Below are 57671 nucleotides of genomic sequence, written 5' to 3'. Positions count from 1 at the left end.
GGTCTCGAGGTCGGCCGCGGTGAGCCGTCGCCCGCCGAAATCCCTGAACGGCGTGTCCAAGGGGGCGTGTCCCTCGTGGGCGGCCCGCCAGTCCCGTACGACCGTGTCGACGAACCGCGGGTCGCGGCGCGCGATGCGCTCCTTGCCGATGCTGCGGGAGATGAAGTGGAAGGCGAACCGGGTCGGATCGAAGGCGTCGTGGTAGCGCCCGAAGTGCTCCCACCAGGACAGGCTCGGCCGGGCGGAGTTCTGGATCTTCGCCACGGAGGGCCGCCGGGCCGCCTCGTACGCCTCCAGGGCGCCCGGCAGGTCGTCGCGGTGGGAGAGAAGGCTGTCGGCGAGGGCGACGGCGTCCTCCATGGCCATCTTCGTGCCGGAGCCGACGGAGAAGTGCGCGGTGTGCGCGGCGTCGCCGAGCAGGACGACGTTGCCGCTGTGCCAGCGCCGGGTGCGCCGGGTGCGGAAGTTGCCCCAGCGGGAGTTGTTGACCAGCAGTTCGTGGCCGTCGATCTGCTCGGCGAAGAGCTTCTCCAGGTAGTGCCTGGTCTTCTCGTCGCTCGGGCCGGGCGGCTGCGCGGTGTCGAACTCGTCGAGCCCCGCCCTGCGCCAGGACTCCTCGTCCGTCTCGACGATGAAGGTGCTGACGCTGTCGCTGATCGGGTAGCCGTGCACGGCGAAGGTGCCGTGCGGGCCGTGCTCGTGGACGAAGGTCAGGCCGTCGAAGAGATAGTCGGTGCCGAACCAGATGAACTTGGCGGTGGCGACCTCGACCTCGGGCACCAGTACGTCGGCGAGCCGGTCGCGGAACCGGGAGTTCGCCCCGTCGGCGGCCACGATCAGGTCGTAGCCGGCCAGCCGCTCCGGATCGGCGGGGACCTCGTGGCTGAACCGGAGGTCGACGCCGACCTCGACGGCCCGCCGGTGCAGCAGCTGGAGGAGGGTCCTGCGGGTGATGGCGGCCATGCCGTTGCCGCCGCAGCGGATCCGCTGCCCCTTCAGTCGCACCTCGATGTCGTCCCAGTGCCGGCCGTGGTCGGCGAGGGCGGTGCGCAGTACGGGGTCCGCCTCGTGGATGGCGGCGAGCGTCGCGTCCGAGAACACCACGCCGAAGCCGAAGGTGTCCTCCGCGCGGTTCCGTTCGAAGACCGTCACCTCGACCGACGGATCGGCCTGCTTGACGAGCGTCGCGAAGAACAGCCCGCCGGGGCCGCCCCCCACGCAAGCGATCCGAAAAACCATGGTTCCCGCCTCTTCGTCGAGTACAGGCCCAGACTCAGGCCCGGAGGCATCCTGTGTCAATGGATCCACGGGCGTCAATAATTTGTCGCTCATCTTCGGGGTGGCTTCCCGGGCAGGAGCATGGGATTCCTGGCCGGATCGCTCATCATCGCGACGGCCGTCCGTGTGACATAGTCGGTTGCGTGAAGCCTCGATCGATCGTCTTCGACCTGTTCGGCGACTACGTCCGCTACCGCGGCGGCGCCGCCCGGCTGCGCACCCTCAGTTCCCTGATGGGCTGCTTCGGTGTCGGCGAGAGCACCGTGCGGGTGGTCCTCGCGCGCCTGCGCAAGGAGGACTGGTTCGATGTCCGGCGCGAGGGCCGGGAGACGATCTACGCGCTCAACAAGCGCAGTCTCCAGCTCCTGGACGAGGGCCGCTCACGCATCTTCGACCGGGAGCCCTCCGACTGGGACCGGCACTGGTACATGGTGATCTACTCGGTCCCCGAGACCGAGCGCGGTGTCCGTGACCGCATTCGCAAGGAGCTGGCCTGGCTGGGCTTCGGGCCGCTGGCACCGTCCACCTACGTCTCCCCCCACGACCGGCTCCAGCAGGTCCGGGAGAAGTTCGCGGACGAGCCGGCCGTACGCCTGGACACCCTGCGCTGCCAGTCGGGCGGACTGCCCGTCGACCGCGAGATGGCGGCGCGCGGCTGGGACCTGGCCGCTCTGAACGAGGACTACCGGGAGCTGCTGCGCACCTACCGCACCCGGATGCCGTCGTACCGGGCCGGGCATCTCAGCCCCGAGGAGGCGCTGGTGGAACGCATGCGGCTGACGTACGACTACCGCAAGTTCCCCTTCCGCGACCCGGACCTGCCGACCGAGCTGCTCCCGGCGGGGTGGGTGGGCCACGAGGCGCACGAGATGTTCCTGGAGGCGCATGAACTCCTCGGCCCGTCGGCCGAGTCCTATTACGACGAGGTGGCGGGCACGCGTCCCGTGGGGTAGGGCGCTACGCCAGGTGCCCGAGCTCGTGCGAGGCCGCGGTCACCGTGTCGTGCAGTGCGCGGGTGACGTCGGCGAGGTGGTCCGGGGTGCCGAGGCTCTCGGGCAGGACGACGGAGACGGCGAGCGGCAGGGGGTCGCCGGCCGCGAAGACGGGCGCGGCGACGGAGATGATGCCCGGAATGACACCGCTGTGCGTCACGACATGGCCCTGTTCACGGATCTGCGCCCGCAGGGCCGCGAGACGTTCGCCGGCCCACTCCGCCTCCTTGCCGCGCAGTTCCCCGCCCAGCACCTCGTCGGTGAGGCTCTCGGGCAGGTGGGCCAGGAAGACCTGCCCGACCGATGACGTGAGCAGGGGAAGCGTGGCGCCGACCCGGACCGTCAGGGGCAGTGGGCGGGTGCCGTAGGCCCAGCTCACCACGATCGGGCCGCGGTCCCCCCACACCGCGAGGTTCACGGAGTGGCCCGTGCGGTCGCGCAGCCGCGTCGCGTGGCCGCCCGCCACCGCCACCTCGTTGGTGCGGCGCAGTGCCTCGGCGCCCATGCGGCGCATCGCCGCCCCGAAGTCGTAGAGGCCCGACGCGGGATCCTGCGAGGTCAGGCCGATTCGGCCGAGACTGACGAGGTAGCGGTGCACCTTGCTGGGCTGCATCCCGCTCGCCTGCGCGATCGCCGACAGGCTCAGCGCACCGCCGCCGCTCTCCAGCGCGAGCAAGACCCGCATCGCGGTCTCGACGGACTGGATGCCCTGACGCTCCCCGTTCTCCCTGGTCTCCGTGGGGTCGGTCGTGGTCACAGCGCAGCTCCCGTGCAGGTGGACGAAGGCGTTCAGCGTAGCGGCGCCCGAGGTGCGAGCCGGGGCCGCGTGAACCGATCTGGCATTCACTATTGCAGAACGCGTTACGTTCTGGTGAACTGCGTCCGCGGCCGCCGCTGTGCCTCTCTCCGACAGCGCACCCGCCTCGCGCATCCCCGACGCCCTGGTCGCTCACGCCCGACCGGACGCCTCACCTCGACTCCGGACGAGATCCGCACACGAGATCACCCGAGGAGAACTCCGCAATGAAGCTGATCGGCCTCGAAGAGCACTTCGTGACCCCCGACCTGGTGGGCCATGGCGCGTCGACCGCGTCCATCGCCCAGCCCCGAGCGTGGGCCGAGGCCTCCCGGCGCCTCCTCGACCTCACCGAGGAACGCCTCGACGCCATGGACGCCGCCGGGCTGGACATGCAGGTCCTGTCCCTGAACTCCCCCGGCCTCCAGGCGGAGAAGGACCCCGCCACCGCCGTACGCCAGGCGATCACGGTCAACGACTTCCTCGCCGGCGTCATCGCCGAGCACCCCGATCGCTTCTCCGGCTTCGGTGCCCTGCCCCTGCAGGACCCCGAGGCGGCGGCCGACGAGCTGGAGCGCGCGGTCACCCAGCTCGGCCTGCGCGGCGCCCTGGTCAACGCGCACACCCACGGCAGGTACCTGGACGACCCCGCCCTGCGTGTCGTGTGGGAGCGCGCCGAGCACCTCGACGTGCCGCTCTATCTGCACCCGGCCAACGGCGTCGACACCGCGCACGTGCTCTCCGGGCACCCCGAACTCGTCGGGCCCATGTGGAGCTGGGGCATCGACACCGCCACCCACGTCCTGCGGCTCGTCTTCGGCGGCGTCTTCGACGACTTCCCGAACGCCAAGCTGCTGCTCGGCCACATGGGAGAGGGCCTTCCCTTCGTGATGTGGCGCATGGACTCCCGCTGGGAGTTCCACGCCCACCACGGCATCGAGCTCGAGCGCGGGCGCCCCTCCGAGTACCTCCGGCACAACCTCTACATCACGACCAGCGGCGTCTGCTCCCCCGCCCCGCTGCTCACCGCCCTGCTCTCGATGGGCGCCGACCACATCCTCTTCGGCACCGACTACCCCTTCGAGGACATCGAGACGGCCACGAGGTTCCTGCGGGACGCCCCGATCAGCGAGGCCGACCGGCTGAAGATCGGCCACCAGAACGCCGAGAAGCTGCTCGGCCTCGCCCCCGACACCCTGTACGCCGGTGTCTGAGCAGAAGGAAACGTACGTGTACGACGTCGCCGTCATCGGGTACGGGCCCGTGGGCATGGTCACCGCGGCGCTGCTCGGGCAGGCGGGCCACCGTGTGGTCGTCCTCGAGCGCTACCCGACCCTCTACAACCTTCCGCGCGCCGCCATCTTCGACGACGAGACGATGCGGACCTTCGACCGCCTGGGCATCTCCCGGGCCCTGCTGCCCACGCTGCACGTCCAGCGAAACTACGAGTGGCGCAACGGCACGGGCGAGCTGCTCATCGAGCACGACTTCGCCGCCGTCGGCGGCCAGGGCTGGGCGGAGTGGTACATGATGTACCAGCCGTACCTGGAGGACGCCCTCGACGCCCTGGTCCGCGGTCTGGAGAACGTCGAGATCCGCATGGACTCCCGGGTCACCGGGATCCGGGACACGGACGACGGCGTGGACATCCGGGTCGAGGGAGACGGCTCGGCCGTCCCGGCCCGGTACGTCGTGGCCTGCGACGGCGGCAACAGCTTCACGCGCTCCTGGCTCGGCATCGGACAGGAGGACTACGGGTTCTCCGAGCCGTGGATGGTCTGCGACTTCCGGCTGACCGGTGACGCCGACATCCCCAAGGCCCGTCAGGTGTGCGACCCGGCGCAGCCCGTCTCGATCATCTCGCTGGGCCCCCGGCACCATCGCTTCAGTTTCATGCTCGACTCGGAGGACTCGTTCTCCGTCGAGCGGGAGCCCGACCGGGTGTGGGCGCGGGTCGCCGCCCACGTCGACCCCGGGCAGGCAGAGCTGATCCGCGTCGCCACCTACACGTTCCGCTCGCTCGTCGCGGAGCGCTGGCGCGACGGCCGGATCCTGCTCGCCGGGGACGCGGCCCACCAGATGCCGCCCTTCCTCGGGCAGGGCATGTGCTCGGGCGTCCGCGACGCCCAGAACCTCGCCTTCAAGCTCGACGCCGTGCTGCGCGGCGCGGACGACGCGCTGCTCGACACGTACCAGAGCGAACGGGAGCCGCATGTGCGGGCCATCATCGCCAAGGGCATCGAGCTCGGCCGGGTCCAGACCCTGCGCGATCCGGTGGCCGCCGCCGAGCGGGACGCCCGTCTGATCGCCCTGCGCGAGGCGAACGGACGACCCGAGAAGATGCGCTTCCCCGGCCTCGGTCCCGGCCTGCGCGACGACTCGCCGCGGGCGGGGCACCTGATGCCGCAGGGACGGGTGGAGTCGCACGGCGCCGATGGACTCTTCGACGAGGTCGTCGGCCGCGGGTTCGTCCTCCTCGTCGACGGTCGCGACGGCGCCTCGCTCGACACCTCGGCCACCGGCCTCGCCGCCGGGCTCGGGGTCACCGTCCACCACCTCACCGATCGCCGTCTCACCACCGAAGGGATCACCGACGTCGGCGGCGTCTACGGACGCTGGTTCGACGAGACCGGTCGCGCCGCCGTTCTGTGGCGGCCCGACTTCTACATCCTCGGGACCGCGGGCGCCCTGTCCGACGTCCCGGCGCTCCTCAAGACACTTGCCGAGGCAGTCGGGCCGGTCCAGGCTCCTGCCGTCGTCGGAGAAGGGATCCGGCCATGACCGCACCGTCCGCCATACGCCCGACCGTCCGCACCGCGTCCGCGACCACGTTCATGCTGGTCGCCGCCTGGGTCGTCGCGTCCCTCGAGGGCTACGACCTGGCCGTGTACGGCGTCAGCGTCCCCGCGATCCTGGGCGACCCCTCGCTCGGCATCGACAAGGCCGAGGCCGGCACCATCGGCTCGCTGGTCGGCATCGGGATGCTGATCGGCGCGGCCCTCGCCGGATCCCTCGTCCACCGCACCGGCCCACGCCGGCTCCTGCTCGTCGGCACCGGCGTGTTCTCGCTCGGGATGGCGGTCTGCGCGGGCGCGGGCGGCGTCCCCTCCTTCGGCACCGGACGCCTGGTCGTCGGCCTCGGTCTGGGCGTGGTCCTGCCCACGATCAACGCCTTCGTCGCCGACCTCAGTGAGCCGGGCCGCCGCAGCCGCAACGTCGCCCTGATCATGAGCGGTTACGCGGCCGGCGCGCTGCTCTCCCCGCTGCTCGGCACCGCCCTGCTCCCGGAGGTGTCGTACCGCTGGCTGTACGTGATCGGCGTGCTCCCGGTGTTCCTGGCCGTACCGCTGGTGCTGCGGCTGCCGGAGAGCCCGTTCCACCTCAGCCGGACCGGACGGGCGGCCGAGGCGAGAGCGGTGGAGGAGCGGCTCGGCCTCGCCCCGTCGGAGGCCGAGCCGGCCTCGGACCCGGGGCGGTGGCTGGGCGTCGGCTCGCTGCTGACCGGCGGGCTCGCGGTCTCGACCGTGCTCTTCTGGGCCATGTCCTTCTGTGGGCTCCTGCTGGTCTTCGGCATCAGCACCTGGCTGCCCAGCATCATGCAGGCCGCGGGCTTCTCCCTCGGCTCGGCGCTGCTGCAGACGGCGGCGATGTGGCTGGGCGTCGGGGTCGGGGCCGTCGTCGGCGGCCGGATCGCGGACGCGCTGGGCGCCAAGCGGGTCGTGGTCGTCGCGTTCCTGGTCGGCACGGTGAGCCTGGTCGCGATGAGCACCCGGCCGCCGACGCCCGTCATGTTCGTGCTCATGTTCGTCAGCGGCTTCGGTTTCATCGGCTCGCAGATCCTCGGCAACGCGTTCATCGTGACCCGGTACCCGGACGCCCTGCGCGGCAACGGCCTCGCCTGGGCCCTGTCGATCGGCCGGTTCGGCGCGATCGTCGGCCCGTCCCTGGGCGCGTACGTCCTCGGCTCGGGCGCCTCGGTGGAGTGGGCCTTCTACGCCTTCGCCGTCCCGGCCCTCGTCGGGGCGTGCGCGGCGGGCGCCGTGCCCCGGGCGCGAGCGGTGACGGCATGACACGGATCGTCTACGAGTCCTGGGGTCAGCGGGTCGTCTTCGGCTCGGGCACCGCACGGCAGGACATCGCGGCCGAGGTCGCCGGGCTCGGCGCGAGCCGGGTCCTGCTGATCGCGGCCGACGGGGAGCGCGCCCTGGCCGAGGGCCTCTGCGAGGACGTCCCGGTCGTGGAGATCTTCGGCGCCGTCCGTCCGCACGTCCCGGCCGAGGTGGCCGAGGCCGTGCGGGCGGCCGCCCGTGAGCACGACGCCGACCTGCTGCTGAGCGTCGGCGGAGGATCGACGACGGGCACCGCCAAGGCGGCGGCGCTCACCACCGGGCTGCCGGTTCTCGCCGTCCCCACGACGTACGCCGGTTCCGAGGCCACCCCCGTCTGGGGCCTCACCGAGGACGGCCACAAGCGCACCGGCGTCGACCCGAAGGTGCTCCCCCGCTCCGTCGTCTACGACGCCACGCTGATGCTGACGCTGCCGACGAGGCTGTCGGTGACGTCCGGCCTCAACGCGCTCGCCCACTGCGTCGACGCGTGGTGGGCGCCCCGGCACAACCCGATCAGCTCCGCGCTGGCCGTCGAGGGCGTCCGCTCGCTCGCCTCCGCACTCCCGCGGGTCGTCGCCGACGGGCAGGACGTGGAGGCCCGCCGCGAGATCCTCTTCGGCACCTACCTCGGGGCGGTCGCGTTCGCCGGGGCCGGCTCCGGACTGCACCACAAGGTGTGCCATGTCCTCGGCGGCGCGTACGACCTCGAACACGCCGCCCTGCACGCGGTGGTCCTGCCGCACGTGGTCGGCCTCAACCTTCCCGCGGCACCCGGGGCGGCACGGCGCCTCGCTGCCGCCCTCGACGCCGGCGCCGACCCGTTCGACGCGCTGCTCGCCCTCTACGACAGGCTCGAACCCCCGCGCTCGCTGCGGGAGTCGGGGCTTGCCGAGGAGGAGCTGGACCGAGCCGCGGACCTGGTCATGGCCCAGGTGCCGGACAGCAACCCGCGCCGCGTGACCCGTGAGGAGATGCGCGAGCTGCTGGGGCGCGCGCACCGCGGGGACACCCCGGTGCCGGTCCCCCTCCCCGCCCTTCCCCCGCAGGAGCCCGCCGATGACTGAACAGGAACTGACCGACAGGGTCGTCGCCAGCTTCGACACGGCGAAGGACGAACGGTTCCGCGAGGTCATGCGGTCCCTCGTCCGGCACGCCCACGCGTTCGTGCGCGAGACCGGGCTCGCCGAGGACGAGTGGACCGCCGCGATCGAGTTCCTGACCGAGGCCGGTCACCTCACCACCGACACCCGCCAGGAGTTCGTCCTCCTCTCGGACGTCCTCGGCATCTCCATGCTCACCGTCGCGGTGAACGAACCGGCCCTCGACGGGCCGGCCGAGCCGACGGAGTCCACGGTCCTCGGCCCGTTCTTCGTCCAGGACTCGCCGGAGATCGAGCTCGGCGGGGACATCGCCGGCGGCGCGAGCGGCGAACCGTCGTGGTTCAGCGGCACGGTCACGGACACCGCCGGCCATCCGGTCGCCGGCGCCCGTGTCGAGGTGTGGGAGGCCGACGACGACGGCATGTACGACGTCCAGTACGAGGACGGAGCCCTCGCCGGGCGCGCGCACCTGTTCACCGACGCCGACGGCCGCTACCGGTTCTGGGGGCTCACCCCCACGCCGTACCCGATCCCCGACGACGGCCCCGTCGGCCGGCTCCTCGACCGGGCCGGCCGCTCGCCGATGCGGGCACCGCACCTGCACTTCAAGGTGACGGCGCCCGGCTTCCACCCGCTCGTCACGCACATCTTCGTGGCGGACGACCCGTGGCTGGACAGCGACTCGGTCTTCGGCGTGAGGGATTCCCTGATCCGCCCCTTCGACCGGCACGAGCCCGGCACCCCGGCCCCGGACGGCCGCCGGCCGCAGGGCACGTGGACCTCGGCGAGTTTCGACATCGTGCTCAGGAAGGAGTGACCGGTGCGGCCCCGGCACCCGCCACGGTCGACGCGCGGTCCGCTCAGCGCGTCCAGTAGGCGATGTTGCGGAAGCGGGCCTCGGCGCGGCCGGAACCGTGGTTGTAGACGCCGTTCTTGAAGTAGCGGGTGGCGGGGCCCCGGTCGGCGACGGTCAGGACGAGGGAGTCGTCGAAGTAGACCTTGACGGTCCCGGTCCCGCTGCTCGCCTCGTGGGCGATCTTCACGTTGAACCAGGTGTCGTACGCGTTCGTCCTGAGGACCGTGCCGTCGTAGCGCCGCACGGTGCCACCACCCGTGCCGTAGACGTTGAGCATGATGTCGGTGGCCGGTGTTCCCGAGGGGTGGACGCTCCGCAGGATCTGCACGAAGGACGCGCCGTCGGTGCCGGACGGAAGGTAGACGTCGGCGTCCCACATGTGGTCGCCCGTCTTGTAGTCGACCTTCCAGCGCATCTCGGTGCGCGGGTCGGTGGAGCTGCCCTCCTCGAACGGCTCGTCGGTGGCGTACACCCACATGCGGTGCACGCCGCCGCTGGAGCTGTGCCGGTCGGCGAGGTCGAGGTTCCAGGGCTTCTGCCAGCTGTACGTGAACGAGGTCTGCGTCCAGCCGTCGGTGGGGTCGGCGGCCGTCGGCGCGGCCGTCGCGGCGCCGGCGAGCGGAGTCGGCGGCAGGGTGAGCGCCGCGCCGCCGGCCAGCAGGCCGGCCCCCGCGCGTAAGACGGATCTCCGGTTCATCAGGGGTTCCCTTCCGTGGGCGGGTCCATGGCGAGAGAGTCAGGGACATGCCAGGTACGTACCAGCAGGCAACCCCAATACATCGGAGGAGTCAAGGACTTCGAGCCATTGACAGGTCCACGCAGGCCTCCTTACGGTCCGGATACACCCGATGTATCGATGATCCGTCAGGTCTGGAGGACGATGATGACCTCGCAGTCGGGGAAGCACTCACCCCTGCCCCGCAGAGCCGTGCTCGGCACCGCGCTGGGCGGCGCGGCAGGAGCTGCCCTGCCCGGGACGGCCCACGCCGGTCCGACGACCGGTCCCCGCAGCCCCGGCCGGCGCCCCTGGAAACTCCGCGACACCATGACCACCGACCGTGCCTGGGACAGGTTCCTGCGGGACCAGGACCTCCTGTGGACGAGGCTGCCGACCCGCTGGTACGAGGGCCCGTTCCTCGGCGACGGGCTGCTCGGCAGCATGATCTACCAGGAGCCGGGCGCCAACCGGATCCGCTTCACCGTCCAGCACGGCCGGGTCCAGGACCACCGGCCCGAGTTCGGCAGCGGCTGGGGCACCTGCCGACTGCCGGTCGGACACCTCACGCTCGACCCGGCCGGCACCATCACCGCCGTGGACTGGCGGCTGAGCCTGTGGAACGCCGAGCTGACCGGCACCGTCACCACCACCGCCGGCACCCTCACCCTCTCCGCCCTCGTCCACGACGAGGTCCTGGCCGCCCGTGTGACGGCCACCGGCGGCGAGCGGGTCACCTGGACGTTCCACCCCGAGGAGGCCCTCAGCCCCCGCCGCATCCAGGAGGCCCCGCCCGCCGGCTACACCGCCAACCCGCCCTGGACCACCCGGACCGCCGCCGACGGCACCGAGCAGGTGCTCCAGCCCCTCACCGGCGGCGGCCAGACCGCCACCGCCTACCGCCGCACCGGCGACGACCTGCTGCTCAGCGTCGGACACAGCTTCCCCTCCGACACCGCCGCCGAGGCCGACTCCCTGCGCACCCTGCGGCGCGCGACGTCGTACGGCGCCCTCCGACGACGCCACACCCGCTGGTGGCACGCCTTCTACCCGAAGAGCTTCGTCTCGTTCCCCGACCAGCGGCTGCAGAGCTTCCACTGGATCCAGCTCTACAAGGTCGCCTCCGCCAGCCGTGCGGGCGGCCCCGTCATGGCCACCTCCGGCCCGTGGCTGGAGCCCACTCCCTGGCCCGCCGTGTGGTGGAACCTCAACGTCCAGCTGGAGTACTGGCTGATCCACGGCTCCAACCACCCGGAACTCGACGCGCTCGCCACCACCTTGCGGCAGAACCAGGAACAGCTGATCGCCAACGTGCCCGCCGCCTACCGCGCGGACAGCTCCGGCATCGGCCGCAGCTCCGACATGTTCGCCAACCGGGAGGTGGGCCGGCCGGGCACCGGCGCCGAGACCGGCGACCTCACCTGGGCGCTGCACAACGTGTGGCTGTCCTACCGGCACTCCATGGACAAGGCCCTCTTACGCGACACGATCTACCCGGTGCTGCGCCGCGCGATCGCCTACTACCTGCACTTCCTCACCCCGGGCAGCGACGGCAGACTGCACCTGCCGAGCACGCTCTCGCCCGAGTACCCCGTCGTGCCGCCCCAGGACACCAACTACGACCTGGCGCTCATCCGCTGGGGCTGCCAGACGCTCATCGAGTCCGCCGAACTCCTCGGAGTCGACGACGAGTCGATCCCACGCTGGCAGGAGGTGCTGGCCAAACTCACGCCGTACCCGGTCGACGACAACGGCTTCATGATCGGCGCCGACACCCCGTACGCGCAGTCCCACCGGCACTACTCGCACCTGCTGATGGTGTACCCGCTGTACCTCGTCAACTGGGACCAGCCCGAGAACCGCGACCTGATCACGAAGTCGGTCGTCCGCTGGCACGCGCTGACCGGCGCCCACCGGGGCTACAGCTACACCGGGGCCGCCTCGCTGTACGCGATGACCGGTGACGGCGACACCGCGATCACGTATCTGCGGAAGTTCTTCGACCCCACCACCCGCTATCCCTGCCAGGCCAACACGCACTACACCGAGGCCGGTCCGGTCATCGAGACGCCGCTGTCCGCCTCGCAGTCCCTGCACGACATGTTCTGCCAGAGCTGGGGCGGCGTCATCCGCGTCTTCCCGGCCGTCCCGTCCGCCTGGGCGGACGTCACCCTGCACGACTTCCGCACCCAGGGCGCCTTCCTGGTCAGCGCCGTGCGCGAGGCGGGGACGACCCGGTTCGTCCGGATCAGGAGCCTGGCCGGCGAACCGCTCAAGGTGCGGCACGGGATCGGCGGCCGGCTCACCGTGCTCCTCGACGACGGCAGCCCGGCCCGTACCCGCGACCTGGGCGACGGCGTGCTCTTCGTCGACCTGCCCCGGGACCGCGAGGTGCTGATCCACTCCGGCTCCCGCCCCGACCTCGTCATCGCGCCCGTCGCCGTCGGCGAACCGGGGGCGGCCTGGGGACTGCCGTAACGACCGTCCGCCCGGACCCACGACAGGGAAGATTCTCATGGCTTTTCCGATCAGAACCGCGGTCGCCACGCTCTGCGCCGGGCTGGTGGCCACCCTCCTCACGACCGTACCCGCGCGGGCCGAACAGGACCTGGGCTCCCCCGGCCGCGTCTGGACCGTCTCGGCGGCGGCACACGCCCCCCGGGCGCGGATATCCCTGGACGACACCACCGGCACGCTCAGCCTCGCGGTGTCCCGCGACGGCCGTACGGTCATCGAACCGTCGCCCGTCGGCATCGTCACCGAACAGGCCGACCTCTCCAAGGACTTACGCTTCCTGCGCCGCAAGGACCGGCTGGTCGACGAGCGGTACCGGACGAAGTCCGGCAAACGCGTGGACCGCCGGGTGCGCATGAACGAGACCCGGCTGTCGTTCGCCACCGCCGCCGGCGCCCGGCTCGACCTCGTCGTCCGCGCCTCCGCCGACGGCGTCGCCTACCGGTACGTCCTGCCCGCCGGGCAAGGGGATGTGCTCGGCGAGACCTCCGCCTTCAACCTGCCGCCGGACGCGGGGGCCTGGCTCAGCACCTATCGGGTCGACAACGAGGGCCAGTTCGCCCCGTACACCGCCGCCACCGCCCCCACCAACGCCTATTCGCCCCAGGCACTCTTCTCCACCCCCGGCGGCTACACCCTCCTCGCCGAGTCCGACCTCACCGGCAGCTACTCGGGGGCCCGGCTCGCCCACACGCAGGGCACCGGCACCTACCGCATCCAGCTCGCCGACGAGCGCGTCGACGCCGACGGCCCCCTCGCCACCTCGTGGCGGGCCATGGTCACCGGCGACCTCGCCACCGTCACCCGGTCCACCTTCACCGACGACCTCGCCCCGGCGTCCAAGGTCGCCGACCGCTCCTGGATCCGGCCCGGCACCGTGCTGTGGACCTGGCTCGCCGGCGGACGGGCGGCGGGGCAGAGCCTGGCGGCGCAGAAGGCGTACGTCGACTACGCCGCCGAGCGGGGCTGGCCCTACGAGGCCGTCGACTCGGGCTGGTACTTCAAGAAGGACGAGTGGGACGTCACCGACCCCGACTGGCAGACCACCAGCTGGATGCCGGAACTCGTCGCGTACGCGCGCGCCAAGGGCGTCGGGATCATCGTCTGGATCCACCAGCGCGACCTCGACACCCCCGAGGAACGTGCCCAGTGGCTGCCCACCCTGGAGCGGTGGGGCGTCAAGGGCGTCAAGATCGACTTCATGAACTCCGAGGCGCAGTCCATGCTCCGCTGGTACGACGCCATCCTCCCGGAGACCGCCGCGCACCACCTCATGGTCGACTTCCACGGCTCCACGATCCCCAAGGGCATCCAGCGCACCTGGCCGCAGGTGATGACGCTGGAGGGCGTCGGCGGCGAGGAGAAGCGCACCAACACCGCCGCCCACCTCACGACCCTGCCCTTCACCCGCAACGTCATCGGGTCGATGGACTTCACCCCCGGCGCTTTCCAGCGCGTCGGCCTGCGCCCGAACTCCGACGCGGCCGAGGTCGGGCTCACCGTCGCCTACGAGTCGGGGCTGCAGATGTTCGCGGGCACCCCCGAGTCGTACGACGCCCGGCCGCCGGCCCGGGCCTTCATGGACCAGGTCCCCGCGGCCTGGGACGACACCCGGCTGCTCGCCGGACAGCCCGGCCAGGAGGCGGTGCTCGCCCGCCGCAGCGGCGACCGCTGGTTCGTGGGCGGGGTGTTCGCGGGCGCGGCCCGCACGGCCGAGGTCCCGCTGTCGCTCGGGACGGGACGGTGGCTGGTCGAGACGATCCGGGACGGTGCCGACGGACTCGTCCAGGACCGGCAGGTGCTGCACGGCGGTGACACGCTGAGCGTCGACGTCGTCGCGGGCGGCGGTTTCGCCGCCCTCGCCTGCCCCTGGCGGCCGGGCGTCACCACCTGCTACCGCTGACACCCCGCCCTTCCCCGGCCGGATGGCCCCGGCGTGCGCGGCGGGGCCACCCGGTGGAGGCTGTGGAGCATGCAGCGCAAGGGCGCGCGGGCGCGCGGTGGCGGCGCGGAGCAGGATGTGGAGGCGGTTCTCGACCGGCTCTACACCACCCCGCCGTCCGACTTCGTCGCGCGCCGGGAGGAACTGGCGGCGGCCGCCAGGACGGCTGGCCGCGGCGACGACGCCCGCCGGATCCACGAGGCCCACCGCCCCACCCTCGCGGCCTGGGCCGCGAACCTGCTCCTGCGCTCACGGCCACGGGAGAGCCGACAGTTCCTGGAGCTGGGGCAGGCGCTGCGCGAGGCCCACCGGGACCTGGACTCCGCCGGCGTCAAGGAACTGTCCGCGCAGCGGCGCCGTATCGTCGCCGCCCTCTCCCGGCAGGCTGCGGAGCTCGCGCTCGACGCCGGACACCGGCTGTCGGACACGGTGCTGGGTGACGTCACCGCCACCCTGCAGGCCGTGCTCGCCGACCCGGAGGCCGCCGACCGGTGGGCCACCGGTCGCCTGGACAGTGCCCTCGCCCCGCCGTCGGGCTTCCCGTCCGGCATCGCCTCCGAGGGCGCGGCCCGGAGCCGGACACCCTCCTCGGCAGCCTCCGCGCCGCCCGCACGGCCCCCTCAGGAGGACGGGCTCGCCCGGCGGCGGGAGGAACGGCTCGGCCGGGCCCGCCGAGCGGCCGAGGCCGCCACCCGGGAACTCGGAGACCGTCGCGCCGAACACGCCGACGCGGAGACGTCCGTACAGCAGGCCCGGGACCGCAGGAGCCGTGCTCAGCAGGAGGTGGACGAGGCCGAGCGGCGGCTGCGGGAGGCACGCGAGGCACTCCGGCAGGCCGCCCGGGAAGAGCAGCCGGCCGAGGAGCGGTACCGCGCCGCCGCCGACGCGCTCGCCCGCGCCGAGCGGGACGCCCGGCAGGCCGCTCGGGAGGTGGAACGGCTGGAGCGGACGCCTGCGAGATAGCCGGGCCCCGGTGCGCCGCGCCGGACGCCCTGGAAGGCAGGATGGGGACATGAGCGTAGTCAAGATCAACGTACTGGCCGTCCCGGCCGCGCAGCGGGAGACCCTCGAGAAGCGGTTCGCCGCGCGAGCGCACGCCGTCGAGGACTCGGACGGCTTCGAGTGGTTCGAGCTGCTCCGCCCGGTCGAGGGCACCGACACCTACCTCGTGTACACGCGCTGGCGTGACGAGGAGTCGTTCCAGGCCTGGCTCGAGGGCCCGATGCGGGCGGCGCACCGGGGCGGCGGGGAGGGCGAGCAGCCCAAGCCCGCGGCTTCGGCCTCCACCCTCTGGTCCTTCGAGGTGGTGCAGCAGGCCGGCCCGAAGGGCGAGTGACGCGCCCGGTGGCGGGGGGACGCGGTGGCGTCCGCCCGCCGGTGGCCGTCACCGGACGGCTCGGCACAGCCCTGGAGTCGCGGGACCGCCCCGAACCGGTCCCGCCCCGAGGAGTACGTCGAGGAGTTCGACCGACGTCTTCCTCGAGGCGGGAGCAGCTCACTTCCGCATCGCTCAGGGCCTATTTGACGTAGACGAGCCCGTCAGTGGTGATGGTGGGACGGCCGGCGGTGCCCACCACGACGATCTTGACGGTGTGCTTGGCGCTGCCGGACCAGGTCCTCGTCCAGATCGCCTGGCGGTACGACGTCGTGGACGACTTCAGGTCGACGGTCGCGACCTTGCTGCCGTCGACGTAGACGTACGCCTGGCCCGAGGTGGCGGCGCGGGAGACCACCCAGGCGGCCGAGCGGCCGGTGAAGGTCCAGGTGAGGCTCGCGCCCTTGGTGCCGCTGGAGTACGACGTGCCACCGAGGTAGCTGGTCGAGGAACGGGTGGTCCAGCTGCCCGACTTCACCGCGGAGGTCTCCTGCAGGATCACCGGGGTGTAGGAGGGCGAGGAGGTGGTGTAGTTGCCGGCGTAGTCGTAGGCCCGCATCGACCAGGTGGTGGCGGTGCCGGGCTTGGCGGTGCGGTTGGAGCCGGTGGTGGTCGGGCCGAAGGTGGCCGTCGTGGGCGCCAGCAGCTTCACCTCGTGCAGGGCCTTGTCGTCGGCGGCCTTCCAGCCCAGGGCGACCGGGACGGCGGTGGTGCTGACGGTGCCGGTGCGCAGGGACAGCTTCGGGACCGTGGTGAAGGTCGGCGCCGTGGTGTCCGAGACGACGGTGAGCGCGGCGCTGGTCGTGGTCTTGCCGGACTGGTGAACGGCGCGTAGGGCGACGGTGTGGCTGCCGGCGGCCAGGGTCGCGCTCGCGGAGGTGGCGGTGCCGGAGGCGGTGGTCACGGTCTTGCCGTCGACCAGCAGTTCGACCTTGGAGATGAGTGAGCCGGGCGTGGTGGTCGTCCAGTGCAGGGTGACGGCGCCCTTGGTGTAGTACGTCGAGCCGGACAGACCCGCGCCGCCGACCGAGGTGACCTTCAGCCCCTGCACCGGACCGGCCGCCCAGGCGCGGACGGTGGGCAACTGGGCGTAGAGGGAGCTGCCGGGGCACTGCGTGTTGTAGCCGTCGCGGTGGCCGGAGATGCGCTGGAAGGTGTATTTCACGCCGGCGGTGAAGCTGGTGCCGAAGTAGTTCTTCTGGGTGGCGCCCGAGGTGAGCTCCACCGTGCCGGCCGGGTCGGCGCCGTACTGGCCGAGCTTCCAGGCCGCCACGCGCGCGATGGAGGCCAGCGCGGCGCTGGAGGCGCTGGTGGAGGTGTAGTCGCCGAGCACCGCGATGCCCGTGGACTCCCGGTTCCAGCCGTAGGTGTGGGCGCCCAGCACCGGCAGGCCGACGCCGCCCTTGCGACCCTCGAAGATGGTGCCGCACTTGTCGACCAGGAAGTTGTAGCCGATGTCCTTCCAGCCGTCGACCTGTACGTGGTACGCGTAGATGCCGCGCACGATCGACGCCGAGTCGGCGCAGGAGTAGTCGTTGGCCCCGTCGGTGTGGTGCACGAAGACGGCCTTGACGTCGGCGTTGTACTCCGGCGCGTCGGGGCTGATCGACTCGTCGGCGCCCCAGCCGGCCCGCGAGGTGATCGGCGGTTCGGGCACGGTGGACGGCGGTGCCGTGGGCGCGGTCGGCGAAGGGCTCGCGGAGGTGCTCGGTGAGGAGGACGGCGTTGCCGAGCCGCTCGGCGTGGCCGAGCCGCTCGGCGTGGCCGAGGCCGTGGTGTTTGTCGGAGCCGGGGACCCGGTGGTCTGGCCGTCCGTGGGGGTCGCCGTGACGCTGTCGGTCGGTGCGGCGGACTCGGTGGACGAGGCGGAGGGGCTCTCGTCGGTGACGTACGCGGCCGGCTCCGTCCCGGAACCGTCGGCCTTCGCCTCGGCGTCGGTGACCACACCCGGGTCGACCAGGTTGACCTGGAGTCCCTTGGGCAGCGAGTCGGCCGTGGTGCCGTTCTTGCGGACGACCCGCACCTCGACGCCGTCGGACGGGCCGACCCACAGCGGCTCGGACGCGCCACGCACCTCGGGACCGGGATGGTCCAGCGGGTCCACGTCCAGTTCCAGGTCGTGCCAGGTGCTCCAGTCGCCGCTCTCCATGCTGCGGGTGCGTACCTGCGCGGTGCCGTCGAGCCGCTTGACCGCACCCGTCCAGGAGACGCCGAGCAGCGAGAACTGCTCGGTGTCCGTGCGCGGCAGATCCCGTCTGTCGCCCGCGGTGCCCTTCAGCGCCAGGTCGTAGACCTTCACCGGCCGCTTGGGCCGGCCCTCGGCGCCGGAGTGGGCGGAAGGACTGGCGACGGCGTACGTCACCACGCCCCCGCCGCCCAGGACCACCGCACCGAGCGTCAGCCACGCCCGTCGTTTCAGGCTCAACGGTCTGTACGCATGCGACGAACGACGACTCACGTCGTATCCACCCCCACAGAAGGCCGAGAAAAGGCCGCAGAAGAAAGCAACGAAGGGCACACCCGTCACACAGGTGACCCGCGGAGTCCAGCGCGGCGGGACCGACGAACATCACAGGAGAACCGGGCCACGTGACGCACATCACTGACCGTCAGGAGGGCCGGGAATTCGGCGAACGTTGTCCGCGGCACTGGAGCCAGGGCGACCACATCGACCGCGGCATGGGCCCGGGCGTCACTCGCGGCGGCGCAGTCGCCGCCCTCCCGTGGGACACGACCCGTTCGGGCGCCGAGGGAGGGACGGACATGGCCGCCCATCACGACCGAAGCGCAGACGCTCCGTTACGCCGACCGGGGACGCGGCGAGCCTGGCCCGCCCGGCGGGAAACGCCTGCTCAGGGCGCTTCACCCTGCTGAATGTCGGCCGGCGTGGGCGAAGAGCATGGGAGTCCCCTGGTTCCGCGCCGCGCTTATCCAACAGTCGATGTCTAATGGGCGAAGGCTACGCAAAAGGGGGCCTGTATGATCAAAGTGACGGTGATCGTTCCGGTCTACAACGCCGGATCCTTCATAGACGAGTGTGCGCCCTCGCTCCTGGGCCAGAGCCTGGGGCCCGGCGCCTACGAGGTTCTGTACGTCGACGACGGCTCCACGGACGACTCGGCCCGGCGTCTCAAACAGCTTGCCGCCGACCACTCGCACGTACGCGTCCACCACCAGGAGAATTCCGGCTGGCCGGGCAGACCGCGCAATGTCGGCGTGCGGCTGGCGCAGGGCGAGTACGTCCAGTTCGTCGACCAGGACGACAAGCTCGCCCCCGAGGCGCTGGAGCGAATGCTGAGGCTCGCCGAACGCAACCGCGCCGACATCGTCCTGGGCAAGGTGTTCGGCACGATGGCCGGGCCGAGCAACGTCTTCAAACGCAGCGTCGACCGGTGTACGGCCGCCGACGCCCGGCTCTTCGAGAGCCTGACACCGCACAAGATGTTCCGCCGCGACTTCCTCCTCGATCACGGCATCGTCTTCCCCGAGGGGCGGGTCCGGTTGGAGGACCAGGTCTTCATGGCTCGCGCCTACGTCCGGGCCCGGACGGTCTCGATCGTCGGCGACTACCCCTGCTACGAGTGGAACCGGAGGGAGGACGGCGGCAACAACAGCAGCGCGGCCGCCTCCCCCGAGGAGTACTACCGACACGTGCGCAACGTCATCGACGCAGTCAAGGAGGGCACCGAGCCCGGCGACCTCCAGGACCACCTCCTGCGCCGCACCTACCGCGTCGAGGTCCTGCGCCCCGTCACCGAACCACGCGTCCTGCAGCGCAAGGGCGCCGCGCTGGAACGGTACTTCGGTGCCGTCCGCGACCTCGCCCGCGAATGCTTCCCGCCGGGTGTCCGCGAGGGCCTGCCGCCCATCACCCGGCTGCGGGCCACCCTCCTCGAGGCCGGGCGCCTGGACTCGCTGGTCGAACTCGCCTCCCGCACCGCGAACATCAGGCCGCACGTCAGCGTCGACGGCATTCACTGGCACAACGGCGCGCTCACCGTCACCACCACCGTCGGCATGCTCCGACCCGACGGCCAACCGCTCACGGTCGTGGAGCGGCACGGAAGGCTGCTGCTCGACCCCGAACTCCTCGACGGCATCCCGGGCGCTGAGAACTTCGAGGCCGGCGACCCGTTCGGCTACGCCTACGGGGAGCTGCTCGTCCACGACACCGGTCGCGACCTGTGGTGGTATCCGGACGCGGACGTCGAACTCGCCCCGCGCAGCGAGCCACTCACCGGCGGCCGCCACCGCATCGTAGTCTCCGGCGAAACCCGCATCGACCCGCTGACCCTCGCCGGCGGGCACCCGATGGAGCCCGGTATCCACCAGGTGTGGGGCTCCGCCCAGCTCCTCGGCGTGGGCCGCCGCGCGCGCCTCGCCATGCCCCGCGAACTGCGCCGCCCCCTACGCGCCGCCGTCGTCGGCGACCCGGCCCGCGTCGTCGTACCGGGCTGGAGCGGCCCCGGCGGGCAACTCCGCCTGGACGTCGGCACCCTGGGCAAGGACAGCGTCTCCCGACGCCTGATGCTGCGCGCCGCCGCCGACCCGCGCCTGCGCACCGGCGCCCACGCGCTGCTGCGTCGCCTGCCCTACGGGCCCGGCCGCCGGGCGATCCGCGGGGCCGCCGCCCGCGTCGACCGCTGGACGAGGAGCTGAGCCCCGGATCGTTGATCCCGCGGCCGGAGTGCGGTCGGTCCGCTGTGCGGACACGTCACCGGCACCGGTGGATCGGTCGACTGGTCGGCGACGAGGGACGGTTGCGGGGCGTGCAGACAGCTCTCCGTCACCACGACGAGTCGGAGCTGCGCCCCGGCGAGTCACGCCGCCTCACCGTGCGGGCCGCCTGGTTGGTCGACGATCGGCTGATCCCATCCACGACCACAACGAGCTTGGACCGGCGGAGATGATGTGCAGGCCGCCAGCCACGTGCATGGCGAGCGCGAAGGAACCAGCCAGCGGTACGAGCGGCGCCGCGGCCGGCCGGGACGGCAGGCCGCGGGCACGGCGCACGCGGTGCACAGTGCCCCGGACAGCGCCAGGTCCGCTCGCTGCTGCGCGGCGTCGCCGACGACGTCCGGGGGCGGGGCGGTGTGATCCTCAGTCGTCGATTGCGCGCAGGGGGTCGTCGAGGAGGCTGGTGGCCAGCCACTGTTCGACGGCGCCGATGTGAACGGTCGCGGCGGAGGCCGCCAGCAGGGCATCGCGTGCCTGGAGCGCTCGGAGGATCTCCTCGTGGTCCTGGTGGGCGCTGTCGAGGGCACGACGGGTCCGGCTGCCTCGGACGATGCGCACCCTCTGGGTACGGGTGGACAGGACCTGCAGAAGCATGGAGAGCACCGGGTTGCCGACCGCTTCGACGATCCTGAGGTGGAAGGCGATGTCGTGGGCGACGAACTCCTCGACCGTGGCGGCGGAGCGGCACCGGTCGAGGATGTCGCGGAGTTCCTCGAGGTCGTGCGGCTGCAGCAGGGCCGCGGCCAGTCCGGTCGCCTGCGGTTCGAGCAGTCGTCGTACCTGGAGCAGTTGCAGAGCCGTGCGCCCCTGGGAGACGTCGGCGGCGAAGGAGAGGCTCTCCAACAGGAGATGGGGCTCCAGGCTGGAGACGTAGGTGCCGTCGCCCTGCCGGGTGACCAGGATCCGCATGGCGGTCAGCGCCCGGACCGCCTCCCGCAACGAGCTGCGGGACAGGCCGAGCTGGCCGGCGAGGACGTCCTCCTTGGGCAGGCGGGCGCCGGGCGGGAGTTCCCCGGCGACGATCATCGCCTTGATCTTGTCCATCGCCTCGTCCGTCAGTGCCACGAGGGTGCCTCTCTGTGCAGGGTGCGTGGGGCCGTGGCGCTCCGCCCGGCCCGCCTCCGGGCGCCCGGGCGGTGACGTGCGCGAGCCGGCGTCTACTCCTGCTTCTCGCCGGAGGCGAAGCGGGAGATGATCAGGGCGACGATGATGATGGCGCCGTTGAGGAACTGGTTCCACAGGGGCGGTACGCCCGCCAGCGTCATGACGTTGACGACGAGCTGGAGCGTCAGCACACCCGTCAGGGCCCCGAACACCGAGCCCTTGCCGCCGTTGAGGCTGACCCCGCCGATGACGGTCGCGGCGAAGACCTGGAAGATCCAGCCGCTGCCCTGGGTGGCGGAGATGGAGCCGTAGTGTCCGCTGTAGAGGATCCCGGCGAACGCGGCGAGCAGGCTGCCGATGATCAGGACGGTCCACACGATCCGGTCGACGCGGATGCCCGCGGTGCGGGCCGCCTCGGCGTTGCCGCCGATCGCGTACAGCGCCCGGCCGTGCCGGAGCCACGCCAGCGCGCTGCCGCCCGCCGCGAAGAGCAGCGCGCAGATCCAGATGGCGGCCGGGGCCCCCAGCCACGAGGCCTTGCCCAGGTAGGTGAAGGAGGACGGCAGCTCCACGATGGACTGGCCCTCGGAGAGGGCGACCTGGAGTCCGCGCAGCATGGTCAGGCCGCCGAGGGTGACGATGAACCCGTTGAGGCGCAGCTTGAGGATGAGGAAGCCGTTGAAGGCGCCGATCGCCACGCCGACCAGCAGACAGAGGGGGATCGCCGTCCACTCGGGAAACAGCCCGAGGCCGTTGAACCGACCGCCGCTGGTGGGCAGCACCAGCCAGACGGCGATGACGGGCGCCACGCCGATGGTGGATTCCAGGGACAGGTCCATCCGTCCGCAGATGAGGATGAAGGTGGTGGCGAGGACGAGCAGGCTCAGCTCAGTGGACTGCTGGGCGACGCCGATGAGGTTGTCGGCGGTGAGGAAGGCCGGCGAGACGATGAACCCGATCAGCATCAGGACGAGGATCGCCGGGACCAGGGACAGTTCACGGAAGCGTCCGAGGTCGATCCGCCGGCGGGCGGTGTCCGCGGCGGCCGGCTCCGCCGCGTTCGCTGCGGGCTCGGTGAGATCTGTGGTGGCGGACATGACTACCTTCCGTGCTCGTCGGTGCCGGATGCTGTGGATGCGGTGGTGGCGCCGACGCCCTCCACGGCGGCGACGAGGTGGTCGTCCTGCCAGCCGCGGTCGAACTCGGCGACCACCCGCCCGTGGAACATGACGACGACCCGGTCACAGACCTTCAGGTCGTCGAGTTCGTCGGAGACGATCAGCGCGGCCTTGCCCCCGTCGGCGACCTGCCGGATCCTCGCGAGCAGGAACTCCTTGGACTTGATGTCCACGCCGTTGGTGGGGCGGATGGCCACCAGGACGTGCGGGTCGGTGGCCAGGGCGCGGGCGACGACGACTTTCTGCTGGTTGCCGCCCGAGAGGGCGGAGACCGGGGTGGCGGCACCCGGGGTCTTGATGTCGAGGTCCCGGATCATGCGCCCGGCGAACGCCCTGGTGCGGGCGGGCAGCACCGTGCCGAAGGGGCCGAGCTGGTCGGTGACGGTGAGCGTCGCGTTCTCCGCGACACTGCGGCTGTTGACCAGCCCCTGGAGGTGGCGGTCCTCGGGGACGAAACCGACCCCGGCGGCGAGGGCGGACGGCACACTGCCGCTGCGCACGCTTCTGCCACCGACCGTGATCCGGCCCTCCTTGGCGCGGTGCAGGCCGGCGATCGCCTCACCCACCTGCACATTGCCGCTGGCGGTCGCGCCGGCGAGCCCGACGACCTCCCCGGAGCGGACCGAGAGGGAGATGTCCTCGCAGACGCCGGGAAGCGTCAGGGCGTCGATCGCCAGCAGTTCCGGGGCACCGGCCCGCGCGGCCGGAGACGGGCCGACGGTGGCTGCGCCCGCGCCGGCGGACTCGCCGGTCATGGCCTCCACCAGCGCCTGGTGGCCGAGTTCGGCCACGGGGGCGGTGAGGATGTGGGCGGCATCGCGGTAGACGGTGACCGTGGTGCACAGGTCGTACACCTCTTGCAGGTGGTGGGAGATGAAGAGGAAGGCGACCCCCTGACGCTGGAGGTCGCGGAGCTTGTCGAAGAGGCGGCCGATGCCGCGGGCGTCGAGCTTCGCGGTCGGCTCGTCGAGGATGATGAAGCGGGCGCCGAAGGACAGCGCCCGGGCGATCTCGACGAACTGCCGCTGCTCGACGGTGAGATCCTTGGCCCGCGCGGCGGGGTCGACGGCCACGCCGTACTCGGCGAGCAACTCCTCGGCGCGAATCCGGAGTTGCTTCCAGCGGATGGGCTGCACCGCCCCGGCGCTCTGCCGGTTCAGGAAGAGGTTCTCGGCGACGGTCAGCTCACCGATGATCGTGGAGCGCTGGTAGACGCAGGCGACGCGGGAGCGCCAGGCGTCGATGTCGCCGACGGCGGGCGCCGGTTCGCCGGAGAAGCGCAGGGTGCCGGTGTCGGGCTGCTGGAGGCCGGTGAGGATGGACACGAGCGTCGACTTTCCGGCGCCGTTGCGTCCGACCAGGGCGTGCGACTCGCCGGGGGCGACGGTGATGCGGGCGTCGCGCAGCGCGACGGTCGCGCCGAATCGCTTGCTGATGCCGGTCGCCTCGGCCACCGGGGCCGGGGTGCCGGGGCCGGCCGCCGGGGCGGTCGCGGTGTCCGCCATGGTGGATACCGTCCTTCGTCTACGAATGCCGGGGCCGGGTCGCTCGGAAACGGAGCCCGGCGTGGGGGGCTGGTGCGGTGTCGAGGGGCGGGGCCTGCCCGCCCCTCGACGCGGCGGGCGGGAGCCGCCGCCCATCAGCCGACGTTGTTGCCCCACAGCGCCTTGTCCTCCACGTTGTCCTTGGTGACCAGCGGGGCGGGCAGCTGGTCCTCGAGACCGTTGGGGATCTTGATGATCGTGGAGTCGTGGTCGGTCGCACCCGGCTTGAAGGTCTTGCCCGCGGCCGCGGCCTCGGCGTAGTAGAGGGCGTACTTGGCGTAGAGGTCGGCGGGCTGGGAGATCGTGGCGTCGATCTGGCCCTTGCGGATGGCGTCGAACTCCTGCGGGATGCCGTCGTTGGAGACGATCGTGATGTGGCCCTTCTGACCCGCCGGCTTGAGCAGCTTCTTCTGCTCCAGCAGAGCCAGGGTCGGCTGCAGGAAGACACCGCCGGCCTGCATGTAGATGCCGTTCAGGTCCGGGTGCTGGGCGAGCAGGCTCTGCAGCTTGGCGGAGGCCACGTCGCCCTTCCAGTCGGTGGGCAGCTCGAAGACCTTGATCTTCGGGAACTTCTCCTTCATACAGGCGGCGAAGGCCTCGGAGCGGTCGCGCCCGTTGATGGAGTCCAGGGCGCCCTGGAATTCGGCGACCTTGCCCTCGCCGCCCAGCTGCTTGCCGAGGTACTCGCAGGCCTGGGTACCGTAGGCCCGGTTGTCGGCCCGGACCACCATGTAGACGTCGCCCTTGTCGGGTCTGGTGTCGACGCTGACCACGGGGATCTTCTTGGACGCCAGGGTGTCGAGGGTGGAGGCGATGGCGCCGGTGTCCTGAGGGGCCATGACCACGGCCTTGGCACCGGTGTTCTGGAACACCTGTACGTTCGCGACCAGCTTGGTGACGTCGTTCTGCGAGTTGCTCAGCGGCAGCGCGTTGACGCCGTCGGACTTGATGTCCTTCTTCAGGTACTGGGCGTAGGAGTTCCAGAAGTCGGAGTCGGAACGCGGCAGGTCGATTCCGATGGCCGGCTTGTCACCGCCGGAGCCGGCCGAGTCGGTGCTTTCGCGGTTGCACGCGGTGGCGAGCGACAGCGCCGCGAGGACGGCGGTGACGGCTGCGGCGGTGGAGCGGGTGCGAGCGAGCTTCATGGCCGTGTTCTCTCTTCAGGCAGGGCGGAGGGCCGCCGGGGCGACGGTGGAGGGTGGCGTACTCGCCTGCGGGGAAGGACGAGGCCGCCGGCCGGACATGGGACGGTCCGGCGCAGGGCAGGTGCGGACCGCGCCCGACGGGGGCGTGAGTGGAGGTCAGCCGGTGTGCGAGGCATGGCGGCCGGACGGCCGTACGGGGCGCGCCAGTTGCGTGCACCGGGGGCGGATCATTCCTCGGATGTATCTCGGACGTCGAGGACGTTACGACGGCGTTGCCGACGTTGGCAAGAGTCAGTCCCCCATCGATTGCAAGTACCGGGCCACGGGACTTCACAAGACCGTCCAAGACACCTGGGTCCACCTGCCACACCGCTCCTCACCTGCACTTTTCTCAACCTCTGGGATGCGGGGCACGGGCTGACACCGGCTCACGATTCGGCAACGGCACCGTCCGGAGCGCTGGACGGCGGCACCGGCAGGACTCGTGAGGCGGGGCTCCTCGGCCGTGGACTCGCGGAGATCCGCCAGGCGCGCCTTACCTCCAGGGAGGTCCGGCCCGCGAGGGCGTCGGGTATTCATCGGAGGAACGAGTCGCGCCCGCTTGCCCCGTCCGGGGACGGTTCCGAAAATTGCCCATGCGCGCGGTGGGAACCATCGACCCTCGTCAAATACATCCGAGGTATCCGTTGTCCAGCCACCCTTCCTGCGTCTACAGTCACCGTGCCGCCATACCTCCGATGACTGACGGAGCTACCCAGTGACACTGCTACGAGTCGGCGCCCCCGGTGAGGAGCGGCCCGCCGTCCGTACCGAGGACGGCAGACTGCGGGACTTGTCGGGGGCCCAGGGCATCGACGGCGCCTTCCTCGCCGCGGACGGTGTCGACCGGGCCCGTGCGGCGGTCGCGGCAGGGGAGCCGGCCGAACTGGACGCGGACGGCCTGCGGATCGGCGCACCTCTCGCCCGCCCCGGCGAGATCGTCTGCATCGGGTTGAACCACCGCGACCACGCCGCCGAGACCGGTGCGCCGGTCCCCGCCCGTCCGGTGGTGTTCATGAAGGACCCGGGCCCGGTCGTCGGCCCGTACGACGAGGTGCTGATCCCCCGAGGCTCGGTCAAGACCGACTGGGAGGTCGAGCTGGCGGTCGTCGTCGGACGGCGGGCCCGCCACCTCGACGGGCCCGTGGTCCTGGAGCCCGGCGACGTGATCAACACCGGAACGCCCGCGGGCGTCGCCCTCGGCCTTCCCGGCACCCCCTATCTGCGTCCCGGCGACACGGTCGAGCTCTCCGTCGACGGGCTCGGCGGACAGCGCCAGACCTTCGGCCAAGCGTGAAAGGCACTCCTTTGACTGCAACCTCCGCCCGGATCACCGCGGTCGACACGTTCGACGTCCGCTTCCCGACCTCGCGGGAGCTGGACGGGTCCGACGCGATGAACCCGGACCCCGACTACTCGGCCGCCTACGTGGTGCTGCGCACGGACGCCGGCGACGGGCTGGAAGGCCACGGCTTCACCTTCACCATCGGACGCGGCAACGATGTCCAGGTCGCCGCGATCGGGGCGCTGAGGCCCCATGTCGTGGGCCGTTCCGTCGAGGAGCTGTGTGCCGACCCGGGCTCACTCAGCCGCGATCTGATCGGGGACAGCCAACTGCGCTGGCTCGGCCCCGAGAAGGGCGTGATGCACATGGCCGTCGGCGCCGTCGTCAACGCCGCCTGGGACCTGGCCGCCAAGCGCGCCGGACAGCCCCTGTGGCGGCTGCTCGCCCACGCCGACCCCGAGTGGCTGGTCTCCCAGGTCGACTTCCGCTACATCGCCGACGTCCTGACCCCCGCGGACGCCCTCCGACTGCTGCGCGAGGGCCGCACCGGGCTCGCGGAGCGCGAGGTGCGCCTGCTGGAGCGCGGCTACCCCGGCTACACCACCTCGCCCGGCTGGCTGGGCTACTCCGACGACAAACTCACCCGGCTGGCCAAGCAGGCCGTCGCCGACGGCTTCACCCAGATCAAGCTCAAGGTCGGCGCCGACCTCGCCGACGACATCCGACGGCTGCGCACCGCCCGCGAGGCCGTCGGCGGTGCGATCCGCATCGCCATCGACGCCAACCAGCGGTGGAACGTGGACGAGGCGATCGACTGGACCAACACGCTCGCCGAGTTCGACCCGTACTGGATCGAGGAGCCCACCAGCCCCGACGACGTCCTCGGTCACGCCGCCGTCCGCCGGGGCGTCGCCCCCGTGAAGGTCGCCACCGGCGAACACGTGCAGAACCGCATCGTCTTCAAGCAACTCCTCCAGGCCGGCGCCATCGACGTGCTCCAGATCGACGCGGCCCGGGTGGGAGGGGTCAACGAGAACCTGGCGATCCTGCTGCTCGCCGCGAAGTTCGGGGTGCCGGTGTGCCCGCACGCCGGCGGAGTGGGCCTGTGCGAGCTGGTGCAGCACCTGTCGATGTTCGACTACCTGGCCCTCTCCGGCACCACCGAGAACCGCGTCATCGAGTACGTCGACCACCTGCACCAGCACTTCACCGCACCCGTGGTGATCCGCGACGGCCATTACACCGCGCCGCTCGCCCCCGGCTTCTCCGCCACCGTGCGGGAGGAGTCCCTCGCCGAATACCGCTACCCCGACGGGACGTTCTGGGTCGCCGACCGCGCCGGGCAGGAGAACCCCGCATGACCCGTCCCAGCGGGCCCGGGGCCGTCGTCACCGGAGGTGCCGCCGGCCCCGGACTCGTCACGGCCCGCGATCCGGCCGCGCGGGGCGCCGCGGCGGCCGTGCTCGACCTCGAACCGTCGATCACACCGCCGTCACGAGCGTCCTGACCGGCGCCCGGTCGGCCGCGGTCACCGGGCACTGGGCCCTACCCGCCGCCCGACAGGATCCGCAGTGCCGACGTCACGGTGTCGGCCATCGCCCGGCGCGCGGTGGTGAGGGCCGGCCGGGGGTCCACCGCGGTGGGCGCCGCGGCGAGTGTGTCGCGGACCGCGCCGGTGAAGGCGGCGTTCAGTGCCGTACCGATGTTGACCTTGACCATGCCGGCCGCCACCGCCTGCCGGAGCTCCACGTCGGGTACGCCCGTCGAGCCGTGCAGCACCAGCGGCACGGGGACCGCCTTCGCGAGGCGGGCGATGAGACCGTGGTCCAGCCTGGCGGTGCGCGTGGTCATCGCGTGGGAGCTGCCGACCGCGACGGCCAGTGCGTCGACCCCGGTGGCGGAGACGAAGTCGCGTGCCTCATCGGGGTCGGTACGGGCAGAGGGCGCGTGCACTCCGTCCTTGCCGCCGATCTCGCCGAGTTCCGCCTCCAGCCAAAGACCCCGGCCGTGCGCCCACTGCGCGGCGGCACGCGTGGCGGTGACGTTCTCGGCGTGGGGCAGCGCTGACGCGTCGAACATGACGGATCCGAAGCCGCAGTCGGCGGCGCGACGCAGCAGCGCTTCGTCGGTGACGTGGTCGAGGTGCAGGGCCACGGGGACGGCGGCCGCCTCGGCGAGCGCGGCGGTGGCGCGGGCGATGGGGGCGAGCCTGCTGCCGTGGAACCGCACGGCGTTCTCGCTGATCTGGCAGATGACCGGGCAGCCCGCGGCTTCCGCCCCGGTGACCACGGCCTCGGCGTGCTCCAGAGTGATCACGTTGAACGCGCCGACGGCCCGTCCGTCGCGGCACGCGGAGCTCACCACGTCGGCGGTGGGGGTCAGCGGCACGGACGGCCTCCGATCACGGCGTGCGTAGGCCGCGACAGCGGCAAGGACGCCCGAGGAGTGCAGGATTTTGTTCGTTTGGCGACCATAAAACACCCAATCACGCGCTGTGGTTTCATGGTGGTGCGCATATCGTGGCGCACACCACCGACAGGAAGTTGTGAGACATGGCGGCACCGCAGGCCCGGTGGAGCGCTCTGCTGGAGATGCTGACGCGCGACGGGCGGATCGAAGTCGAGCCGGCTGCGGAGGAGTTGGGGGTGTCCGCCGCGACGATCAGGCGCGACCTCGACGAGCTGGCCCGCCAGCAGATGGTCACCCGCACGCACGGCGGAGCCGTGATCAACGCGATCGCCTACGACCTGCCGCTGCGCTACAAGGCCGCGCGCAACGCTCCGGAGAAGGAGCGGATCGCGCACGCGGCCGCCGGGCTGGTGAAGGCCGGCGCCGTGGTGGGGCTGAACGGCGGCACCACGACCACCGAGGTGGCCCGGGCCCTGGCCACCCGCGCCGATCTCAGCTCCGGCGGCGCGGAGACGGCCGTCACCGTGGTGACCAACGCCCTGAACATCGCCAACGAGCTCGTCGTACGGCGCCACGTCAAGCTCGTGGTGACCGGCGGGGTGGCCCGGCCGGCGTCCTACGAGCTGATCGGGCCGCTGGCCACCGAACTGCTCGCGGAGATCGCCCTGGACCAGGTCTTCATCGGGGTGGACGCCATCGACGTGACCCACGGGGCGACCGCCCACCACGAGGGCGAGGCCAGCATCAACCGGGCGCTGGCCCGCCGCGCGCAGCAGGTCGTCGCGGTGGCCGACTCCTCCAAGCTGGACCGGCGGGCCTTCGCCCGCATCTGCCCGGTGGAGGACATCGACGTCCTGGTGACCGACAAGGCCGCCTCGGACGAGCTGACCGAGGCGTTCGCGGCGGCCGGCGTGGAGGTCATCCGCGCCTGACACCGCACGCCGGTCCCGTGGCGCCCCCGGCCTTGGCCGCGCTGTGTATCCCGGCGTCATCCCCGGACGCCGCCCGCCGTCAGGCCGGCGACGAGATGGCGCTCCACGAAGACGAACAGCACCACCACGGGCACGATCGCGACGATCGACGTGGCGAAGAGGTACTGCCACTGCTCGTGGTACGCCGTGACGAAGCCGGGAATCGCCCTGGTCAGAGTCATTCGATTGCTGGACGAGGTGATGGTGAGGGCGACCACGTACTCGTTCCACGCGCCGATGAAGGTGTAGACGAGCGCGGTCACCACACCCGGCATGGCGAGCGGCAGGACGACCCGCCTGAAGGCGCCGAGCCGCCCGGTGCCGTCGAGCCAGGCCGCCTCCTCCAGTTCCCGGGGGATGCTCGCGAAGTACGCGTTGAGGATCCACACGCAGAACGGCAGGTTGAACGCCGCGTTCACCAGGATGAGGCCCTCGGCGGTGTCGGTCAGGTCGAGGCTGACCATCTCCCGGTAGATGCCGACCAGCAGCGCGGTCGGCGCGAACATCTGGGTGACGAGTACGAGCAGCAGGAAGGCACCGCGCCCACGGAAACGGTGCCGGGCGGTGTAGTACGCGGCAGGCAGCCCGACGGCCAGGGTGAGCAGCGTCGCCGCCCCGGCGATGTACAGCGAGAAGACCAGCGCGTCCACGACACGCGGGTCGGTGAGGGACCAGATGTGCGTGAAGTTCGACCACTGCCATCGGGAAGGCAGATAGGACGGCGGGGACTTCATCAGTTCGGGCGTCGGTTTGAGCGCTGTCAGCAGCATTTCCGCGTAGGGCGCGAGAAACGCCAGCGCCACCAGCCATCCGACGGCGGTGAGCAGGACGGTGCGCAGTCTCATCGGTCCTGGCCGCCTCCTGGGCGGCGCGGCTTTGCGGGTGATGACGGCGGACTTGCTCACGCGGTGTCCTCCTGTCGGCGGACGACGCGCAGATAGACCAGCACCACGGCCAGGATCAGCCCGAAGTTGACGACGGCCATGGCGGCCGACTCCCCCACCGACTGGTTGTCGAAGGCGAGTTTGTACAGGTAGGTGGTGGTCGTGTCGGTGGCGAACCCGGGTCCGCCGCGCGTCATGGCCCAGATGATGGGGAACGAGTTGAACACGTTGATGACGTTGATGATCGCGGCGACCACCAGCGAGGGCCGCAGCAGCGGCAGGGTGATGCCCAGGTAGCCGCGGACCGGGCCGGCGCCGTCCACCCGCGCCGCCTCGTACACCTCGGCGGGGATGCTCTGCAGACCGGCCAGCAGGACGAACGAGGTGAACGGCAGCGAGACGAACACCGCCACGCCCATCATCGCGACCAGGGCCTGGCCCGGGTTGGCCAGCCAGTTGACGGGTGCGTGCAGCACGCCGAGGTCCATCAGCAGCCGGTTGACCACGCCGTAGAAGTCGTTGAGCATCCAGCGCCAGATGAGCGCCGTCATCAGCACGGACGAGGCCCAGGGCACGATCAGCGCCCACCGCACCAGCCGGCGCCCGGGGAACCGCGAGTTCAGCAGTTGGGCCAGGCCGAGCGAGAGAACGATCGTGACGGTGACGACGCCGACGACCCACACGAGGGTGCGCAGCAGCACTCCCGGCAGGTCGCCCTCGGCGAACAGGTCGGTGTAGTTGCGGACTCCGGCGAACCCCTGGGACAGCCCGGTGGAGCTCACCCGCGTCAGGGACGTACGGATCATCTCGACGACCGGCCAGAGAACCATGGTCAGGATGAGGAGGATCGCGGGACCGAGCCACAAAAGCGGCTCCAGAGCGCGCCACGTCCTGCGACGGCGGCGTGGCGGGGGCGGCGTCGGCGCCGCCGGGGCCGGGTGTTCGGCCCCGGCGGCGCTCACGGTGACATCGTGCACGGCCACCGCGGTCAGTCGCCCTTCCGCGCGGTCTTCTGGATCTCGCCCAGGACCTTCGCCGGGTCGCCGCCCGCCACCGCCGTTCCGATGCGCTGTTTCACGGCGCCGTCGACCTTGGCCCAGGCGGGGTTGTCGGTGGGGGCGAACTCCGCATCGGAGAGGGCTTCGACGAACGGCTTGTAGTAGGTGGCGTTCCGGCTGTCGGAACTGAGCACCTCACCGGCCGACTTGGTGACCGACAGGAACCCCTCCGTGGAGACGAACTCCGCGGCGTTCTCCTTCTGGTAGAAGAAGTCGAGGAACTTCTTCACCGCCGCCTTGTTCGACCCGTCGCTCTTCTTGAACGCGACCAGGTAGTCCTGCACGCCGAGCGTCTTGTGCGTACTGCCGTCCTTGCTCGGCAGGGCGGCGACTCCGTAGTTGAGTTTCGCGTCGACCGGGTCGATGAAGCCCTTCCGCATGAAGACCGCCCCGTTCAGCATGCCGATCTTGCCCTGGGCGAACTCGTTGAAGACGTCCTTGCGGTTGGTGGCCTCCGGGTTGGGCTGGGTGAGCTTCTCTTTCGTCAGTTTCCGCAGATAGGTGAGCGTGTCGACGTTGGCCTGCTGGTCGATCGCCCAGTCCCCCGCGGCGTCGGTCCAGCCGCCGCCGTTGTTCATCGCCCAGATCTGGAACTCGGCCTGGGCCTCCTCGGCCCCCAGGGGCAGCCCGAGGCCGATGTAACCGGCCTGCTTGATCTTCTTGGCGTCGGCCTCGACCTCGGCCCAGGTGGACGGCGGCCGCGTGATGCCCGCCTTGGCGAAGATGTCCTTGTTGTAGAAGAACAGGCGCGCGCTGGAGATGAAGGGCAGGCCGTACTGGGCTCCCTCGTACTGCGCCTTCTGCCGGAACAGCGGGAGGAAGTCGCTCAGTACCTCGGGCGAGACGACGTCCTGCGCCTTGTACACCAGTCCGTCGCGGGCGAAGTCGGAGAACTTGTTGTAGTTGAGGACGTCGGGTTCCTGTTTCGTCTGGACGTACGTCTTGACCTTGGAGTCCATCTGCTCCCAGTCGACGACTTCGAGATTCACCCGGTAGCCGGGGTTCGCGGCTTCGAAGTCCTTGATCAGCGCCGTCCAGTAGGCCTGGGTGTCGTCGTCGTACTTCGCCGCGACGAACCTGATCGTCTTTCCGTCGGATCCGCCGCTGTCCGAGGAGCTGCCCTTGCCGCATCCAGTGAGGGCCAGTGCCAGGGCGAGTCCCCCGGCGAGGCCCGTGAGGTGCCGTTTCACGGAGTACCTCTCCGCACGCATCGCGTGCTTCGTCAAGCGCGTGCTCGCCTGTTTGCGCGCTCGCGTGCTTGTTTATGCTCGTTTGTTGGTGCTATCAATCATCGAACGACATGATGCTCAATGAAACGCGCACGGTGTCAAGGGCCGCCACATCACGTATCGGTCACGCCGCGCGCCCGAGAGGGGAGACCTCCCGATGAGTCAGACCGAGATCGAGATCGCCACCCAGCCCGACTGCTGGCGGCAGGCCGTGGCACTGGCCCGGCAGCCCGACGGCCCGGCCCGCGCCTCGCTGCCCCGGCCGGGCGAGCGGGTGGCCGTCGTCGGCTGCGGGACGTCCTGGTTCATCGCCCAGGCGTACGCGGCGCTGCGGGAGTCGGGCGGCCACGGCGAGACCGACGCCTTCCCCGCCTCCGAGATGCCGGCGGGCCGCGCCTACGACCGGGTGGTCGCGCTGACCCGGTCCGGCACCACGACGGAGGTGCTGGAGCTGCTGCGCCGGCTGCACGGGCACACCCCCACGACCGCGGTGACCGCGGTACCGGGGTCCCCGGTGACGGGGCCGGCGGACGCCGTGATCCTCCTCGACTTCGCCGACGAGGCCTCGGTTGTCCAGACCCGCTTCGCCAGCACGGAACTGGTGCTCCTGCGGGCACAGTTGGGCGAGGACCTCGGGCATCTGCCGCAGCAGGGGACCTCGGCGCTGGACGAACCGCTGCCCGCCGGGGTGCTCCACGCCGAGCAGTTCACCTTCCTGGGGCGGGGCTGGGCGTACGGGATCGCGCAGGAGGCGGCCCTGAAGATGCGCGAGGCGGCGTGCGCCTGGACGGAGGCGTATCCGGTGATGGAGTACCGGCACGGCCCGATCAGCGTCACCGGACCCGGCCGTGTGGTGTGGTGGTTCGGCGACCCGGCGGCCCTGCCGCCCGGTCTCGCCGACGACATCGCCCGCACCGGCGGGCAGTTGGTGGCACTCGGCCGGGACCCGCTGGCGGACCTCGTCGTGGTGCACCGGCTGGCCGCCGCCCTCGCCTCGGCACGCGGGCTGGACCCGGACAATCCGCGCCATCTGACGCGTTCCGTGATCCTCACCTGACGGGATTTTACCTTTCCTTTACAATCGCTTTCCGGCCCCGAGGCCGCCTGCCGACGGGGCCGGAGAGCGACCGCCATCAGGCACCACAGCCGGCTCCCGAGAGCGCCTGAGCGCCGTCGCAGCGATTCCGCCGCCTGTTGACATGTGGCGAAGACCGCAAGAATATGAGCGAAATCTTTGGGAATCTTGCATTCACATGCAGCCTCAAGCAGACGCTCACCCTTTCCAGGCACCCCGCACTGCCGCTCCAGAGTCACCGTCCTGTCCGACAGGAGGACACGAGTGCACGCCCGACTGCGCAGTCCCGGCGGCCCGTTGCTCGCCGCCGCCCTGACCGCCGCCATGTTGATGACGCCCGTCACCGGCTCTGCCACGGCAACGGCCGCCCCCCACCCCGCCCCCGGGGGGCCGAAGGTCACCAGCACCGCACACGCCGTCTCGATCTCCGTGCCGGCCTCCGCCGGCACCCCCGGCTACAGCCTCGACGTGGCCACCGACGAACTCGCCCTGACCACGCGCCGCGCCGGAAAGACCGTGCTCGCCACGGCGTCCGGCGACACGGGCGCCCTGCGCTTCACCGGGGCCGACGGCACCTGGCAGCACGCGACCGGCGTCACCGGCTGGACGTGGAAGAACGGCGTCCTGACCGTCACGGCCGACAGCACGCTCGACGGCGCCACGGTGGAGGCCCGGATCACCCCGGCCGCCGACCGCTACCGGCTGGACTGGGACGTCCGCGGCGGCGGGCCGGAGCAGCTGGGCCTCGCCTACGACCTGTCGTCGGCCGGCCACTGGTACGGCCACGGCGAGGCGGAGACCCCGCAGGGCGGTCCCGGTGTCAACCAGCCCTGGCCGCTCGACACCGGCGAGGTCGACCACAAGACGTTCGGCCCGGCGTCGTACAACATGATCGACCCGTTCTGGTACACCTCGAAGTCGACCGGCCTGCGCGTCGACACCGGGAACGTCATGGACGTGGGGCTCAACAAGGGCAAGGACGGCCTCGGCACCTTCACCGTGCGGTCGCCCGACACCTACAGGGCCACCGTGTTCGTCGAGTCGACCCCGCTGGAGGTCTACCGCGACTACATAGGCATCGTCGGCAAACCGGCCAAGAGCGACGCCCCCTACGAGCAGTACGCCAAGCCGCTGTGGAATTCCTGGGCGCAGTTCTACACCAAGGTCGACCAGGAGAAACTCCTCGACTACGCCACCGACCTCCACGACAACGGACTGGACGGGCACACCATCCAGCTCGACGACAAGTGGGAGTCCAACTACGGCAATCTGACCTGGGACCCCAAGACCTTCCCCGATCCCAAGGGTCTGTCCGAGAAGATCCACGACATGGGGTTCGACTTCGGCATCTGGGTCACCCTGTGGATCAACCTGGACTCCGACAACTACCAGTACGCCGTCGACCACGGCTATCTGCTCATGGACGCCGAGGACACGACCAAGCCGTGTGAAGTGACCTGGTGGAACGGCCAGGCCGGGATCATCGACCTGGCGAACCCGGACGCCAAGGCCTGGTACGAGGGCAACCTCAAGACGCTGATGGACACGTACGACATCGACGGGCTGAAGTTCGACACCCGTTTCTTCGACGAGAAGTGCGCACCGCGGGAGGGCCACCAGGCCACGGACTACCAGAAGCTCGGCACGCAACTCGCCGACGAGTTCGACCTCCAGGGCGCAGGCATCCGGGTGCACTGGAACCAGACCGCCCACGAGGCCGGTTTCGTCACCCGCCAGGTCGACAAGGGCACCGGCTGGGACTCCCTGCGCGCCTCCGCCTCCCAGAACCTGGCGATCTCCACCATCGGCTATCCGTTCGTCGAGTCCGACATGATCGGCGGCTCGGGCGGCCAGCCCGCACCGACGAAGGACGTACTGGTGCGGTGGGCGCAGTCCGCCTCACTGATGCCGCTGATGTACGCCTCGACCTCCCCGGTGGACACCAACGACACCACCACCGGGCAGAAGGTGGACTACGACCAGGAGACGGTCGACCTCTACCGGCAGGCGATCAAGACGCACGAGAAGCTCGCCCCCTACATCTGGGACCAGGTGCAGAGCACTCTGAAGACCGGCGATCCGATCATGCGGCCGCTGTTCTTCGACTTCCCGAAGGACGAGGCGAGTTACACGGTCGCCGACGAGTGGATGCTGGGCCCGGCCGTGCTGGCCGCGCCGAAGCTGAGCACCGGTGCCACCCGCTCCGTGCATCTGCCGCCGGGCACCTGGTACGACGTGAACCAGGGCACGGTGATCCGCGGCCCCAAGACCCTCAAGGGGTACGCGGCGCCGCTCGGCGTCACCCCGGCCTTCGTGAACCTCAAGGCCAAGGGCGCCGCCAAGGCCGTCAAGGCCCTCAAGCGCGAGGACGCTCCGGCCGCCTCCGTCCTGATCACCCCCGACGCCCCGGCCACCGACTCCGGCACGCCGTTCGAGGTGACCACCGAGGTGACCAACTGGGGCACCCGGACGCTCAAGAGCGTCAAGGCGGCGCTGGACCTGCCCGACGGCTGGAGCGCCAAGCCGGCCGGGCCGACCACCGCGAGCTCCCTCAGGAACGGCGCCACACTCACCACCACCTGGACGGTGACCCCGGCCGAGGACGCCCGCTGGGGCAGCCACGACCTCACCGGCACCGCCACCTACAACGGATCGACGAAGGTGTCCGACACCGTGCAGGCACAGGTGAAGGCCGCCCCGGGCAGCGTTCAGGAGCCCTATCTGACCGCCGACACCACCTCCGAGGACCCCCAATACGCCCAGGGCGGCGATCAGTTCGCCATCTGGGCGGGCGGCCAGGACCTGTCCGGCTGGAAGGACGAGAAGGGCGTCATCTACCGCGCCGACGCGGCCGGTGAGAAGGCCACCGTGCAGGCCCGGTTGGTCTCGCAGAACAGCGCCTCACCGGTCGGCAAGGCGGGTATCGCCCTCGCCAACGACCTGACCGCACCCGAGAAGGGCGGCTACGCGGTGCTGGTCATGACCCAGAGTTACGGACTGGAGTTCATGACCGACGGCAACGGCGACGGAAAGCTCGACACCTGGGCGGGCGGCGGCTCCACCTTCCACCCGGCGTACCTCAAGCTGACCCGGGACGGCGCCACCTACACCGCGTACGCCAGCAAGGACGGCCAGACCTGGTCGCAGGTCGGCACCGCCGAGGTGCCGTCGGCCGCCGGCACCGAAGACGCCGGGATGGTCGCCAGCGCGGCCAACGTCAACTACCCCGGCGAGAACATCGAAGCCGTCTTCAGCGGATTCTCCGTCACTTCCTGACCGCACGTCCGTGAGAGAGGGAACCCAGCCCCATGGCACGTACGTCCTCAGCCGTCGCCGGCTTCGTCGCGGGCGTGGTCGTGGCCGCGAGCACCACCGCGATCGCCGTCACCGGTACGACGTCCACCAGCACCGATCTCGATTCCAAGGCCACCACCACCTGGCTGACCGTCAAGGTCGCCGACGCCATGGGGACCAGGGACACCGTCACCTGGGTTCCCACCGGCTCCTTCGCCGGCTCCGCGGAGGAGCGGGTCCCGCGCTACCCGATGACCGCCATCCAGGGCAAGGACACCAAGGAACTCAAACTCTCCGCCGTCCGCAACGAGCAGATCTCGGCGCAGCTGGCGATCGCCTCCGGGCGAAACCTCGACGACGTCAGGGCCGTGGTCGGCGACCTCACCGGGCCCGGCGGCGCGAAGCTGTCCGGTGACGACACCCAGGTCCGGTTCGTCAAGTACGTGCCGGTGCAGCGTTCCAAGAGCGAGGTCGACTGGTCGGCCACCATCGACCAGGTCAGCTCCGGCAAGGAGGTGTCCGGCGACCGCAACCCCGACGTGGTCGGCGACGCGCTCGAGGAGCGGGACTCCGTGGACGTGCCCGCGTACGCGGCACAGCCGCTGTGGTTCACCTTCCACATCCCGAAGAACGCCAGGCCCGGCGCCTACACCGGCACGGTGAAGGTCAGCGCCGACGGCCACACCCAGGCAAGCTATCCGCTGACCATCGAGGTCGCCGACGCGAGCGTGCCCGACCCGGAGGACTACGGCTTCTTCCTCGACGTCTGGGCACAGCCGGAGACGATCGCCAAGAACCACGGCGTCAAGCTCTGGTCCGACGAGCACTGGAAGCTGATCCACAAGTACGACCGCGACCTGGCCTCGCGCGGCCAGAAGGTCATCAACACCACCATCGTCGACAACCCCTGGCACCACCAGTGGTCGCTCGGCACCCGGGAGTCGCAGACCGCCACGCCGTACAGCAGCATGGTGGGCTGGACCTGGAACGGAAAGACGTTCTCGTTCGACTTCAGCCGCTGGGACAAGTACGTCCAGACCGCCAGACGCGCCGGCCTCGGACCCGACATCGGCGCCTTCTCCATGCTGGCCTTCCAGGACCAGGAACACCTCACCTACACCGACAGCCGCACCGGTAAGACCGTCTACCAGAACGTCGATCTGGGCGGCGACCGCTGGCGCGAGGCGTGGGGAACGTTCCTCCCCGCCTTCGAGAAGCACCTGAGGGCGAAGGGCTGGCTGGAGAACACCTGGCTGTCCTTCGACGAGCGGCCCATCAACACCATGACGGTCGTCAAGGACTTCGTCCACGAGGTCGCGCCGGTCTTCGACGACCGTATCTCCGTGGCCGGTTCGATCAGCACCGAGGGCGTCGCGTCCAATCTGTCCGTCGACTGGGGCGGCATCGACGCGATGACGAAGGAGAAGGCGGCGGAGCGCCGCAAGGCCGGCAAGATCACGACCTTCTACGTGTACGGCTCGCCGGCCCACCCCAACACGCTGTCGTACTCCCCCGCCGTCGAGTCGCGGATGCTGCCGTGGATCTCCGCCCAGCGGAACCTGGACGGTTTCCTGCGCTGGTCGTACAACAGCTGGACCAGCGACCCCTTCAGGCAGCCGGTGCACATCTTCACGCAGGGCGACGAGTACCTGGTCTACCCGGGCAAGGACGGCCCGATGTCCAGCGTCCGCTGGGAGCAGCTGAAGGAAGGCATCGAGGACTACGAACTCATCGCCCAGCTACGGAAGAAGGACGGCGGCACCGACAGTGACGCGCTGACCGAGGCCCTCTCCACCGCGACCCGGAACCTCGACGGCCGGACGAAGGACGTGGGCGACATCGAGACCGCGCGGGCGGCAGTGGTGAAGGGACTGACGTCATGAGGGGCAAGTGGAGATCCCTGCTGCTCACCGGAGCGCTTGCTGTCATGCCCCTGACCGGTACACACGCCGCGGCCGCACCGGTCCAGGCGGAGTCCAGGGCTTCGCACACCGTCACCTACGACCAGTACTCGGTGCTGGTCGACGGCAAGCCCCTGTACCTCTGGGGCGCCGAGTTCCACTACTTCCGGCTGCCCAGCCCCGACGCGTGGCGCGACGTCCTGCAGAAGATCAAGGCGGGCGGGTTCAACGCGGTCTCGCTCTACTTCGACTGGGGCTACCACTCGGCCAAGCCGGGTTCGTACGACTTCACCGGCATCCGCGATGTGGAGCGGCTGCTCGACGAGGCCGAGCGTGCGGGCCTGTATGTGATCGCCCGACCGGGCCCCTACATCAACGCGGAGGTCTCCGGCGGCGGCATGCCCGCCTGGCGGTCGACCCAGGCCGGCGTGAACCGCACCTCCGAGCCGGAGTACATGAAGGCCGCCCGGGAGTGGATGAGCCGGATCAACCCGATCATCGCCCGTCACCAACTCACCCGTGGCACCGGGTCGGTGATCCTCTACCAGGTCGAGAACGAGTACCAGGGCGGCCGGCACGACGCCGACTACATGCAGACCCTCATCGACTGGGCGAAGGAGGACGGCATCGATGTGCCCACCTTCGTCAATGACGGCGGCGCGAACAAGAACTGGGTCAGCGGCAGGGGCGCCCCCGACATCTACGGCTTCGACGCCTATCCGCAGGGCTTCGACTGCAAGGACCCCGACACCTGGAAGAACCTCCCCGACTACTCGTACGTCAACGAGTGGAAGCCCGAGTCCCCACTGATCATCCCCGAGGCACAGGGCGGCGCCTTCGACCCCTGGGGCGGCACCGGATACCAGGACTGCGCGAAACTCACCGGCACCGATTTCACCCGCGTGTTCAGCAAGATGAACATCGCCGCCGGGGTGAGCGGCCAGTCCTTCTACATGACGTACGGCGGCACCAACTGGGGCTGGCTCGCCGACCCCAACGCGGTCTACACGTCGTACGACTACGGCGCTCCGATCAACGAGTCCCGCCAACTGACGGACAAATACCAGGAGTTCAAGCGCCTCGGGTACATGGTCAACTCGGTGACCTCGCTGGCGCGCACCGACAAGGCCGAGGCCCCCGTCCCCTCCGACGACGCCCTGCGCATCGACCGGCGCGTCAACCCCGACGACGGCACCCAGTTCTTCACCGTCCGGCACGCCGACACCCGGGTGAAGGACAAGGACGAGACCACCCTGTCCCTCTCGGGCAAGGACGGCGACTACCCGCGTGTACCCCAGCGGGGAACGATCGCCGTCGACGGCCGGGACGCCAAACTGCTCGTGGCGGGCTACGACTTGGGCGAGAAGCAGCGGCTCGTCTACTCCACCTCCGAGATCATGACGCACGCCCGGATCGGCGACCGGGACGTGGCCCTGCTGTACGGGCGTGAAGGCGAGGCGGGCGAGACCGTGCTGCGGTACGCCGAGCGGCCCGAGGTCACCGTCCTCGACGGCGATGTCACCACCACCTGGGACGCCGAACGCGGCGACCTGCGCCTGAACTACACCCACAAGGGCCTGGCCCGCGTACTGGTGAACGGCATGGAACTGCTGATCGCCGACACCGCCGAGACCGCCCGCTGGTGGCGGCAGGACACCGCCGCGGGCCCGGTTCTCGCACGGGGACCGTCCCTGGTCCGTACGGCCGAACTGGCGCACGGCACCCTGAAGTTGACCGGCGACTCCACCAAGACCGCGAAGATCGAGGTCATCGCGGACGCCAAGAAGGTGACCTGGAACGGCCGCGACGTCGCCGTCACCCAGGCACCGCTCCCGGTCGACCTGCCCAAACTGACGACGTGGAAGTACAAGGAGGAGGCGCCCGAGTCCGCTCCCGGCTTCGACGACTCCACCTGGACCACCGCCGACCACCTCACCGCCAACAACGCGGCGCTCGACGGTTCGCTGCCGGTCCTCGCGGCGGACGAGTACGGCTTCCACCACGGCAACGTCTGGTACCGCGGCCGGTTCAGGACCACCGGTGCCGCGACCGCGCTCGCACTCGACGCCAGAACCGGCAACACCGGCCAGTACGCGGTGTGGCTCAACGGCCGCTACCTCGGCAGCTCCGGCGGCGGCGCCCACACCTTCGACATCCCGGCGGGCACGCTGAAGGCCGGCGGGGACAGCGGGGACAACGTCCTGTCCGTCCTCGTGGAGAACGCGGGCCACAACGAGGAATGGGGCCACGACTACTCCAAGGAGCCACGCGGTCTGCTCTCCGCCGAGGTGATCGGCGGAGCCTCCACCCTCACCTGGAAGATCCAGGGCAACCGGGGCGGCGAGGACCCGGTGGACACCGCACGGGGCCCGTACAACAACGGTGGGCTGTACGGGGAGCGGGCCGGCTGGTCGCTGCCGGGCTTCCCCGACGGCGGCTGGAAGAGCACCACCCTCTCCGGGCAGGCCGCCAAGACCGGGCCCGGTGTGCGGTGGTACCGCACCTCCGCCCGCCTCGACCTGCCGCAGGGCCAGGACAACGCGCTCGCACTGGACCTCGCCGAGGCCGCGGGCGGCGGCACCGGCTACCGCGCCCAGATCTTCGTCAACGGCTGGCTGATCGGCCGCTACCTGCCGGACACCGGACCGCAGACACGGTTCGTCATCCCCAAGGGCCTTCTGCGCGAGCAGGGCAGCAACACCGTCGCCCTGGCCGTGTGGTCCACCAAGGCCGGCGCGGGCCCGGGTTCGGTGAAGCTCGTCGACCTCGGCGCCTCGGCGGGCGGGATCAAGGCAGCTGCGGTGGCCGCGCCCTCGTACGACGCCAGGACCTACGCCATGCCGGCCGCGGGCACCCACGTCACCGTCGACGCCGAGCCGTTCCTGGCCACCGGCGCCGCCGCCGAGGTCCCCGTCACCCTCAGCGTGCCGAAGGACGCGCCGACCGCCCGGAACGTCGAGCTGGCGCTGAAGGTTCCGGACGGCTGGACCGCGACCACCGACGACACCACCCGCTTCGGCCGGGTCCGGCCCGGCGACACGGTGACCGCGGACTACACCGTCACCCCGCCCGGCGAGCCCGTTCACTACGCCGTCCTGTCCGCGACCGCCAAGCTCACCCAGCCCGGCCGTCCGGACACCGTCACCGGCGTACGCGCCGTACAGGTGCCGCCGCCAGGGCTGTCCGCCGACGCCCAGGTGAGCGACCTGACCCTGGTCAAGGCGGTCAACGGCTGGGGGCCGGTGGAGAAGGACGCCTCCAACGGGGAGAACGCGGCGGGTGACGGACGCCCTTTGAGCGTCGGAGGTACCACCTACGCCAAGGGACTCGGCGTGCACGCCGACAGCCGGATCCGGGTCTATCTCGGCGGCGGCTGCACCCGGTTCACCGCGACCGCCGGGGTGGACGACGAGGTCGGCGATGGCGGCAGCGTCTCCTTCCAGGTGATCGCCGACGGCCGCTCCCTCACCACGACCCCGGTGGTGCGAGGCTCCGACGGCGGCACCGGCATCGACGTGGACGTGACCGACGCCCGCTGGCTGGACCTGTTGGTCGACGGGGACGGCGATGTCTCCTCGGACCACGCCGACTGGGCCGACGCCAAGCTGACCTGTACGGGAGGGACCTCGTGAACCTCGCCCCGGTTCGACACCTGCGTACCGCACTGGCCGCCGTACTGCTCGCGGTCCTCTCCGTGGCGGTGCCGGCCCACGCCTCGGTCCCGGCGGCCGCGGCCGCCAAGCCCACCCCGCACACGGTCAGTTACGACAAGTACTCCGTCAAGGTCGACGGCGAGCGGCTCTTCGTCTGGTCCGGTGAGTTCCACTACTGGCGGCTCCCCAGCCCCGACCTGTGGCGCGACGTGCTCCAGAAGATCAAGGCGAGCGGCATGAACGCCGTCTCGATCTACTTCGACTGGGGCTACCACTCCCCCGCGAAGGGCGTCTACGACTTCACCGGTGTCCGTGACGTCGACAAGCTCCTCGACATGGCCGAGGAAGCCGGGCTGTACGTCATCGCCCGGCCGGGCCCCTACATCAACGCCGAGACGGACGGCGGCGGCTTCCCCGGCTGGCTGACGACCCAGAAGGGACGGGCCCGCTCCACCGACCCCGAATACCTCGACGCCGCCCGCGAGTGGCTCAAGGAGATCGACGGGATCCTCGCCCGCCACCAGGTCACCGACGGCACCGGACCGGTGCTGCTCTACCAGGTCGAGAACGAGTTGTACGACCCCGAGGGCCGCGACTACATCGTCGATCTCTCGCGGCAGGTACGGGCCGACGGCATCACCGTGCCCCTGGTCGGCAACGAACCGATGCCGCAGTACGCGGGCGGCGAGGGCCTGGACTTCGTCGGCGAGCTCGACCAGTACAACTCCTTCTGCAAGGGCGAATGGTGGGTGCCCACCCTCAAGCGGCAGCAGGACGACGCCCCACTGGCGATCTTCGAGGCGGGCACCGGCTGGTTCCAGACCTGGGGTGACACCGGCTACGAGAAGTGCCCGGAGAAGATGGGCCCCGCCTACCAGAAGATCGTCAACAAGCACGAGGTCATGCAGGGCACGACCATCGAGAACCTCTACATGACCTACGGCGGCACCAACTGGGGCTGGCTCGCGGACCCGCGCCAGGTCTACACGTCGTACGACTACGGCGCACCGATCAGCGAGCCCCGCCAGACCGGCGCCGACTACGACGAGATGAAGCGGCAGGGCCTCTTCTACACCACCACGGGACCGCTCACCGCGACCGATCCGGCCGACGCCCCCGCCTCGTCCGACGCCGGCGTGCACATCGAGGCCCGCGCCAACCCGGACACCGGCACCCAGTTCCTCTACCTCCGGCACGGCGACCCGATGGCCGACGCCGACGCCACCACCACCTTCGACTGGAAGACCCCGGACGGCACCTATCCGGTCACCGCACGGCTGAACGGACAGACCGGCAAGATCCTCGTCGCCGGTTACGACCTCGGCGGCGGTCAGCGGCTCGTCTACTCCACCAGCGAGCTGCTGACCAGCACGCGGACCGGTGACCGCACACAGGCCGTGCTGTACGGCGGTGAGGGCGACCCCGGGCAGACAATGCTCCGTTACTCCGCCGAGCCCAAGGTCACGGTGCTGGACGGCAAGGCCGACGCCACCTGGGACGCCGGGCGCGGTGACCTGAAGCTGGACTACACCCACTCCGGCGTCACCCGGGTCCTCGTCCAGGGCGGCGGCCGCCCCGACCTGCTGCTGCTCATCGGCACCGACGACGAGGCCGCCGGCTTCTGGCGGCAGGACACGGCGGCCGGTCCCGTGCTGGAACGCGGCACCGAACTGGTCCGTACGGCAGCCGTCACCGACCGCGGGACGACGCTCGCCCTCACCGGCGACGCGAAGAAGGCGGGCCCTCTGGAGGTCTTCGCCCCGCCCGGCGTACGGAAGGTCACCTGGAACGGCGCACCCCTCAAGGTGAGGCCGACCTCCTCCGGCAGCCTGCTGGGCACCGTGCCCGGCCCGAAGGGCGTCGAACTCCCCGAGCTGACCGACTGGAAGACCTCCGCCGAGACCCCGGAGGCCGACCCGGACTTCGACGACTCGTCCTGGACGTACGCCGACAAACTGACCACCGACAACCCGACCGCGCCGGGGACCCTGCCGGTGCTCTACCAGGACGAGTACGGCTACCACTACGGATACGTCTGGTACCGCGGCCGTTTCAAGGCCACCGGTACCGAGAAGTCCCTCTCCCTGACCGCCTACGCCACCAACCCGGACACCGGCTCGGCCGCGGTGGGCGCGTACTCGGTGTGGATCAACGGGAAGTTCGCGGGGACGAGCAGCACCGGCCGTCGGACCTTCCCCCTCGCCGACGGTCTGCTGCGCAAGGGCAAGGAGAACGTGGTCTCCGTCCTGGTCGGCACCATGGGCCACAACGAGGACTTCACCTTCAGCAGTGACGACCACAAGCAGCCCCGCGGGCTGACCACGGCGTATCTCGCGGGCTCCGACGCACAGATCACCTGGCGCATCCAGGGTGCCCGGGGCGGTGAACGGCCCGTCGACACCGTACGCGGGCACATGAACAACGGCGGTCTGTACGGGGAGCGTTCGGGCTGGACCCTGCCCGGCTACCCCGACCGCTCATGGGACGACACCACACTGCCGGCCAGTGACACCACCCCCGGCATCGCCTGGTACCGCACCACGTTCAACCCACGGCTGCCCAAGGGCCAGGACGTCTCCGTCGGCGTCACCATCACCGACGACCCCGACCGGAACTACCGCGCCCTCATCTACGTCAACGGCTGGCTGATGGGCCAGTACGTCAACGACACCGGCCCCCAGCACACCTTCCCCATCCCCAACGGCATCCTGCGCACCGACGGCAGGAACACCATCGCCATCGCCTCCTGGAGCGAGGACGCGAAGAGCGGCGGCCTCGGGAAGGTGGGTCTCACCACGCTCGGCAATGTCACCTCCTCGTTGCGGGTCGGGAACGTGTCCGCCCCGGCCTACGACGCGGCCGTCTACGCCGACCCGGCCACCCCGGCACGAGTGACCGTCGACGCCCCCGACTCCGTCGAGCCGGGCAACACCTACCAGGTCACGACGACGGCCTCCGTACCGGAGGACGGCAGGACGCTCCGCGACCTCACCTTGAGCCCGAAGCTGCCCGACGGCTGGACCGCGACTCCGGCCGACCCGGTGCGGCTCGGCACCGTCAGACCCGGTGCCTCGGCGAAAGCCCGCTGGACCGTCACCGCGCCCGCCGACCAGAAGACCGGCACCGTCGCGATCCTCCGCGTCACCGCCGGCTTCACCCGCGCCGGCAGGCCCGGTTCGGTGACCGGGGAACAGGTGGTGGCGGCGCAGCCACCGCCGCTCACGGCCGGTGAACACTACGTCAGCGATCTGCCGTTCCAGTCCGGCAGCAACGGCTGGGGGCCGGTCGAGCGCGACCAGTCCGTCGGCGAGAACGCCGAGGGCGACGGCCTGCCGCTCACCCTCCACGACACCGTCTACGCCAAGGGCCTCGGCACCCATGCCGCCAGCAGCGTGCAGGTGTGGCTCGGCGGCTCCTGCACCACCTTCCACGCCGCGCTCGGCCTCGACCAGGAGACCTACGGCCGGTCCGACGGTCCCGCCACCGTCGCCTACACGGTCCTCGCCGACGGGACCCCCGTCTACGAGAGCGGCACCGTCGACCGGGACACCGCGACGAAGAAGATCGACGTCGACGTGACCGGCGCGCGCCGCCTCGAACTCGTCGTCTCGGACGCCGGGGACGGCAACGCCCTCGACCACGCCGACTGGGCCGACGCCAGGCTGACGTGCGGCGGTGGCGCCTGATGCGGCCCAAGGCGAGAGGAACCGTCCGCTGCGGCGCGGCGGCGCTGACCCTGGCCGCCCCGCTGCTCGGCACGGCGCCGGCGGCCGAGGACTCCGGGCCGATCACCGTCACGACACCCGCCTACGAACTGCGCGTCGCCACGGACCGGTTGACCGTCACCACCGTGCGGGAGGGCCGGACCGTGCTGGCCACCGCGCCCGCGGCGTTCCGGTTCCGGATCGGCGCCGACTGGCACATCGTCCGGGAGGTCACCGGCAGCACCCGTACCCGCGACTCCCTGCGCGTCACCGCCGCCACCGACCTGCCGGGCGTCAGCGTCGATCTGCGGATCACCCTGCGCTCCGACCGGTACGACATGAACTGGTCACTGTCGGGCGCCCGGGCCGACGCGCTCAGCACGGCGTACGACCTCCGCAGCGCCGGACACTGGTACGGACACGGCGAGAACAGCGACCAGACCGTGCAGCCGTGGCCGCTGGACGCCGGGCAGCTGGTGGACACCGGCTTCAGCCCGGCCTCGTACCAGGTGGTCTCCCCCTTCTGGTACACCTCCAGCGCCACCGGGCTGCGGGCGGACACGAACGACCCGATGGACGTGCGGATCAACTCCGGCGGCAACGGGCTCGGCGAGTTCACCGTCACCGGTGAACGGCCCTCCGTCTCCACGGTGTTCGTCGAGGACACCCCCGCCGACGTATACCGCGACCACATCGCCCTGGTCGGCAGGCCCGAACGCTCCGACACCCCCTACGAGCAGTACGCCACTCCCCTCTGGAACTCCTGGGCGCAGCTCTACGGCGAGCAGACCCAGGAGAACGTCCTCGCCTGGGCCCGAGCGCTGGCCGGCGCCGGGCTCGGCGGGCACGCGGTGCAGATCGAGGAGAGTGTGATCGCCACCGACTTCGGCGAACGCTTCCCCGATCTGCCCGCCCTGTCCCGACAACTCGACCGCCTCGGCTTCGACCTCGGCATGTGGACGGGCCTGTACATGCCCGAGACCGCCGCCAACTTCTCCGAAGCCGTCGACAACGGCTATCTGCTGAGGGACCCGGCGGACCCGGCGAAACCGTGTCTGTTCACCTGGTGGAACGGACGCCAGACCGGCCTGATCGACCTGGCGAACCCGGCCGCCCGGCAGTGGTACACCGACGATCTCAAGGCGCAGACGGACGACTTGGGGGTCGCCGGCTTCAAGTTCGACACCGCCTTCTTCGACGACCGGTGCGCCCCCTACCCGGGGGCCACTCGCGCCGACTACGTGAAGTACGGCACCGAACTGGCCGACGAGTTCGACCAGCAGGGAGCAGGACTGCGCGTCGCCTGGAACGCCGCGCAGGACAAGGGCTTCGCCACCCGCACGGCCGACAAGCCGACCACCTTCGCGGGGCTTCGCGCCGCGGTCTCGGCCAACCTGGCGGTCTCCACGATCGGTTACCCGTTCGTCGAGACGGACATGATCGGCGGCTCGCTCGGCCATCCGCCGCCGACCAAGCAGGTTCTGGCCCGGTGGGCGCAGGCGGCGTCCTTGATGCCGCTGATGTACGCCTCGACCTCGCCCACCGGTGTCCGGGACGCGACGACCGGCGAGTGGGTCGGGTACGACCGGGAGACGGTCGACCTCTACCGGCAGGCGATCAAGACGCACCAGCGGCTGGCCCCGTACATCTGGGATCAGGTGCGGCAGACGCTGAGGACCGGCGATCCGATCATGCGACCGCTGTTCTTCGACTTCCCGAAGGACGACGCGGGTTACACGGTCACCGACGAGTGGATGCTCGGACCGGCCGTGCTGGCCGCGCCGATGCTCGGCGAAGGCACCACCCGGGACGTCTTCCTGCCGACCGGAACGTGGCGTGACGTCACCGACGGCAAGGTCGTCCACGGCCCCGTGACGCTCAAGGGCCACGCGGCGCCGCTCGGCGTGACCCCGGCGTTCGTGAACCTCGAGGCCAAGGGCGCCGGCAAGGCGTATCAGGCACTCGCGCGCACCGGCGCGGAACGGTAGGAGGCGGGATGCGTTCGACGCGCGGCAGGTTCGCTGTGCTGATGCTCATGGTCGTGGCCGTCCTGGCGGGACCGGTCGCGCCCGCCCAGGCAGACCGGTCGGTCGGGCAGCACGGCTGGACGGGGACCTGGGCCACCGCTGCCAGCGAGCACTACGAGGTCTCGGGGATGTCCGAGGTGACGGTACGGATGCCGGTGCACACCAGCGTCGGCGGTTCAGCCGTACGCATCCGGCTGACCAACGCCTACGCCACCGACCCGGTGACGATCGGGCACGCGACCGTGGGCCTGCGTGACGGCGGCTCCGCCGTGGCACGACCGTACGACGTGCGGTTCGGCGGGAAACGCCAGGTCACGATCCCGGCGGGCGGTGAGGCGGTCAGCGACCCGGTCCGCCTGGCCGTGCCGGCCCTGACCGACCTGGTGGTCAGCCTCCATCTGCCCGGTCAGGTCACGCACATCACCGACCACTGGTGGGCCCAGCAGACGGTGTACTGGACGGACTACGGGGCGGGCGACCACGCCGCCGACCCGGCCGGGGACGCCTACACCTGGACCACCACCAGCTGGCCGTTCCTCAGCGGCGTCGACGTGACAGCGCCGAGGACGGGGTCGGTGGTGGCGCTCGGCGACTCGATCACCGACGGGTCGTTCTCGACGGCCGACACCAACCAGCGCTGGCCCGACCTGCTCTCCGCCCGCCTCAACGCCTGCCTGCCCGGCGCCGGGGTGCTCAACGCGGGCATTACCAGCAACCGGATCACCGCCGGGACCGAGACCAACCCCTCGGCGCTCGACCGGCTCGAACGGGATGTGCTCTCCCAGCCGGGCGCCAGGACCCTGATCCTCTTCGAGGGGATCAACGATCTCGGCGGGGCGAGTGCCGATCGGATCATCGCCGGAATGAGGACGATCGCTCACCGGGCCCACCAGCGCGGGATGCGGGTCGTCGGCGCCACCGTCACCCCGTACAAGGACTTCACCTGGGGTGGCTGGACGGAGGAGACGGAGGCGCGGCGACAGCAGGTCAACGCGTTCGTCCGGGACTCCGGCGGGGTCTTCGACGACTACGCCGACTTCGACCGCGCGGTCCGGGACCCGGCGGATCCGCGGCGGCTGGGCGCGGCGTACGACTCCGGTGACCATCTGCATCCCAATGACGCCGGGATGAAGGCATTCGCCGACTCCATCGACTTGAGGTCGCTCGGCCTCGGCCGCGGCTGCACCTGAGGAGGAAACGTGTCTGGACGGCTTGAACACCTGCGGGGTTACCGAAGATTCGCGGTCCTGGCCACGGCGTTGGCGGCCACCGTGGCAGCCCTGCTTCCGGCGGCGACGGCTGCGGCCGGGACCCCACAGCGGCAGTGGACGGGAACGTGGGCGACCGCCCAGCACGCCTCGTACGATCCGGGCACCTCCGAGGTGACGGTCCGGATTCCGGTACGGGTGAGCGCGGGCGGGTCGAGCGTGCGCATCCGGCTGACCAACGACTTCACCACCGAGCCGGTGACGATCGGGCACGCGACCGTCGGACTCCGTGCGGACGGTTCCGCGGTCGCGAAGCCGCAGCGGCTGCGGTTCGGCGGGAAGAGCGAGGTGACGATCCCGGCCGGCGAGCAGGCGGCCAGCGATCAGGTCAGGCTCACCGTGCCCGCCCGCAGCGACCTGGTGGTCAGCCTGTACTTCCCCGGCCGGCTCACCCACATCAGCCAGCACTGGATGGGCCTGCAGACCGTCTACTGGACGCCCGACGGCGGCGGCGACCACGCCTCGGACCCTGACGGGGACGCTTTCACCAGGACCGACTCCGCCTTCCCGTTCCTGACCGGCGTCGACGTAAGGGGCGAGAACGCGGCGGGTGCCGTGGTGGCGCTCGGCGACTCCATCACCGACGGCGCGGCCTCCACGGCGAACGCCAACCGGCGCTGGCCCGACTATCTGGCGGGGCGGCTGTCGGCCTGCTCGACCACGGCCGGCGTGCTGAACGAGGGCATCAGCGGCAACCGGATCACGGCCGGGACCGACGGCAACCCCTCGGCACTGGACCGGCTGGAGCGCGATGTGCTGTCCCAGCCGGGCGCCCGGACGGTGATCCTTTTCGAGGGCGTCAACGACCTCAGCTGGGGCGGCGCCACCGGCGACCAGGTGATCGACGGTATGAAGGAGATCGTGCGCCGCGCCCACGCCCGCGGGCTGCGCGTGATCGGCGCGACGGTCGTGCCGTATCGCGGCTGGGGCGACTGGTGGACCGAGGCCAAGGAGGCCGACCGGCAGAAGGTCAACACCTTCGTACGCGACGGCGGCGTCTTCGACGGCTACGCCGACTTCGACAAGGCGGTACGGGACCCGGACGACCCCACCCGCTACGCCGCCGCGTTCGACTCCGGAGACCATCTGCATCCCAACGACACCGGGATGAAGGCGTTCGCCGACGCGGTCGACCTCGCCGGTCTCCGGGTGGCCCGGGACTGCCCCTCGGCCCGCGTCCGGCTCACCCCGTACCGCCCGAGCCTCCCGGCCGGCCGTGCCACGGAGATCACCGCGACCGTCACCAACACCGGCGCCGAGGCGGTCAGCCGGGTCACCACCGGGCTGCGCCTGCCGGACGGCTGGACCGCCCGGGCGGAGGGGGAAACGGGCACCGGCTTCCTTGCCCCCGGCGGGAGTCGCACGGTCACGTGGCGCGTCACCCCGTCCGCCGACGCGGCCTGGGGGCCGTACGACATCGGCGTGGCCACCTCCTTCCGGCAAGGGGGCCGGACGCGTCACGACACCGACGGCGTGACCGCCGACGTCACCCCCGTCCCGTCAGCGGTCCGGCCTCCGTACCGGACGTTCGCCACCGCTGACGACGCCCAATACGCCCAGAACGACGACCAGTTCGCGATCTGGGCCGGTGGTCGGGACCTGGCCGGCTGGATGGACGAGAAGGCGGCCGTCCATGTGCCGGACGCCGTGCCCGCCTCGGGCAGCGTGAGCGCCCGCCTCGTCGGCCAGACCGGCAGCGGCCCCTCCGCCAAGGCCGGGATCGCCGTCGCGAACGACCTGACCGCCCCGGAGAAGGGGGGCTACGCGGTGCTCACCATGTCGAAGTCGTACGGCGTGGAGTTCATGACCGACAGCGACGGCGACGGACACCTCGACACCTGGGCGGGCGGCGGCTCCTCGTACCACCCGGCCTGGCTCAGGCTCACCCGCGACGGCACCGCCTACACCGCGTACGCCAGCACCGACGGCACCATCTGGCAGCGGGTCGGGACCGCGACCGTGCCGTCCGCCGCGGACGGTGGCCTCGACGCCGGGATGGTCGCGAGCGCCGTCAACCTCGACCACCCCGGCCAGACCACCACAGCCGTCTTCGACACCTTCTCGACCACCGACTGAGTGACCACCGACTGAGAGGCCTCCCGTGAACGTCAGCCGTAGACGCTTCCTGACCACGGCCACTGCTCTCGGGTCAGCAGTGCTGCTGGCCCCGCCCGGCGCCGCCCACGCGATCAGCGGCGCCGTCCCCGACTACCGGCCCACGAAGGAATCCCTCGACACCCACCCCGTACCGCGCTGGTACAAGGACGCCAAGTTCGGCATCTTCGTCCACTGGGGCGTCTACTCGGTTCCCGCCGGCTCGGCCCGGCAGATGGCCGCCGAGTGGTACCTCTGGTACCAGAGCTTCGACACCGATCCCACCTGGAAGTACCACCGCGACACCTACGGCCAGGACTTCCTCTACGACGACTTCATCCCGCAGTTCACAGCCGAGAACTATGACCCGGACGCCTGGGTGCGGCTGTTCGAGCAGGCGGGTGCCGAGTACTTCGCGCTGACCAGCAAGCACCACGACGGATTCGCCCTGTGGCCCAGCAAGGTGACGGACCGGCATGCCGGGAAGTACGGACCGAAGCGCGACCTGGTCGGCGAGCTGATGACGGCCGCCCGCCGACGCGGCACCGTCCGGCCCGGCCTGTACTACTCGCTCGGCGAGTTCTTCAATCCGGCGGCCGGCCGCCCTATGAAGAACTTCTACACCGGTGAAGAGGTCCCGATGACCGGCTACAGGCCGGTCGACGACTACATCGGGGACTACGAACTGAAGCAGCTGTACGAGATCATCGACCGCTACGACCCGGAACTGCTGTGGGCGGACGGCCAGTGGTTCCGGCCGACCGGGAATCCGCCGTGGCGCAGCGAGGAGCCCCTCGCCCACTACTACAACAAGGCCAAGAACCGCGGTCGTCCCAAGGGTGTGGTGGTCAACGACCGCTTCGACACGCACTTCGACTTCGCGACCTACGAACAGCGCACCAACCCCACGATGGACCCCCAGAAGTGGGAGTGCTGCATCACGATGGGCTACTCCTGGGGCTACAACAAGTTCGAGGTCGAGGAGGACTACAAGACCTCGGAGTTCCTGGTCCATCTGCTCGCCGACGTCACCAGCAAGAACGGCAACCTGCTGCTGAACATCGGGCCGAAGCCGGACGGCACCATCCCGGACGTCATGCAGCGGCGGCTGCGGGACATCGGCGCCTGGCTGGACGTCAACGGGCCCGCGATCTACGGCTCGACACCCTGGGTGCGGGCCGAGGAGGAGGGCAGCCCGCTCGGCATCCGTTACACCGTCAGCCCGGGCAAGTTCAACATCATCGTGCTGGGCACCCCCAGCGGCACCCTCTCCTTGCCCGCCGACATCCCCCTCTCCGCGACCTCGCGGATCCGGCTGCTCGGCCACAACAGGCCGCTGAAATGGACCCGTTCCGACGGCAAGGTCCACATCGCCGTGCCGGAGACGCTGCCCAGCGAACTCGCCAACACCTTCACCGTCGACTGGGAGCGCCGGTGAACAGCGTGAGCACCCGTACGGACACCCTCGGCCCCACCCTCACCGTGACCACCGAACCCGCCGAGCCGGCCGTCGGAGACGCCGTGACCGCCACCGCGGTCCTCGTCAACAACTGCCCGTTCCCGCTGCGCGGCGCCGTCCTGTACCTGGTGGACCCGGGCGCGACGGCCGCCGCGCGCACCATCCCGCTCGGTGATCTGCGCCGCGGCGCGAAGGTCACCCGCAGGTGGCGCACGGCGATGCCGGCCGACGTCGCCGGAGACGTCGCGTTCACCGCGCACGTCCTCTTCGACGTGGACGGCCACAGCTCCGACTGCGCGCGGGCGGCGAAGACCGTCAGCGTGCCCTTCGAGCCGAACGGGGTACGGGACCCGTACCGGACGTTCGCCACCACCGACGACGCCCGGTTCGGCCAGTACGGCAGCCGGCTGGTGATCTGGGCGGGCGGCGGTGACCTGTCCGGCGGCCGTGACGAGAAGGGCGGCATCCTCCTGCCCGGCTCCGTCGCAGCGTCCAGCGTGGTGCAGGTCAAGACGGTCGGCCTCACCGGGAGCGACAACCCCAGCGCCAAGTACGGGATCGCCGTCGCGAACGACCTGACCGCGCCGGAGAAGGGGGGCTACGCCGTGCTCACCATGTCGCAGTCGTACGGCGTGGAGTTCATGACCGACAGCGACGGCGACGGACACCTCGACACCTGGGCCGGCGGCGGTGGTTCCACCCACCCGGCCTGGCTGCGCCTGGTCCGCTCCGGCACCACGTACACCGCGTACTCGACCACCAACGGCCTCGCCTGGAACGAGATCGCCCGCGCCACCGTGCCCTCCGCGAGCGGCGCCCTGGACGCCGGCGTGGTGGCGAGCGCCGTGAACCTCAACTACCCCGGTACGACGGTCCGGGCCGTGTTCGACCACTTCACCGTGGAGGAGTCGTGAACGCCTACCGCCCCGAGGAGGACTTCCTCCCGCCGCCCGTCTCGCTCACGGTCACCCCGCCCGCGCCCGACGCGGGCCAGGCGGTGACCCTGACGGCCACCCTGACCAACACCACCGGGATCGCCCTGCGCGGCACCGTGCTCTATCTCGCCGTGGACGCCACGGCGAAACAGGCCGGCCTGGGCGGCCTCGCGCCCGGGCGGTCGGTGACCCGCACCTGGCGGACCCGGCTCGCCGACGACGCCGAGGGCCGGATCGTGTTCACCGCGCACGCCCTCTTCGACGTGCACCGCGACGGCTCCGACTGCACCCGCGCCACCTCCTCGCTCGTGCTGCCGTACCGCTCGTTGCCCGGGGCCTTCGACAACGCGGGGATCGCCTCGGACGACGCCCTCACCATGGCGAACATCGACGGCTCGAACTCCAGTCTGTCCGCCGAGGCGCTGGCGTCGGTGGGGCTGACCCCGGGTGCCGCGGTCACGTACGACGGGGTGCCCTTCACCTGGCCGGACACCCGGCCCGGGAGCAAGGACAACGTCGTCTCCTCCGGCCAGACGGTTCTGCTGTCGGGCTCCGGTACCCGGCTGTCCTTCCTCGGCACCAGCACCTGGGGTGAGGGCAAGGGCGACGGCAAGGTCGTCTATGCCGACGGAACCGAGCAGGTCTTCTCGGTCGCCGTCCCCGACTGGTACGGGACGCACTCCTCCGCGGCGGTGGTGGTGCCGTACCGCCACATCGCCACCGGCCGGGACGACACCCCCGTCAGCCTGTTCACCTTCGGTGTCGATCTGGCGGCCGGCAAGGAGCTGCGCTCCGTGGTCCTGCCCGAGGTCAGTGACGGCCTCCAGTCGGGTGTCGCCGCCCTGCACCTCTTCGCCATGACGATCAACTGATCTTTCCCGGAAGGACGTTCATGCACGACAACCGAGGCGACCTCGGCACCACAGGTGTCACCCGCAGACGGATCCTCACGGGTGCGGTCGCGCTGGGCGGCGCCGCGCTGCTGACCCACCCACAGGCGGCGCACGCGACCGGCGGCGCCCGGTTCGACACCGGCCCCGCCGCCGCCGCGGTGAAGCGCCTTCTTCCCGGCCACCACCGGCAGATCACGCTGCGGGCCCTCGACGACGACACCGAGCGCTTCCGGGTCACCGGCCGGGCCGGGCACATCACGGTGGAGGGCACCAGCCCCGCCGTGCTGCTCGCGGGCCTCCACACCTACCTGCGGCGGACCGCACACGCCTCCGTCTCCTGGACCGGCGAACAGCTGAAGCTGCCCCACGACCTCCCCGCGCCCGCCGAGGAGATCACGGGAACGGCCGACGTCCCGCACCGGTTCGCCTTCAACGACACCAACGAGGGCTACACCGGCGCCTACCGCGACTGGGACGCCTGGCAGCGCGAGCTGGACGTGCTGGCCGCGCACGGAATCAACCGGGTCCTCGTCTACATCGGCGGCGACGCGGTCTACTACGACACCTTCCGCCGCTTCGGCTACTCCGACGCCGAGTTGCGCGCCTGGATCCCGGCCCCCGCCCACCAGCCCTGGTGGCTGCTGCAGAACATGTCGGGCTTCGGTGGACCGGTCTCCCGGCAACTCCTCGAGAGACGTGCGGCGCTCGCCGCGAAGGTCATCGACCGGATACGTGATCTGGGCATGACGCCCGTTCTGCCGGGCTACTACGGCACCGTCCCGGACGACTTCCCCGCCCGGCACGGCGGGGACGCGGCGGTGGTGGCGCAGGGCAGCTGGGGCGCCTTCGCACGCCCCGACTGGCTCGACCCGCGCACCAGGGCCTTCGACGACGTCGCCGCCGCCTTCTACCGGGTTCAGACGGAGCGGTTCGGCGAGAGCACGATGTACAAGATGGACCTGCTGCACGAGGGCGGCAACCCCGGTGACGTGCCGGTGAGCGAGGCCGCGCGGGCCGTCGAGGCGGCGCTGCAGAAGGCCCACCCGGGGGCCGTCTGGGCGATCCTCGGCTGGCAGAACAACCCGTCCAAGGCGCTGCTCGACGGCGTCGACAAGAACCGGATGCTGATCGTGGACGGTCTGTCGGACCGCTACACCACCGTCACCGACCGGGAGAGCGACTGGGGCGGCACGCCGTACGCCTTCGGCAGCATCTGGAACTTCGGCGGCCACACCCCGATCGGTGCCAACGCCCCTGACTGGGTGGAGCAGTACCCCAAGTGGCGCGACAAGGAGGGCAGTTCGCTGGCCGGTATCGCGGCGATGCCGGAGGCCGCCGACAACAACGCGCCCGCCCTCGCCCTCCTCACCGACCTGGCCTGGACGCCCGGCACCATCGACCTGGACGACTGGTTCGCCGCCTACGCCCTCTCCCGCTACGGCGGCCCCGACCGGCACGCCGTGGCGGCCTGGCAGACGATCCGCGACACCGCGTACAACATGTCCCGCGCGGACGCCTGGAGCGAGGCACCCGACGGCCTGTTCGGCGCCCGTCCGAGCCTGACGGCGAACAAGGCCGCCGCCTGGGGCCCGGAGAAGGACCGCTACGACACCACGGCCTTCGACACCGCACTCACCGAACTGCTCTCCGTACGGCCGGAGTTGAGGGACAGCTCGGCCTACCGGTACGACGTCGTCGACGTGGCCCGGCAGGTCCTGTCCAACCGCAGCCGTGTCCTGCTGCCGCAGATCAAGGCCGCGTACGATGCCGGGGAGAAGGCCCTGTTCGGCAGGTTGACCCGGACCTGGCTGGAGTGGATGGACCTCCTCGACGACCTGCTGGCGGCCTCCGGCCCGCACCTTCTGGGTCGGTGGCTCTCCGACGCACGCTCCTGGGGCTCCGACCGGACCGAGAAGGACCGCCTCGAATACGACGCCCGCTCCCTCCTCACCACCTGGGGCGGACGCCCCAGCAGCGACGAAGGCCTGCACGACTACGCGAACCGGGAGTGGTCCGGGCTGGTCGGCGGCCTGTACCGCACCCGCTGGAAGACGTACTTCGACGCGCTCGCCACGGGAAAGGACCCGGCGGCGATCGACTGGTTCGCC

Annotated in this window: 39 protein-coding genes (2 of these 39 only partly in view); 27 read left to right on the top strand and 12 right to left on the bottom strand. The window is 70.9% G+C overall.

Features of this window, described 5'->3' with window-relative positions; all coding sequences use genetic code 11:
* Positions 1-1218, bottom strand: partial view of an FAD-dependent monooxygenase gene (locus tag ACIBVL_RS31365; protein WP_399102322.1) — the 5' portion only. Its footprint begins 273 nt before the window's first position; the window shows 1218 of its 1491 coding nt (coding positions 1-1218); it begins with the start codon at positions 1216-1218; its stop codon lies beyond the left edge, outside the window.
* A gap of 203 nt (positions 1219-1421) precedes the next feature.
* On the opposite strand from ACIBVL_RS31365, the gene ACIBVL_RS31360 reads away from it, so the two are divergent.
* Positions 1422-2231 (top strand): PaaX family transcriptional regulator C-terminal domain-containing protein, encoded by an 810-nt coding sequence (locus tag ACIBVL_RS31360; protein ID WP_399102320.1) that lies wholly within the window; start codon positions 1422-1424, stop codon positions 2229-2231.
* 4 nt (positions 2232-2235) lie between these two features.
* Here ACIBVL_RS31360 and ACIBVL_RS31355 read toward each other — a convergent pair whose 3' ends face one another.
* The gene (locus ACIBVL_RS31355) at positions 2236-3027 is read right to left on the bottom strand and encodes an IclR family transcriptional regulator (protein WP_399102318.1); all 792 of its coding nucleotides are present in this window, start codon (positions 3025-3027) and stop codon (positions 2236-2238) included.
* A 266-nt stretch (positions 3028-3293) separates the two neighbouring features.
* Here ACIBVL_RS31355 and ACIBVL_RS31350 point away from each other — a divergent pair, with 266 nt between their 5' ends.
* Genes ACIBVL_RS31350 through ACIBVL_RS31330 form a run of 5 tightly spaced genes read left to right on the top strand, consistent with a single transcriptional unit; the run spans position 3294 to position 9092 of the window.
* Positions 3294-4280 carry an amidohydrolase family protein gene (locus tag ACIBVL_RS31350; protein WP_399102316.1) on the top strand — a complete coding sequence of 329 codons (987 nt, stop codon included), beginning with the start codon at positions 3294-3296 and terminating at the stop codon, positions 4278-4280.
* Positions 4273-5847, top strand: a complete 1575-nt coding sequence (locus ACIBVL_RS31345) for a bifunctional 3-(3-hydroxy-phenyl)propionate/3-hydroxycinnamic acid hydroxylase (protein WP_399102314.1) — start codon at positions 4273-4275, stop codon at positions 5845-5847. Before ACIBVL_RS31350 ends, ACIBVL_RS31345 begins: the two co-directional genes overlap by 8 nt.
* Entirely contained in the window at positions 5844-7136 is a 1293-nt protein-coding gene (locus tag ACIBVL_RS31340) for an MFS transporter (RefSeq protein ID WP_399102311.1), read from the top strand. Before ACIBVL_RS31345 ends, ACIBVL_RS31340 begins: the two co-directional genes overlap by 4 nt.
* On the top strand, positions 7133-8239 hold the full coding sequence (locus ACIBVL_RS31335) for a maleylacetate reductase (protein WP_399102309.1): 1107 nt from the start codon (positions 7133-7135) through the stop codon (positions 8237-8239). Before ACIBVL_RS31340 ends, ACIBVL_RS31335 begins: the two co-directional genes overlap by 4 nt.
* Complete coding sequence (locus tag ACIBVL_RS31330) at positions 8232-9092, top strand: dioxygenase (RefSeq protein WP_399102307.1); 861 nt, start codon at positions 8232-8234, stop codon at positions 9090-9092. Before ACIBVL_RS31335 ends, ACIBVL_RS31330 begins: the two co-directional genes overlap by 8 nt.
* Before the next feature lie 43 nt (positions 9093-9135).
* Here ACIBVL_RS31330 and ACIBVL_RS31325 read toward each other — a convergent pair whose 3' ends face one another.
* Entirely contained in the window at positions 9136-9828 is a 693-nt protein-coding gene (locus tag ACIBVL_RS31325) for a polysaccharide lyase family 7 protein (RefSeq protein ID WP_399102305.1), read from the bottom strand.
* A 186-nt stretch (positions 9829-10014) separates the two neighbouring features.
* Between ACIBVL_RS31325 and ACIBVL_RS31320 the strand changes: the two genes are divergently transcribed.
* The 4 genes from ACIBVL_RS31320 (at position 10015) to ACIBVL_RS31305 (ending at position 15638) form a co-directional block, all read left to right on the top strand.
* Complete coding sequence (locus tag ACIBVL_RS31320; RefSeq protein ID WP_399102395.1) at positions 10015-12324, top strand: glycosyl hydrolase family 95 catalytic domain-containing protein; 2310 nt, start codon at positions 10015-10017, stop codon at positions 12322-12324.
* A gap of 37 nt (positions 12325-12361) precedes the next feature.
* Positions 12362-14263, top strand: coding sequence for a glycoside hydrolase family 97 catalytic domain-containing protein (locus ACIBVL_RS31315; protein WP_399102303.1), 1902 nt, complete (start codon positions 12362-12364; stop codon positions 14261-14263).
* Positions 14264-14332: 69 nt separating this feature from the next.
* Positions 14333-15265: a hypothetical protein gene (locus ACIBVL_RS31310; RefSeq protein ID WP_399102301.1), complete on the top strand. Its 933-nt coding sequence runs from the start codon at positions 14333-14335 to the stop codon at positions 15263-15265.
* Between the two features lie 49 nt (positions 15266-15314).
* Entirely contained in the window at positions 15315-15638 is a 324-nt protein-coding gene (locus tag ACIBVL_RS31305; protein ID WP_399102299.1) for an antibiotic biosynthesis monooxygenase family protein, read from the top strand.
* Positions 15639-15819: 181 nt separating this feature from the next.
* Here the strand turns inward: ACIBVL_RS31305 and ACIBVL_RS31300 are convergent, their stop codons facing one another.
* Entirely contained in the window at positions 15820-18096 is a 2277-nt protein-coding gene (locus ACIBVL_RS31300) for an N-acetylmuramoyl-L-alanine amidase (protein ID WP_399102393.1), read from the bottom strand.
* A 560-nt stretch (positions 18097-18656) separates the two neighbouring features.
* Between ACIBVL_RS31300 and ACIBVL_RS31295 the strand changes: the two genes are divergently transcribed.
* A complete protein-coding gene (locus tag ACIBVL_RS31295; RefSeq protein ID WP_399102297.1) occupies positions 18657-20336 on the top strand; it encodes a glycosyltransferase in 1680 nt (559 codons plus the stop codon).
* Positions 20337-20777: 441 nt separating this feature from the next.
* Here ACIBVL_RS31295 and ACIBVL_RS31290 read toward each other — a convergent pair whose 3' ends face one another.
* The 4 genes from ACIBVL_RS31290 to ACIBVL_RS31275 all read right to left on the bottom strand — a co-directional run bounded on the left by ACIBVL_RS31290 (position 20778) and on the right by ACIBVL_RS31275 (position 25385).
* Complete coding sequence (locus ACIBVL_RS31290; protein WP_399102295.1) at positions 20778-21479, bottom strand: FadR/GntR family transcriptional regulator; 702 nt, start codon at positions 21477-21479, stop codon at positions 20778-20780.
* A gap of 92 nt (positions 21480-21571) precedes the next feature.
* Complete coding sequence (locus tag ACIBVL_RS31285) at positions 21572-22615, bottom strand: ABC transporter permease (protein WP_399102293.1); 1044 nt, start codon at positions 22613-22615, stop codon at positions 21572-21574.
* A 2-nt stretch (positions 22616-22617) separates the two neighbouring features.
* The gene (locus ACIBVL_RS31280; RefSeq protein WP_399102291.1) at positions 22618-24201 is read right to left on the bottom strand and encodes a sugar ABC transporter ATP-binding protein; all 1584 of its coding nucleotides are present in this window, start codon (positions 24199-24201) and stop codon (positions 22618-22620) included.
* Between the two features lie 134 nt (positions 24202-24335).
* Positions 24336-25385 carry a sugar ABC transporter substrate-binding protein gene (locus ACIBVL_RS31275; protein ID WP_399102289.1) on the bottom strand — a complete coding sequence of 350 codons (1050 nt, stop codon included), beginning with the start codon at positions 25383-25385 and terminating at the stop codon, positions 24336-24338.
* 757 nt (positions 25386-26142) lie between these two features.
* Here ACIBVL_RS31275 and ACIBVL_RS31270 point away from each other — a divergent pair.
* The 3 genes from ACIBVL_RS31270 to ACIBVL_RS31260 are packed head-to-tail and all read left to right on the top strand — an operon-like array spanning position 26143 to position 28216.
* Entirely contained in the window at positions 26143-26721 is a 579-nt protein-coding gene (locus tag ACIBVL_RS31270; RefSeq protein ID WP_399102287.1) for a fumarylacetoacetate hydrolase family protein, read from the top strand.
* An 11-nt stretch (positions 26722-26732) separates the two neighbouring features.
* On the top strand, positions 26733-28070 hold the full coding sequence (locus tag ACIBVL_RS31265; protein ID WP_399102285.1) for an L-fuconate dehydratase: 1338 nt from the start codon (positions 26733-26735) through the stop codon (positions 28068-28070).
* Positions 28067-28216 carry a hypothetical protein gene (locus ACIBVL_RS31260; protein WP_399102283.1) on the top strand — a complete coding sequence of 50 codons (150 nt, stop codon included), beginning with the start codon at positions 28067-28069 and terminating at the stop codon, positions 28214-28216. The genes ACIBVL_RS31265 and ACIBVL_RS31260 overlap by 4 nt, the downstream gene beginning before the upstream one ends.
* Positions 28217-28254: 38 nt before the next feature.
* Here the strand turns inward: ACIBVL_RS31260 and ACIBVL_RS31255 are convergent, their stop codons facing one another.
* The gene (locus tag ACIBVL_RS31255) at positions 28255-29097 is read right to left on the bottom strand and encodes a ketose-bisphosphate aldolase (protein WP_399102281.1); all 843 of its coding nucleotides are present in this window, start codon (positions 29095-29097) and stop codon (positions 28255-28257) included.
* A 164-nt stretch (positions 29098-29261) separates the two neighbouring features.
* On the opposite strand from ACIBVL_RS31255, the gene ACIBVL_RS31250 reads away from it, so the two are divergent.
* On the top strand, positions 29262-30050 hold the full coding sequence (locus tag ACIBVL_RS31250; RefSeq protein WP_399102279.1) for a DeoR/GlpR family DNA-binding transcription regulator: 789 nt from the start codon (positions 29262-29264) through the stop codon (positions 30048-30050).
* A 56-nt stretch (positions 30051-30106) separates the two neighbouring features.
* Here the strand turns inward: ACIBVL_RS31250 and ACIBVL_RS31245 are convergent, their stop codons facing one another.
* From ACIBVL_RS31245 to ACIBVL_RS31235, 3 genes are read right to left on the bottom strand one after another with little or no spacing between them, the layout of a single operon-like run.
* Positions 30107-30994 carry a carbohydrate ABC transporter permease gene (locus ACIBVL_RS31245; RefSeq protein WP_399102277.1) on the bottom strand — a complete coding sequence of 296 codons (888 nt, stop codon included), beginning with the start codon at positions 30992-30994 and terminating at the stop codon, positions 30107-30109.
* Positions 30991-31935 (bottom strand): carbohydrate ABC transporter permease, encoded by a 945-nt coding sequence (locus ACIBVL_RS31240; RefSeq protein ID WP_399102275.1) that lies wholly within the window; start codon positions 31933-31935, stop codon positions 30991-30993. The genes ACIBVL_RS31245 and ACIBVL_RS31240 overlap by 4 nt, the downstream gene beginning before the upstream one ends.
* Positions 31936-31961: 26 nt before the next feature.
* Entirely contained in the window at positions 31962-33221 is a 1260-nt protein-coding gene (locus ACIBVL_RS31235; protein ID WP_399102273.1) for an extracellular solute-binding protein, read from the bottom strand.
* 196 nt (positions 33222-33417) lie between these two features.
* Here ACIBVL_RS31235 and ACIBVL_RS31230 point away from each other — a divergent pair, with 196 nt between their 5' ends.
* The 12 genes from ACIBVL_RS31230 to ACIBVL_RS31175 all read left to right on the top strand — a co-directional run.
* Positions 33418-34317: an SIS domain-containing protein gene (locus tag ACIBVL_RS31230; protein ID WP_399102271.1), complete on the top strand. Its 900-nt coding sequence runs from the start codon at positions 33418-33420 to the stop codon at positions 34315-34317.
* Between the two features lie 348 nt (positions 34318-34665).
* Positions 34666-37611 carry a TIM-barrel domain-containing protein gene (locus tag ACIBVL_RS31225; protein ID WP_399102392.1) on the top strand — a complete coding sequence of 982 codons (2946 nt, stop codon included), beginning with the start codon at positions 34666-34668 and terminating at the stop codon, positions 37609-37611.
* Between the two features lie 32 nt (positions 37612-37643).
* Entirely contained in the window at positions 37644-39512 is a 1869-nt protein-coding gene (locus ACIBVL_RS31220; RefSeq protein WP_399102269.1) for a glycoside hydrolase domain-containing protein, read from the top strand.
* On the top strand, positions 39509-43162 hold the full coding sequence (locus ACIBVL_RS31215; protein WP_399102267.1) for a beta-galactosidase: 3654 nt from the start codon (positions 39509-39511) through the stop codon (positions 43160-43162). Before ACIBVL_RS31220 ends, ACIBVL_RS31215 begins: the two co-directional genes overlap by 4 nt.
* Positions 43159-46869: a beta-galactosidase gene (locus tag ACIBVL_RS31210; protein WP_399102265.1), complete on the top strand. Its 3711-nt coding sequence runs from the start codon at positions 43159-43161 to the stop codon at positions 46867-46869. Before ACIBVL_RS31215 ends, ACIBVL_RS31210 begins: the two co-directional genes overlap by 4 nt.
* Entirely contained in the window at positions 46869-48875 is a 2007-nt protein-coding gene (locus ACIBVL_RS31205; RefSeq protein WP_399102263.1) for a TIM-barrel domain-containing protein, read from the top strand. The genes ACIBVL_RS31210 and ACIBVL_RS31205 overlap by 1 nt, the downstream gene beginning before the upstream one ends.
* 8 nt (positions 48876-48883) lie before the next feature.
* A complete protein-coding gene (locus tag ACIBVL_RS31200; RefSeq protein ID WP_399102261.1) occupies positions 48884-50104 on the top strand; it encodes an SGNH/GDSL hydrolase family protein in 1221 nt (406 codons plus the stop codon).
* 9 nt (positions 50105-50113) lie between these two features.
* Positions 50114-52258, top strand: coding sequence for a GDSL-type esterase/lipase family protein (locus ACIBVL_RS31195; RefSeq protein ID WP_399102259.1), 2145 nt, complete (start codon positions 50114-50116; stop codon positions 52256-52258).
* Between the two features lie 25 nt (positions 52259-52283).
* A complete protein-coding gene (locus ACIBVL_RS31190) occupies positions 52284-53714 on the top strand; it encodes an alpha-L-fucosidase (protein WP_399102257.1) in 1431 nt (476 codons plus the stop codon).
* A 5-nt stretch (positions 53715-53719) separates the two neighbouring features.
* Positions 53720-54649 (top strand): hypothetical protein, encoded by a 930-nt coding sequence (locus tag ACIBVL_RS31185; RefSeq protein WP_399102255.1) that lies wholly within the window; start codon positions 53720-53722, stop codon positions 54647-54649.
* Positions 54646-55542, top strand: coding sequence for a beta-glucosidase (locus ACIBVL_RS31180; protein ID WP_399102253.1), 897 nt, complete (start codon positions 54646-54648; stop codon positions 55540-55542). Before ACIBVL_RS31185 ends, ACIBVL_RS31180 begins: the two co-directional genes overlap by 4 nt.
* Before the next feature lie 20 nt (positions 55543-55562).
* Positions 55563-57671, top strand: the 5' portion of a protein-coding gene (locus ACIBVL_RS31175) for an alpha-N-acetylglucosaminidase TIM-barrel domain-containing protein (RefSeq protein ID WP_399102251.1). It continues 990 nt past the right edge of the window; 2109 of the gene's 3099 nt are visible here — the first part of the coding sequence; the start codon lies at positions 55563-55565; the stop codon falls past the right edge of the window.

The sequence above is a fragment of the Streptomyces sp. NPDC049687 genome, from assembly GCF_044465285.1.
Taxonomy (GTDB): domain Bacteria; phylum Actinomycetota; class Actinomycetes; order Streptomycetales; family Streptomycetaceae; genus Streptomyces.
Note: the sequence above shows the minus strand (reverse complement) of the source record. Positions and strands in the feature narration are given on the sequence as shown.

What these genes read in the sequence shown, in the direction of transcription:
- ACIBVL_RS31205 (WP_399102263.1), top strand. Translation starts at nt 46,869, where the DNA reads ATGCGGCCCAAGGCGAGAGGAACCGTCCGCTGCGGCGCGGCGGCGCTG.
- ACIBVL_RS31230 (WP_399102271.1), top strand. Translation starts at nt 33,418, where the DNA reads ATGAGTCAGACCGAGATCGAGATCGCCACCCAGCCCGACTGCTGGCGG.
- ACIBVL_RS31340 (WP_399102311.1), top strand. Translation starts at nt 5,844, where the DNA reads ATGACCGCACCGTCCGCCATACGCCCGACCGTCCGCACCGCGTCCGCG.
- ACIBVL_RS31275 (WP_399102289.1), bottom strand. Translation starts at nt 25,385, where the DNA reads ATGAAGCTCGCTCGCACCCGCTCCACCGCCGCAGCCGTCACCGCCGTC.
- ACIBVL_RS31310 (WP_399102301.1), top strand. Translation starts at nt 14,333, where the DNA reads ATGCAGCGCAAGGGCGCGCGGGCGCGCGGTGGCGGCGCGGAGCAGGAT.
- ACIBVL_RS31295 (WP_399102297.1), top strand. Translation starts at nt 18,657, where the DNA reads ATGATCAAAGTGACGGTGATCGTTCCGGTCTACAACGCCGGATCCTTC.
- ACIBVL_RS31335 (WP_399102309.1), top strand. Translation starts at nt 7,133, where the DNA reads ATGACACGGATCGTCTACGAGTCCTGGGGTCAGCGGGTCGTCTTCGGC.
- ACIBVL_RS31215 (WP_399102267.1), top strand. Translation starts at nt 39,509, where the DNA reads ATGAGGGGCAAGTGGAGATCCCTGCTGCTCACCGGAGCGCTTGCTGTC.
- ACIBVL_RS31260 (WP_399102283.1), top strand. Translation starts at nt 28,067, where the DNA reads ATGACCCGTCCCAGCGGGCCCGGGGCCGTCGTCACCGGAGGTGCCGCC.
- ACIBVL_RS31350 (WP_399102316.1), top strand. Translation starts at nt 3,294, where the DNA reads ATGAAGCTGATCGGCCTCGAAGAGCACTTCGTGACCCCCGACCTGGTG.
- ACIBVL_RS31325 (WP_399102305.1), bottom strand. Translation starts at nt 9,828, where the DNA reads ATGAACCGGAGATCCGTCTTACGCGCGGGGGCCGGCCTGCTGGCCGGC.
- ACIBVL_RS31250 (WP_399102279.1), top strand. Translation starts at nt 29,262, where the DNA reads ATGGCGGCACCGCAGGCCCGGTGGAGCGCTCTGCTGGAGATGCTGACG.
- ACIBVL_RS31320 (WP_399102395.1), top strand. Translation starts at nt 10,015, where the DNA reads ATGACCTCGCAGTCGGGGAAGCACTCACCCCTGCCCCGCAGAGCCGTG.
- ACIBVL_RS31280 (WP_399102291.1), bottom strand. Translation starts at nt 24,201, where the DNA reads ATGGCGGACACCGCGACCGCCCCGGCGGCCGGCCCCGGCACCCCGGCC.
- ACIBVL_RS31305 (WP_399102299.1), top strand. Translation starts at nt 15,315, where the DNA reads ATGAGCGTAGTCAAGATCAACGTACTGGCCGTCCCGGCCGCGCAGCGG.
- ACIBVL_RS31200 (WP_399102261.1), top strand. Translation starts at nt 48,884, where the DNA reads ATGCGTTCGACGCGCGGCAGGTTCGCTGTGCTGATGCTCATGGTCGTG.
- ACIBVL_RS31285 (WP_399102293.1), bottom strand. Translation starts at nt 22,615, where the DNA reads ATGTCCGCCACCACAGATCTCACCGAGCCCGCAGCGAACGCGGCGGAG.
- ACIBVL_RS31220 (WP_399102269.1), top strand. Translation starts at nt 37,644, where the DNA reads ATGGCACGTACGTCCTCAGCCGTCGCCGGCTTCGTCGCGGGCGTGGTC.
- ACIBVL_RS31315 (WP_399102303.1), top strand. Translation starts at nt 12,362, where the DNA reads ATGGCTTTTCCGATCAGAACCGCGGTCGCCACGCTCTGCGCCGGGCTG.
- ACIBVL_RS31225 (WP_399102392.1), top strand. Translation starts at nt 34,666, where the DNA reads ATGACGCCCGTCACCGGCTCTGCCACGGCAACGGCCGCCCCCCACCCC.
- ACIBVL_RS31330 (WP_399102307.1), top strand. Translation starts at nt 8,232, where the DNA reads ATGACTGAACAGGAACTGACCGACAGGGTCGTCGCCAGCTTCGACACG.